The organism is Pseudomonas sp. UTLPPB19802 (assembly GCF_059730225.1).
In genome coordinates this window covers 2,358,012-2,415,682 of sequence record NZ_AP048545.1, presented here as the reverse complement: position 1 = coordinate 2,415,682, position 57,671 = coordinate 2,358,012, and the positions used below count along the sequence as shown (strand labels likewise).

Here is a 57,671-nt window from a genome sequence, read left to right as displayed (position 1 = left end):
GAAAAACGCTCGGACGTGGGCAAGGCCACGGTCATCGGCTTCATCAGCGTGCTGCTGTTGCTGGTGTTGGCCAACGTATTGTCCCTGGGCATCCTGACCCAGCCGGAACTGGCCAAACTGCAGAATCCGTCCATGGCCGCCGTGCTGGAGCATGTGGTCGGTCACTGGGGTGCGCTGCTGATCAGTATCGGCCTGATCATCTCGTTGCTCGGCGCCCTGCTGTCGTGGGTGCTGCTGTGCGCGGAGATCATGTTCGCCGCAGCCAAGGACCACACCATGCCGCAGTTCCTGCGCCGCGAGAATGCCAACCACGTACCGGCCAATGCCCTGTGGCTGACCAATGCCATGGTGCAGATTTTCCTGGTCATCACGCTGTTCTCCGCCAGTACCTACCTGTCGCTGATCTACCTCGCCACCTCGATGATCCTGGTGCCCTACCTGTGGTCGGCGGCCTATGCGGTGCTGCTGGCGGTACGTGGCGAATCCTACGAAAACGCCCGCGCCGAACGGCGCAAGGACCTGTGCATCGCCGCCATCGCCCTGCTCTACGCGATCTGGCTGCTGTACGCCGGCGGCGTGAAGTACCTGCTGCTGTCGGCCCTGCTCTACGCCCCCGGCGCGATCCTGTTCGCCAAGGCCAAGCGCGAGTTGGGCAAACCCATCTTCACCCCTGTCGAGAAGCTGATTTTCGCCGCAGTGGTCGCAGGTGCCGTGCTGGCTGCCTATGGCCTCTACGACGGCTTCCTGAGCCTGTAACAGCCTGTCCCGTTTCATCTGGAGGATCTGCAAATGACCACGGAAAAAGTGAAGTACGGCGTTCATTCCGAAGCCGGCAAACTGCGCAAGGTGATGGTGTGTTCCCCCGGCCTGGCCCACCAGCGGCTGACCCCGAACAACTGCGACGAACTGCTGTTCGACGATGTGCTGTGGGTCGCCCAGGCCAAGCGCGACCACTTCGACTTCGTCACCAAGCTGCGCGAGCGCGATATCGACGTGCTGGAAATGCACAACCTGCTGACCGATATCGTCGGCCAGCCGGAAGCGCTGGACTGGATTCTCGAACGCAAGCTCACCGCCAACCAGGTCGGCCTCGGCCTGGTCAACGAGGTCGGCTCGTGGCTGCGTAGCCTGGAGCCGCGCAAGGTTGCCGAATTCCTGATCGGCGGGGTGTCCGCCGACGACCTGCCCGACAGCTTCGGCGGCAAGACGATTGAGATGTTCCGCGACTTCCTCGGCCACTCCAGCTTCATCCTGCCGCCGCTGCCCAATACCCAGTTCACCCGCGATACCACCTGCTGGATCTACGGCGGGGTGACCCTCAACCCGATGTACTGGCCGGCACGCCGCCAGGAGACCCTGCTGGCCACCGCCATCTATAAATTCCACCCGGAATTCGTCAACGCCGACTTCAAGGTCTGGTATGGCGACCCCGACCAGGAACACGGCAACGCCACCCTGGAGGGCGGCGACGTGATGCCGATCGGCAACGGCGTGGTGCTGATCGGCATGGGCGAGCGCTCCTCGCGCCAGGCCATCGGCCAGTTGGCGCTGAACCTGTTCAAGCACAACGCGGTGGAGCGGGTGATCGTCGCCGGGCTGCCGAAGTCCCGCGCAGCCATGCACCTGGACACCGTGTTCAGTTTCTGCGACCGCGACCTGGTGACCATCTTCCCGGAGGTGGTGAACCAGATCGTCGCCTTCAGCCTGCGCCCGGACGAGAGCAAGCCCGGTGGCATCGACGTGCGCCGCGAGGAGACCAGCTTCCTCGACACCGTCGCCCAGGCCCTGACCCTCAAGGCCCTGCGCGTGGTGGAAACCGGCGGCAACAGCTTTGCCGCCGAACGTGAACAGTGGGACGACGGCAACAACGTGGTGGCCGTGGAACCGGGCGTGGTGATCGGCTACGACCGCAACACCTACACCAACACCCAACTGCGCAAGGCTGGCGTAGAGGTCATCACCATCAGCGCCGGCGAACTGGGCCGCGGCCGCGGCGGTGGTCACTGCATGACCTGCCCGATCGTCCGCGACCCCATCGACTACTGACCAGGATTCAAAGCCTGTCCCGGCTCCCGTCAGGAGCCTGGCTTGCCTTGTAGGAGCCGGGCTTGCCCGCGAATCTTTTGGCGTTCTCAAGGGCGCCTTCGCGGGCAAGCCCGGCTCCTACAGGGGCAAGCCCGGCGTCCAAGGGACCGGACAGGCAGACAACCGACACCCCAGGAGATCCACACCATGGCTTTCAACATGCGCAACCGCAGCCTGCTGAGCTTGATGCACCACACCAATCGTGAACTGCACTACCTGCTTGACCTGTCCCGCGACCTCAAGCGCGCCAAGTACACCGGCACCGAACGGCCGCACCTCAAAGGCAAGAACATCGCGCTGATCTTCGAGAAGACCTCGACCCGCACCCGCTGCGCCTTCGAAGTCGCCGCCCATGACCAGGGCGCCCACGTCACTTACATCGACCCGGTGTCGTCGCAGATCGGCCACAAGGAAAGCATGAAGGACACCGCCCGCGTACTCGGGCGGATGTTCGATGCCATCGAGTACCGTGGTTTCGAACAGGAGATCGTCGAGGAGCTGGCGCAGTTCGCCGGCGTGCCAGTGTTCAACGGCCTTACCGCCGAATTCCACCCGACCCAGATGATCGCCGACGTGCTGACCATGCGTGAACACAGCGACAAGCCGCTGCACGACATCAGCTACGCCTACCTGGGCGATGCGCGCTACAACATGGGCAATTCGCTGCTGATGATCGGCGCCAAGCTGGGCATGGACGTGCGCATCGCCGCGCCGAAGGCGCTGTGGCCCCATGAAGACTTCATTGCCCAGTGCCAGGCGTTCGCCGAGGACAGCGGCGCACGCATCACCCTCACCGAGGACCCCGTGGCCGCAGTCAAGGGCGTGGACTTCATCCACACCGATGTCTGGGTCTCCATGGGTGAACCGGTGGAGGCCTGGGACGAACGCATCGAGCAGTTGCTGCCATACCAGGTCAACAGCCGGTTGATGAAGGCCGCGGGCAATCCCCGGGTGAAGTTCATGCACTGCCTGCCCGCGTTCCACAACAGCGAGACCAAGGTCGGCAAGGATATCGCCGCGCGCTATCCGCACCTGGCCAACGGCGTGGAAGTGACCGAGGAGGTGTTCGAGTCACCAGCCAACATCGCCTTCGAGCAGGCTGAGAACCGCATGCACACCATCAAGGCGATCCTGGTGGCGGCCCTGGCGGATATCTGACTCCCCAAAACCGGCCACAATGCTCTCGAAGAAGGACTGCACAATGCGTATCGTCGTAGCACTGGGCGGCAACGCCCTCCTGCGTCGTGGTGACCCCATGACCGCGGACAACCAACGCGCCAACATCCGCATCGCCGCCGAGCAGATCGCGAAAATCCACCCCGGCAACCAACTGGTGATCGCCCACGGCAACGGCCCGCAGGTAGGCCTGCTGTCGTTGCAGGCGGCCGCCTACACCCAGGTTTCGCCCTACCCGCTGGATGTACTCGGTGCGGAAACCGAAGGCATGATCGGCTACATCATCGAACAGGAGCTGGGCAACCTGCTGGACTTCGAAGTGCCCTTCGCCACGCTGCTGACCCAGGTCGAGGTCGATCCCCGTGACCCGGCCTTCCAGCAACCGAGCAAGCCCATCGGCCCGATCTACGCCAAGGCCGAGGCCGAGCGGCTGGCGGCGGAAAAAGGCTGGAGCATCGCCCCCGACGGCGACCACTTCCGTCGGGTGGTCGCCAGCCCGAAGCCGAAACGCATCTTCGAGATCCGTCCGATCAAGTGGCTGCTGGAAAACGGCAGCATCGTCATCTGCGCCGGTGGCGGCGGGATCCCGACGATGTATGACGAAAACGGCAAACTGCAGGGCGTCGAGGCGGTCATCGACAAGGACCTGTGCTCGGCGCTGCTGGCCCGGCAGTTGGAGTGCGACCTGTTGGTGATCGCCACCGACGTCAGCGCAGCCTTTGTAAACTGGGGCAAGCCAGACCAGAAGGCCATCGCCCAGGCCCATCCCGACGACCTCGAGCAACTCGGCTTCGCGGCAGGCTCCATGGGCCCGAAAGTCCAGGCCGCCTGCGAGTTCGCCCGGCAGACCGGCAAGGTCGCGGTGATCGGCTCACTGGCGGATATCGAAGCGATCGTCCAAGGTAAGGCGGGCACGCGGGTCAGTACCGCCCGGCCCGGCATCCGCTATTCCTGAGAACCTTCGGGGCAGGCCATGGTCTGCCCTACTCCAACGCCTTGTAAGGAGACACCGCCATGGCCCAGTTCGAGCCCGGTCACCTGCATACCGAACGACACGCCCTGAACAAGGACGATTTCAGCTACAACCTGTGTATCGACTATGAGCTCGCCCAGGACCCGCGCGAAGGCCAGGGCATGCAGTTCAGGTTGCACGGCACCATCGAGGACAAGCCGCTCGATGAGTCGTTCTTCCTGGCCAAGGACCAGGCCTTCGATTTCGCCCGGCATGCCAGCCGCATCGCCCAGCAGCACGGCCTGCCCAAGAGCGCCAATATCGCCTCGATGCACAAGTACTACGACGAGATGTTCGAGGACGTGCGGGCGCAGCTTCACGTCAAATCCGGCGACCCGATGAAACCGGAACATTTGGAGTAATCCCAGGCCACACACCGGGATCATTGCGCGTGGGAAGCCTGCGACGGAAATGGCATAATTGCGCCCTTCTCGCCCGGAACCGTATCCCGTCCCATGCGCATCCACGTCAGCTTCATCGACCGCGTCGGCATTACCCAGGAAGTCCTGGCCCTGCTCGGCGGGCGCAATCTGAATCTGGATGCGGTGGAAATGGTTCCGCCCAACGTCTATATCGATGCGCCGACCCTCAGCCCGCAAGTGCTGGAGGAACTGCGCGACGCGCTGTTCAGCGTTCGGGGCGTGCAGGCGGTGACGGTGGTCGACATTCTCCCCGGCCAACGCCGGCACCTGCAGCTCGATGCCCTGCTCGCGGCCATGACCGACCCGGTGCTGGCCCTGGACAGCCAAGGGCTGGTGCTGCTGGCCAACCCGGCGATGATCGCCCTCTATGGTCGCGAGCCGGCGGGCGAAAGCGTCGGTGGGCTGTTCGCCGACCCCGGCCTGCTCGATGCCCTGCTGGAAAACGGCTTTCGCCTGCCGCTGCGGGAGATCACCGTCAACGGCCAGACCCTGCTGCTCGATGCCACGCCGATCACCGATGCCGGCGCCCTGCTGACGCTGTACCAGCCCAACCGCATCGGTGAACGCCTGTCCGCACTGCATCATGACCATGCCGAAGGCTTCGACTCGCTGCTTGGCGAGTCGGCGCCGATTCGCACGCTCAAGGCCCGGGCCCAGCGGGTCGCGGCCCTGGATGCGCCACTGCTGATCCAGGGTGAAACCGGCACCGGCAAGGAACTGGTAGCCCGCGCCTGCCATGCCATCAGCGCCCGCCATGGTGCACCGTTCCTTGCACTCAACTGTGCGGCACTGCCGGAGAGCCTCGCCGAAAGCGAGCTGTTCGGCTATGCGCCCGGCGCCTTTACCGGTGCTCAGCGCGGCGGCAAGCCGGGGCTGATGGAACTGGCCAACCAGGGCACGGTGTTTCTCGACGAAATTGGCGAGATGTCACCGTACCTGCAGGCCAAGCTGCTGCGGTTTCTCAATGACGGCAGCTTTCGCCGGGTGGGCGGCGATCGCGAGGTCAAGGTCAACGTGCGGATCATCAGCGCCACCCACCGTGACCTGGAAAAAATGGTCAGCGAAGGCAATTTTCGCGAAGACCTGTTCTACCGCCTCAATGTGCTCAACGTTGAAGTACCGCCGTTGCGTGAACGCGGCCAGGACATCCTGCTGCTGGCGCGCTATTTCATGCAGCAGGCCTGCACGCAGATCCAGCGCCCGGTCTGCCGGCTGGCGCCCGGCACCTACCCGGCACTGCTGGGCAACCGCTGGCCGGGCAACGTTCGCCAACTGCAGAACGTGATCTTCCGCGCAGCGGCGATCTGCGAGGGCAGCCTGGTGGACATCGGCGACCTGGACATCGCCGGCACCTCGGTGGCGCGGCAAAGCGACGGCGATATTGAAAGCCTCGAACAGGCGGTCGAGGAGTTCGAACGCGGTCTGCTGGAAAAGCTCTACGTCCAGTATCCCTCGACACGCCAACTGGCCAGCCGCCTGCAGACCTCCCATACCGCGATCGCCCACCGGTTGCGCAAGTACGGGATTCCCGGAAAGCCCTGAACCACCTGTAGGAGCCAGGCTTGCCCGCGAAGAGGCCAGCGGGCAGCAAAAACCTTCGCGAACAAGCTCGCTCTCACAGCAAACCCGTCCAGAAGCGACATCCATCTGTACTGAAAGCGATACAGCGGAACGATTTCGCTACAATCGCCATCCTTCCCAGCCGGGCAAGACTTTGATCCTGTTGTGCTTTTTCCGGCCATCAACCGTGTAGCGATTTCGCTACAGCGCGTGCACTACACCTCCCTCCATATCGCCGCAGAACCCTTGCTCCACGGGCCTTTCGCAACATTGGCCGCGAACTTGCTATGGGACTCTCATTCAAGCGGGGCGAAGTCCTCGCATTCATAGCGTCCACCAGACGAATCTGGCCCTTTGAGGAGTGTTTTCATGTCCGAGTTGCGTTTTACCGAAGACCACGAGTGGCTGCGCACCGAAGCCGATGGCAGCGTCACCGTCGGGATCACCGCGTTCGCCCAGAACGCCTTGGGTGACGTGGTGTTCGTCCAGCTGCCGGAACTGCAGGCCTACGACAAGGGCGCCGAAGCCGCCACCGTGGAATCGGTCAAGGCCGCCAGCGGCGTGTACATGCCGCTGCACGGCGAAGTGCTGGAGGTCAACCCGGCGCTGGAAGACAGCCCGGAACTGGTCAACGAAGATCCGCTGGGCGAAGGCTGGTTCTTCCGCTTCAAACCCGCCGATGCCGCCGCTGTCGGCCAACTGCTGGACCAGGACGCCTACGACCGCCTGATCCAAGCCAACGCCCAGGCCTGAGGAACCACCATGACCATCAACCTCGGCACCGCCAACGAATTCATCGCCCGTCATATCGGCCCACGCCAGGATGACGAACGCGCCATGCTCGCCACCCTCGGTTTCGACTCCCTGGAAGCCCTGGCTGCCTGCGTGATTCCCGAAAGCATCAAGGGCACCAGCGTCCTCGACCTGCCAGCCGGCCAGAGCGAAGCCGATGCCCTGGCCTCGATCAAGGCCATCGCGGCAAAGAACCAACTGTTCAAGACCTACATCGGCCAGGGCTACTACAACTGCCACACGCCGTCGCCGATCCTGCGCAACCTGTTGGAAAACCCGGCCTGGTACACCGCCTACACCCCTTACCAGCCGGAGATTTCCCAGGGCCGCCTGGAAGCGCTGCTGAACTTCCAGACCCTGGTCAGCGACCTCAGCGGCCTGCCGATCGCCAACGCCTCGCTGCTCGACGAAGCCACCGCCGCCGCCGAAGCCATGACCTTCTGCAAGCGCCTGAGCAAGAACAAGGGCAGCCACGCCTTCTTCGCTTCCGTGCACTGCCATCCGCAGACCCTCGACGTGCTGCGTACCCGTGCCGAGCCGCTGGGTATCGACGTGGTGGTCGGCGACGAGCGTGAACTGGGCGATGCCAGTGCCTTCTTCGGTGCCCTGCTGCAGTACCCGGCGAGCAACGGCGACCTGTTCGACTACCGCGAACTGACCGAGCGCTTCCATGCCGCCAACGCCCTGGTGGCCGTCGCCGCCGACCTGCTGGCCCTGACCGTGCTGACCCCGCCCGGCGAGTTCGGTGCCGACGTTGCCATCGGCAGCGCCCAGCGCTTTGGTGTGCCGCTGGGCTTCGGTGGCCCGCACGCGGCGTACTTCTCCACCCGCGATGCGTTCAAGCGCGATATGCCCGGCCGCCTGGTCGGCGTCTCGGTGGACCGTTTCGGCAAGCCGGCCCTGCGCCTGGCCATGCAGACCCGCGAACAGCACATCCGCCGCGAGAAGGCCACCAGCAACATCTGCACTGCCCAGGTGCTGCTGGCCAACATCGCCAGCATGTACGCCGTGTACCACGGTCCGAAAGGCCTGGTACAGATCGCCAACCGCATCCATCACCTCACCGCCATCCTGGCCAAGGGCCTGGACGCGCTAGGCCTCGGCGTCGAGCAAAGCGGCTTCTTCGACACCCTGACCCTCAAGACCGGTGCCCGCACCGCAGCCCTGCATGACAAGGCCCGTGCCCGGCAGATCAACCTGCGGGTGGTCGATGGCGAACGCCTGGGCCTGTCCCTGGACGAAACCACCAGCCAGGCCGACGTGGAAACCCTCTGGGGCCTGCTGGCCGAAGGCAAGGACCTGCCGGACTTCGCCGCCCTTGTCGCGTCGGTTTCCAGCGCCATCCCGGCAGCACTGGTGCGCCAGTCGCCGATCCTCAGCCACCCGGTGTTCAACCGCTATCACTCGGAAACCGAGCTGATGCGCTACCTGCGCAAGCTGGCGGACAAGGACCTGGCCCTGGATCGCACCATGATCCCGCTGGGCTCGTGCACCATGAAGCTCAACGCCGCCAGCGAAATGATTCCGGTGACCTGGGCCGAATTCGGCGCCCTGCACCCGTTCGCCCCGGCCGAACAGAGCGCCGGCTACCAGCAACTGACCGACGAACTGGAAGCGATGCTCTGCGCCGCCACCGGCTATGACGCGGTCTCCCTGCAGCCGAACGCCGGCTCCCAGGGCGAGTACGCCGGCCTGCTGGCGATCCGTGCCTATCACCAGAGCCGTGGCGAAGGCCGCCGTGACATCTGCCTGATTCCATCGTCGGCCCACGGCACCAACCCGGCCACCGCCCACATGGCCGGCATGCGCGTGGTGGTCACCGCCTGCGATGCCCGTGGCAACGTCGATATCGAAGACCTGCGGGCCAAGGCCATCGAGCACCGCGAACACCTCGCGGCGCTGATGATCACCTACCCGTCGACCCATGGCGTGTTCGAGGAAGGCATCCGCGAAATCTGCGGCATCATCCACGACAACGGCGGCCAGGTGTACATCGATGGCGCCAACATGAACGCCATGGTCGGCCTCTGCGCACCCGGCAAGTTCGGCGGCGACGTCTCGCACCTGAACCTGCACAAGACCTTCTGCATCCCCCACGGCGGTGGTGGCCCTGGCGTCGGCCCGATCGGCGTGAAGTCGCACCTGGCACCGTTCCTGCCCGGCCATGGCGTGATGGAGCGCAAGGAAGGCGCGGTTTGCGCGGCGCCGTTCGGCAGCGCGAGCATCCTGCCGATCACCTGGATGTATATCCGCATGATGGGTGGCGAAGGTCTCAAGCACGCCTCGCAACTGGCGATCCTCAATGCCAACTACATCTCCCGGCGCCTGGAGGAGCACTACCCGGTGCTCTACACCGGTAGCAACGGCCTGGTGGCCCACGAGTGCATCCTCGACCTGCGCCCACTGAAGGACAGCAGCGGCATCAGCGTCGACGACGTCGCCAAGCGCCTGATCGACTTCGGTTTCCATGCCCCGACCATGTCGTTCCCGGTCGCCGGCACGCTGATGATCGAGCCGACCGAAAGTGAATCCCGGGAGGAGCTGGACCGTTTCTGCGACGCCATGATCCGCATCCGCGAGGAAATCCGCGCGGTGGAGAACGGCAGCCTGGACAAGGACGACAACCCGCTGAAGAACGCTCCGCACACTGCGGCGGAACTGGTCGGTGAGTGGACCCATCCGTACAGCCGCGAGCAGGCAGTGTATCCGGTGGCGTCGTTGGTCGAAGGCAAGTACTGGCCGCCGGTCGGGCGGGTCGACAACGTGTTCGGCGATCGCAACCTGGTCTGCGCCTGCCCGTCGATCGAGAACTACGCTTAAGCCTCTACCGTGACCAGAGGCTTATCTGTGGCGGGGGGGCTTGCGGAACATCGCAGCGCCCCCAAAACCGGTTATCGCGTTGCACCGGAAAGAACGCGTTGGCTGATTTGCTGCTGCTTCGCAGCCGAGCGCGGGCAAGCCCGCTCGCCACAAGCGTGCAAGCCGTCCCCCTATAACTATTAGAAAAAACGGAGAACCATCATGTCCCTGAGCGTGTTTGACCTGTTCAAGATCGGCATCGGTCCCTCCAGCTCCCATACCGTCGGACCGATGCGCGCCGCCGCGCGTTTCGTCGAAGGCCTGCGTCGCGAGAAGCTGCTGGAGCAGACCACCTGCGTCAAGGTCGAGCTGTACGGCTCGCTCGGCGCCACCGGCAAGGGCCACGGCAGTGACAAGGCCGTGTTGCTCGGGCTCGAGGGCGAGCATCCCGATACCGTCGATACCGAAACCGTCGCCGATCGCCTGCAAGCCATTCGTGGCAGCGGTCGCCTGAATCTGCTCGGCGAGCATTCCATCGAATTCAGTGAAAAACTTCACCTGGCGATGATCCGCAAGCCGTTGGCCTATCACCCCAACGGCATGATCTTCCGCGCCTTCGACAGCGCCGGACTCCAGATCCGCAGCCGCGAGTACTACTCGGTCGGCGGCGGTTTCGTCGTCGATGAAGACGCCGCGGGCGCCGACCGCATCGTCGAGGACAGCACGCCGCTGACCTTCCCGTTCAAGAGCGCCAAGGAACTGCTGGGCCATTGCAGTACCTACGGCCTGTCCATCAGCCAGGTGATGCTGACCAACGAAAGCGCCTGGCGCCCGGAAGCGGAAACCCGCGCCGGTTTGCTGAAGATCTGGCAGGTGATGCAGGACTGCGTCACCGCCGGCTGTCGCAACGAGGGCATCCTGCAGGGCGGCCTCAAGGTCAAGCGCCGGGCTGCCGCGCTGCACCGGCAACTGTGCAAGAACCCGGAAGCAGCCCTGCGCGACGCCCTCTCGGTACTGGACTGGGTCAACCTCTATGCCCTGGCCGTCAACGAGGAAAACGCCAACGGCGGCCGGGTGGTCACCGCACCAACCAACGGCGCAGCCGGCATTATCCCGGCCGTCCTGCATTACTACATGCGCTTCATCCCCGGTGCCAACGAGGATGGTGTGGTGCGTTTCCTGCTTACCGCCGCCGCGATCGGCATTCTCTACAAGGAAAACGCCTCGATCTCCGGTGCCGAGGTCGGCTGCCAGGGTGAAGTCGGCGTGGCCTGCTCGATGGCCGCCGGGGCGCTGTGTGAAGTACTGGGTGGCAGCGTGCAGCAGGTGGAGAACGCCGCCGAAATCGGCATGGAACACAACCTCGGGCTGACCTGCGACCCGATCGGCGGGCTGGTGCAGGTGCCGTGCATCGAGCGCAACGCCATGGGCTCGGTCAAGGCGATCAACGCCGTGCGCATGGCCTTGCGGGGCGACGGCCAGCATTTCGTCTCCCTCGACAAGGTGATCCGCACCATGCGCCAGACCGGTGCCGACATGAAGAGCAAATACAAGGAGACCGCCCGTGGCGGTCTGGCCGTAAACATTATCGAATGCTGATCGACGAGGCCGGCGCGAGCGGCCTCCCGGCAATTTCCAGGAGTTGAAGATGTCCACCGAAAACCTTTTGAAGACCCCGCTGCACGCACTGCACCTGCAACTCGGGGCGCGCATGGTGCCGTTCGCCGGCTATGAGATGCCGGTGCAGTACCCGCTGGGCGTATTGAAGGAACACCAGCACACCCGTGACCAGGCCGGGTTGTTCGATGTCTCGCACATGGGCCAGATCCGCCTGGTCGGCGCCGGTGCCGCCAAGGCCCTGGAGAGCCTGGTGCCGGTGGATATCGTCGACCTGCCGGTGGGTATGCAGCGCTATGCGATGTTCACCAACGAACAGGGCGGCATCCTCGACGACCTGATGGTCGCCAACCTGGGTAACGACGAGCTGTTCCTGGTGGTCAACGCCGCCTGCAAGGAGCAGGACCTGGCGCACCTGCAAAAACACCTGGGACACCTGTGCGAGGTGCAATCGCTGTTCGAAGAACGTGCACTGCTCGCCCTGCAAGGCCCCGCCGCCGTTACCGTCCTGGCGCGCCTGGCACCGGAAGTAACCCGGATGACCTTCATGCAGTTCGCTCCACTGCGCCTGCTGGGCGTCGACTGCTACGTCAGCCGTTCCGGCTACACCGGGGAAGACGGCTTCGAGATTTCCGTACCGGCCGCCAGCGCCGAGTGCCTGGCCCGCAGCCTGCTGGCCGAGACCGAAGTCGAGGCGATCGGCCTGGGCGCGCGTGATTCGCTGCGCCTGGAAGCCGGCCTGTGCCTCTACGGGCACGACATGAACGAACAGACCACGCCCGTCGAAGCCAGCCTGCTCTGGGCCGTCTCCAAGGCCCGGCGTGCCGATGGCGCGCGGGCCGGCGGCTTCCCCGGTGCCGAGCGGGTCTTCGCCCAGCAGCAGGACGGTGTGCAGCGCAAGCGTGTCGGCCTGCTGCCCCAGGAACGTACCCCGGTGCGCGAAGGTGCGGAAATCGTCGATGAGGCCGGCACGCCGATCGGCAGCGTCTGCAGCGGCGGTTTCGGCCCGACCCTCGGCGCGCCTCTGGCGATGGGTTATCTGGACGCCGCTCACGCCGCGCTGGACAGCGAGGTCTGGGCCATCGTGCGCGGCAAGCGCATTCCACTGAAAGTCAGCAAAATGCCGTTTGTTGCACAACGCTACTATCGTGGTTGATACCAACAGTAACAACTAACGGTAATGAAACTGTGCACTGGTTTGTAACATCTGCGCCACAAACCAGTGCATATATTCACAAGTGAACTTGGCTTATAACAGTCGGGCACAACTGAATACTTGTATGGCCGTGGTGTCTGCGCCGAAGCCCTTGGAAACTGCGGCAAACCGCCTCAAACCGTGGCTTGCGCGGGGGCTTGTTTTTTCTCCCACAGTTGGCGTAGAGTTTCCCTACTGTGTTTGCATGGGTCGCTTGGAATCGTGACCTGGGCAGTAGCTCTAAGTTTGCTACAACCCGTTCGACGTCTCTTACTTTCCTGCAACCCAGCCCAGTACTCTTTCAGGTGAAAGGGGCTGTCATTAATTTTTAGCGTCAAAGGAAATAAGAAATGTCCACACGTCAGAGCGGCACCGTCAAGTGGTTTAACGACGAAAAAGGTTTTGGTTTTATCACTCCCGAGAGCGGTCCGGATCTGTTCGTCCATTTCCGCGCCATCCAGGGCAACGGTTTCAAGAGCCTGAAAGAAGGCCAGAAAGTGACCTTCGTTGCCGTGCAAGGCCAGAAAGGCATGCAGGCTGATGAAGTGATCGCAGAAGCCTGATTTCGGTTTCAGCCAATGAAAAGCCCCTGATGGTGACATCAGGGGCTTTTTTGTGTGTGCGGTTTTGTGCATCAGCCCAGGTAGCGCTGGTTTTATGGGGGCAGCTTCGTAAAATGGCCTTTTCCTCGAGAGAAAGCCCATATGACGAAGCACATACTCAGCCCGCAGGGTGACTTTCCCGCCGCTGGCCTGGGCCGCCGCCTGGCCGCGATGTTCTATGACTTCCTGCTGTGCACCGCCCTGCTGATCGTGACCGGCCTCCTCTACAAGGCGGCGCAGATGGTGATCGTGGGTGAGCCGAAACTCAAGGTCCTGTCAGACGCCGGCGCCCTCGACGGTGATCCGCTGTTCTCGACCGTGGTGTTCTGCGTGCTGTTCGGCTTCTTCGCCAAGTTCTGGACCTACAAGGGCCAGACCCTGGGCATGCAGGTGTGGGGCATTCGCGTGCAGAATGCCGATGGCTCGGCCATCAGCCTCTGGCAGGCCCTGCTGCGCTTTCTCATCGCCATCCTGTCCATGGTCATGGCTGGCCTGGGCTTCATCTGGGTGCTCTTCGACAGCAAGAAGCGCAGCTGGCACGACATCTACTCCGACAGCCAGCTGGTACGTATTCCCAAGCAGCGCTGAAGCTTTTCCCGCGCCCATGAAAAAGCCCGCCGAAGCGGGCTTTTCTGTAGCACAGGGGCCGCAAGACTCTGCGGCACCGGCTTCGCCGATTACTCCGCCAGCTTGAAGGTGATGAAGCTGGCACGACCTTGACGCAGGACCCGCATGGACACCGAACGATTCTTCGGCAGGGCCTTGGCGATCTCGGTGAACTGCTTGGCATCGGTGATCGCCTGGTTGTTCAGGTGGGTGATCACGTCGCCCGGCTGCAGGCCGATCAGCGCCGCAGGACCATCCTGGACTTCCTTGATGACCACACCGCCCTTGAGCAGGTCGTTGCCTTTCTTCTGATCGTCGCTCAGGTCGGCAACGGAAACGCCCAGGCGGTTGCTGCTGCGCTCGGCACCCGCCGATTTGCCATTGTCCATTTCCTTGCCTTCGTCCGGAATAGCCCCGACCGTCAGCTCGATGGTCTTGCGCTGGCCTTCGCGAACCACTTCCAGCTTGGCTTTCTCACCGGCCTTGAGGGCACCAACCAGATGCGGCAGGTCAGCAGACAGCTCGATAGGCTGGCCATTCATGCTGAGGATCACGTCGCCAACCTGCAGGCCACCCTTGGCAGCCGGACCATCGTCCTGTACCTGGGCCACCAGGGCACCGGCCGGCTTATCCAGGCCGAACGACTCGGCCAGGTCCTTGTTGACCTCCTGGATCACCACGCCCAGCCAGCCACGGCTGACCTTGCCACCCGCTTTCAGCTGGTTGGAAACGTCCATGGCCACGTCGATCGGGATGGCGAACGACACGCCCATGAAGCCGCCGGAACGGGTATAGATCTGCGAGTTGATCCCGACCACTTCACCATTGAGGTTGAACAGCGGACCACCGGAGTTGCCCGGGTTGATCGGCACGTCGGTCTGGATGAACGGCACATAGTTCTCGTTCGGCAGGCTGCGGCCCACCGCACTCACGATGCCCTGGGTCACGGTATGGTCGAAGCCGAACGGCGAGCCGATGGCAACGACCCACTGGCCCGGCTTGAGGTCCTTGGACTTGCCGAGCTTGAGGGTCGGCAGGTTCTTGCCGTCGATTTTCAACAGGGCCACGTCGGAGCGTGGATCGGTACCGACCAGCTTGGCCTTGAGTTCACTGCGATCAGCCAGGCGCACGAGAATCTCGTCGGCGTCGGCGACCACGTGGTTGTTGGTCAGGATGTAGCCATCATTGGAGATGATGAAGCCCGAGCCCAGCGACTGCGCCTCGCGCTGGCGACCGCCGCCGCCACCTTTCGGCCCGCGCGGTTGCGGGAAACCACGGAAGAACTGCTGGATTTCCGGTGGCAAGCCTTCCAGCCCCTGGATATCCGCAACCTTGCGCTCCGGCAGCTTCTGGGTGGTACTGATGTTCACCACCGCCGGCGAGGCCTGCTCCACCAACTGGGTGAAATCAGGCAGCTCCGCAGCCTGGGCCGCCACGGCCTGCCCGAGGAGCAGGACCGTGGCGAACATGGATAGATAGGATTTCAAGCTAGGTATCGACATACGGCTCCCGTGAATAACGAGCATGGTTAAGCGACAGGTACCATAAAACCCAAAGACGATTAAGCCTGGATTACGGACCGGAAATAACAAACAAGGCCAGGGCCGAAGAGGCCCTGACCTATAGGAAAATTCAGGTTCATTGGCAAGAAAAAATCATCACCAGACATTTCGGCATCTCGATCCCAGCGCCAGGCAGCGTTCATATTGGGGTAGGACCGAGTCAGCCAGCGTCATGGATCAGCCTCTCACTGCTTGACGGCCTGCGCATCGCCGGCACGCATCGACAGCGCGATACGTTCGGCGGTACCGATGGGAATCTCGCCCACCACCGTCACCATGATCTCACCGGAGGGGGTGTTCAGGCGCCGGGAAACCGCCACGGTCGGACCCAGTTGGGTACGTGTGTCAGCGATGTTGGCGCCGTTGAGAGGTTCCAGGAACACCGAGAAACGTGCCAGCCCGTCGTCATACATGAGGCTGCTGAGCTGGGTCTTGGTCTGTGGATCGAAACGCGTGGCGCTGCGTACCAACTCGAAGCCCGGCGGCAGCCAATCGGAATGCCATTGCGGGACAGCCTTGCCGCCCGGCGCCGGCTCCGAATTGCTCGCCAGGGTGACTGGCTTGCACTCCGAGCCGCCCTGCAGCTGGCTGTCCTGGGGGATATTGCTGGTGTCGAGTTCAGTGAACTGGAAACGCTCGAGCAACTGCCCCTTGTCGTTGATCAGCAACGACTTCAACGGCAGGCCGGTCTGGCGGTCCAGATGCAATTCGAAACCATAGCGATGCTGGTCGCGGGGCGTCAGCGAAACGATCACTGCCGCCCGACCGGCGACGCGGGACTTGCCCGCGACGGCGATCTCGTACCAGGCCTTGAGTTTTTGTGGATCGAGCGACCGTGCATGGGCATCGGGCGGTGCACCCACACCCGCGACCAGGGCGCCACTGACACACTCGGTGCGCCCATCGACGCGTACCACCTCTTGTGCCGAACCATCGAGTTGCAGCAGGCGTTCACGCACCTGACCGTTCTGGACCAGATGCCAGATACTGTGGGTCGAGAAACTGCCATTGCGTTCGTAGACGAACGTGCCCTGGAAGCTTTGCTGCTGCTCGGCTTGCCCAAGACGGGTCAACCAGTCCTGGGCTTCATCCGCCTGGGCGGTGAGGACGACCCCACCGGCCAGTGCAAGCGTGAGAAGAGGTAGTGCGCGCATGATCCTCCTTACTTGGCAGTTTCCAGGCTGGCTGCACGTGCGTAAGGCAGCGCACTCTCAGTACCTTTCAAGGCAGCCTGCTGTGCATGCTGGCGCAGATAGCCCGGCAGGCGCTGGTCCCAGCCGGCCTGGCCCTGTTGCAACACACCACTGGCCATCGGCCCGGTCGATTCGGAGCCTTCAGTATAGCCGGCCAGCACCGCCGGTCCCTTGGCCGTTGGAGCGGCCAGACCAGGCTGGTTGGATTGCTGCGCCAGTTGCGCGCCAGCAATATCGTCCTGGTTGTAGAACCGCACGCCAGCGAGCACCGCCACGGTCACCGAAGCCGCCACGGCCAGGCGGCCGAGCGTACGCCATGGGCCACGAGTATTCTTGGCCGGGACTTCCTCGCCAGCCAGCGCTGCCGATACAGCCGAAGCGATATCCAGGCGCGGGTCCAACAGATCCTTGTGCATCACAGCACGGGCAATCTGGTACCGGGACCAGGTCGCACGTGTGTCGGCATCGTCCAGGGCATTAAGCACCCGACGCAATTCCAATTCGTCCGCTTCGTTATCCATCACCGCGGACAGCGATTCCTGCAGGGCTTCACGACTCATGACGGTTCCTCTCTTGGCTGTCGCCGCTGTCTCAGGTTTCCTGCAACAACGGCTGCAGGGCTTTATCGATGGCCTCCCGAGCGCGGAAAATCCGGGAGCGCACGGTGCCCACCGGACATTGCATGACGGCCGCAATGTCCTCATAACTCAGACCATCGAATTCACGTAAAGTTAACGCCGTACGCAAATCTTCTGGCAGTTGCTGGATGGTTCGATGGACAGTGCCCTCGATCTCATCCCTCAGCAACGCTCGTTCCGGAGACTCAAGGTCCTTGAGGCCATGATCGCCGTCATAGAACTCGGCGTCCTCGGAACTCACATCACTGTCTGGTGGCCTGCGACCGCGGGATACCAGATAGTTTTTCGCCGTGTTGATGGCGATGCGGTACAGCCAGGTATAAAACGCACTGTCTCCGCGAAAATTGCCCAGCGCACGGTAGGCCTTGATAAACGCTTCCTGTGCAACATCCTGGGCTTCATGGGTGTCGTGCACGAATCGCACGATCAACCCGAGAATCTTGTGCTGGTATTTCAGCACTAGCAGATCAAATGCGCGCCGGTCACCGCGCTGTACGCGCTCGACCAGCTGCTGATCCTCTTCCTGGGTTAGCATGAACGCTCCTCATATGACTTGAAGGAGGCTGCCATTGCTAATCGATCAGGCTTGTAAACATAGACTCGGGCTGTTGGCAAAAGTTCTCCCCCTTCAAGCAAGTTTCCTGCGGCCCGTCAGGCGGACCCACACGAAAAACGCAGCACGGCACTGGCCGACTGCGTGAATGATCTTGTCGTCGAACCTGCTGGCGCATTTCCTGAATCAGGCTGCGCAGAGAACCGACGCTGTCCCCTTCTTTCTGACACTGCCTATGGAGCCCGGGGGCTTTTAAAAGTTCCCGGACCACAGAGTAAGTAATAGCATTGTGCCGTTCCATCGGCCAGAAGCTGCCTGGGGCCCTTTATAGCCGAAAAATCATCGTCTTACCGTGCAAAACCGCATGCACGACGACCCAGAGTGGCGCACACTTCCCGCCCGCAGTAGTTTCACAATGCCACGAAGGCCCGGCTATTGTGCCGATCCCCCCCAGCAGTTACCAGTGGGCCGTGTGGCGAGTTCCGAGCCCTGGCTTGACCGGGCCCAACGCGCCGTTCTCCCGGTGCTTTATTTCGGATTGATTGAGATGAGCCAACATTTTCAACACGATGTGCTGGTGATTGGCAGCGGGGCTGCCGGACTGAGCCTGGCGCTGACTCTGCCGGGCCACCTGCGCATTGCGGTCCTGAGCAAGGGCGACCTGGCCAATGGCTCGACCTTCTGGGCCCAGGGCGGGGTCGCGGCAGTACTGGACGACACCGACACCGTGCAATCCCATGTCGAGGATACCCTCAACGCCGGCGGCGGCTTGTGCCACGAGGATGCGGTGCGCTTCACCGTCGAGCACAGCCGCGAGGCAATCCAATGGCTGATCGACCAGGGCGTCCCCTTCACCCGCGATGAAAACGCCAAGGTCGACGACGGCGGTTTCGAGTTCCACCTGACCCGCGAGGGCGGCCACAGCCATCGGCGCATCATCCACGCCGCCGATGCCACCGGCGCGGCGATCTTCAGGACCCTGCTGGAGCAGGCCCGCCAGCGCCCGAACATCGAGCTGCTGGAGCAACGCGTGGCCGTCGACCTGATCACCGAGAAACGCCTGGGCCTGGACGGCGAGCGCTGCCTAGGGGCCTACGTGCTGGATCGCGGCACCGGCGAGGTCGATACCCATGGCGCACGCTTCACCATCCTTGCCTCGGGCGGTGCGGCCAAGGTCTACCTCTATACCAGCAACCCTGACGGTGCCTGCGGCGACGGCATCGCCATGGCCTGGCGCTCGGGCTGCCGGGTGGCGAACCTGGAGTTCAACCAGTTCCACCCCACCTGCCTGTACCACCCGCAAGCCAAGAGTTTCCTGATCACCGAGGCCCTGCGCGGCGAAGGCGCACACCTCAAGCTGCCCAATGGCGAGCGCTTCATGCCGCGCTTCGACCCGCGGGCGGAACTGGCGCCACGGGACATCGTCGCCCGCGCCATCGACCACGAGATGAAGCGCCTGGGCATCGACTGCGTCTACCTGGACATCAGCCACAAGCCCGAAGCGTTCATCAAGGCGCACTTCCCGACGGTGTACGAACGCTGCCTGGAATTCTCCATCGACATCACCCGCCAGCCGATCCCGGTGGTGCCGGCGGCGCACTACACCTGCGGTGGCATCCTCGTCGACCAGCAGGGCCGCACCGACGTCCCCGGCCTGTACGCGATCGGCGAGACCAGCTTCACTGGCCTGCACGGCGCCAACCGGATGGCCAGCAACTCGCTGCTCGAGTGCTTCGTCTATGCCCGCTCCGCCGCTGCCGACATTCTCCGGCAACTGCCGGAGATCGCCCTGCCAATAGCCCTGCCCAGCTGGGACGCCAGCCAGGTGACCGATTCCGACGAAGACGTGATCATCGCCCACAACTGGGACGAGCTAAGGCGCTTCATGTGGGACTACGTGGGCATCGTGCGGACCAACAAGCGCCTGCAACGGGCGCAGCACAGGGTGCGGTTGCTGCTGGACGAGATCGACGAGTTCTATAGCAACTACAAGGTCAGTCGTGACCTGATCGAGCTGCGCAACCTGGCCCAGGTGGCCGAGTTGATGATCCGCTCGGCCATGGAGCGCAAGGAAAGCCGGGGCCTGCACTACACCCTCGACTATCCGGACATGCTCCCCGAGGCGCTGGACACTATCCTGGTGCCGCCCACCTACGCCGGCTGAACTTGAGCCGCACGCGCAGGCGCCGATGCACATCGTGCGCCAGCGCGTCAGCGGGCACGCAGAGCGAACGCGGCAGCCAGTCTGCGCGCCGACGAAAACGCAGCAGCACCAACCCGGGCAAGGCCAGGCTGTCACGGTGCAACTGCACGGCTTGCCAGCCACCTGCACGACTCCACAGGTGCCAGCCGCGCTCGTCACGACGCAAGCCGGTGATCGCCGACGCATGATTCAACAGGATCTGTCGCGGCAGCACCCAGGCGCCATGCAACAGGCAGGCAACGGCGGCGCAGAGGCTTGCCCAGCGCGGGATGTCCAGCAGGAACAGTGACAACGAGGCGAGGCACTGGGCCCCGAGATAGGCCGCCAGCAACAGCCGTGAGGCTTGCCAGCGGCATTCGAAGCAATTACTTGGGCTGGACACGATCCAGGATCATGCGCACCATGCGCTGCAGTTCCGGATCCGGCGACTCGGAACGCTCCATGAACCAGCCGAACATGTCCTGGTCCTCGCATTCGAGCAGGTTGCGATAACACTCGCGGTCGACTTCATTCAGGTGCGGGTATACCTCCTTGACGAAGGGGACCAGCAGCACGTCCAGCTCCAGCATGCCACGACGGCTGTGCCAATAGAGGCGATTGAGTTCTACATCTTCGACCATGGAACACTCCTCGAATTTGCGCGCAAGTATACAGGCCTGATCGTCACCGCACAGTCGGCTTTGGTCGGCATGGCCCTGTGCTTTGCGAACTATCCATTTCCAGGGCGCCCCTCTATGATGTGTACCAGACCTTTTCATGCTGCGAAGACCCATGGCCGATTCCGCTTTTTTCTGTAGCCTTTCCCACGAAGGCGTTCTCGCTGTCCGCGGCGCCGACGCCAGCAAGTTCCTGCAGGGCCAACTGACCTGCAACCTCAACTACCTCAGCGACACCCACGCCAGTCTCGGCGCCCGCTGCACGCAAAAGGGCCGCATGCAGTCGAGCTTCCGTATCCTGCTCGAAGGCGATGGCGTGTTGCTGGCAATGGCCAGTGAACTGCTCGAGCCGCAACTGGCGGACCTGAAGAAGTACGCGGTGTTCTCCAAGTCCAAGCTCACCGACGAAAGTGCCGAGTGGGTCCGTTTCGGTCTCGGCGACGCTGACGCCGCCCTGGCCGGCCTCGGCCTGGAACTGCCGGCCGACAGCGATAGCGTGGTCAGCACCAATGGCCTGGTTGCCGTGCGTGTGTCGCCCGGACGCAGCGAGCTGTGGGTACCGGCGGCGCAGGCCGATGAAGTGCGCTCCCGCCTGGCCAGCCAACTGCCCGAAGCCGACCTCAATACCTGGCTGCTCGGCCAGGTCCGTGCCGGTATCGGCCAGGTCATGCCGCAGACCCGCGAGCTGTTCATCCCGCAGATGCTCAACCTGCAGGCCGTCGGCGGCGTCAGCTTCAAGAAAGGCTGCTACACCGGCCAGGAAATCGTCGCGCGCATGCAGTACCTGGGCAAACTCAAGCGTCGCCTGTATCGCTTGGTGCTGAGCGGCGAGCAACTGCCGGAGCCGGGTAGCGAGCTGTTCTCGCCGAGCCACAACAGTTCGATCGGCGAAGTGGTGATCGCGGCCAGGGCCGAAGGCAACATCGAGTTGCTGGCGGTGCTGCAGGCTGAAGCGGCGGAGCAAGGCACTGTCCACCTGGGCGACCTGCAAGGTCCGCAACTGACACTGCTGGACCTGCCTTATCAACTGGACCGCGATCGCGAAATCCAGCGTTAACCGCACCGCCGTAGAGAACACGCATGAATAAGCTGGCGGAAAAGGTCCAACGGGATTTGGTAGAGGCCATCGACAACGATGACCTGGTACTGCCCACGCTGCCGGAGGTCGCCCTGAGGATTCGCGAGGCGGCCGAAGATCCGGAGATCAGCGTCAGTACCCTGAGCAAGGTGATCAGTGTCGACACCGCGTTGTCGGCGCGCCTGATCAAGGTGGTCAACAGCCCGTTATTGCGTGCCAGCCACGAAGTCACCGACCTGTATACCGCCATCACCCGACTGGGAGTGAACTACAGCAGCAACCTGGCGATCGGCCTGGTGATGGAACAGATCTTCCACGCCCGCTCCGAGGTGGTGGAACAGAAGATGCGCGATGTCTGGCGCAAGAGCCTGGAAATCGCCGGGATCTGCTACGTCCTCTGCCGCGACTTCACCCAACTCAAGCCGGACCAGGCCGCCCTCGGCGGGCTGGTGCACCAGATCGGCGTGCTGCCGATCCTGACGTATGCCGAAGATCATTACGAACTGCTGGCCGACCCGCTGAGCCTGGACCATGTCATCGACAGCATTCATCCGGTGCTGGGCGACAAGCTGCTACGGGTGTGGGACTTCCCCGAGCGGCTGGTCAGGCTGCCGGGCCAGTATCTGGATCTGCAGCGGGACAGCGCTACCATCGATTACGTCGACCTGGTGCAGATCGCCACGGTGTTCTGCCACCAGGGCACGACGCAAGCCTTCGCCCATGTCGACCCGACCAGCCTGCCGGCCTTTCGCAAACTGGGGCTGGACCCGAACAGCGAAGCCTGGGTCGAGACGCTCAATGATGCGCGGATGATGCTTCACTGACGTTGCCTTCAGGTCATTTGGCGAGCGGGCTTGCCCGCTGCTACCAGCCTGATATAACGAACCCTGGGGTTTCAGGGCCGCTTTGCGGCCCAGCGCGGGCAAGCCCGCTCGCCACAGGTTCAGGACAGCGTCTTGAACGCGCCGTCAGCCGGCGATGAAACTCACCCGCACCTTCAGCCCGCTCGACTCGCCATCATGCAGGCTGATCTGCGCCAGGTGCGCCCGGCAGATTTCCCCGACGATCGCCAGCCCCAACCCCGAACCCAGGCCTTGCTGGTTGCGGCGGTAGAACCGCTCGAATACCCGGTCGCGCTCCTCCAGCGGAATGCCGGGGCCATCGTCTTCCACTTCCAGCACCGCCGGCGCGCTGACCCGCAGGATCACGTTGCCGCCGGCCGGCGTGTGGGCCAGGGCGTTGTCCACCAGATTGCTGAGCAGTTCGTTGAGCAAGGTCGGCTCGCCACGCAACCACACCGGCTCATCCGCTTCCAGCGCCAGGGCCACGCCGCGGGCATGGGCCAGCGGTGCCATGGCCATGCCCAACTCCCGCGCCAGTTGGCTCAGGTCAAGCAGTTGCGCGCCGCCCTCGGCAATCGCTCGCGCCCCGTTCTCCACCCGCGCCATGGACAGCAGTTGGTTGGCCAGGTGGGTCAGGCGGTCGGTGCCCTGGGCTGCGGTTTCCAGGGTGCCGCGCCAGGTTTCGGCGTCCGATGCCCGCAAGCCCAGCTCCAGCCGCGCCTTCAGCGCTGCCAACGGCGTGCGCAGCTCGTGGGCGGCATCGGCGATGAACTGCCCCTGGCGCTCGAACTGGCGGCGCAGGCGTTCGGTAAAGTGGTTGAGGGCGCGCACCAGCGGCCACAGTTCATGCTGCACTTCCACCAGCGGCAGGGACCGCAGGTCATCCGGCTGGCGCTCCTCCACCGCCGTGCGCAAGCGCTCCAGCGGGCGCAGCGCAGCGCTCACCGCAAACCACACCAGCAGCAGCGCACCCACCGCCAGCATGCCCAGGCGCAGCAGCGTGTCGGCCATCAGGCTGCGGGCCATGTTGACCCGCGCCTCGTCGGTCTCGGCCACGCGGATTTCCGCCATGCCGTTCATGTTCGGCTCGCTGACCGCCTTGAGCAGGCTGACCACGCGCACGTTCTGCCCACGGTACTGGGCGTCGTAGAACCGCGCCAACGCCGGATAGTCATCGGTACGCGGCGTGCCGGGCGGCGGTGGCGGCAGGTTTTCGTAGCCGGAAATCAGTTGCTGGTGAATGTCGTTGACCTGGTAGTAGATCCGCCCGGCACTGTCGTAGGCGAAAGTGTCGAGCGCCACGTAGGGCACGTCGGCACTGAGGGTGCCGTCGCGTTGCGACAGGCCGGCGGCAATGGTGCGCGCCGAGGCCAGCAGGGTCCGGTCGTAGGCCGTGTCGGCGGCCTCGCGGCCGTTCCAGTAGGCACTCCAGCCACTGGCGAGCATCAGCACCACCAACAGTAGCGCGAGGTTCCACAGCAGCCGCCAGCGCAGGCTGCTGGGCTTATGCATCGCGAGCTTCCAATAGATAACCGAGGCCGCGGAAGGTGACGATGGCCACCGCATGGCCGTCGAGCTTCTTGCGCAGGCGATGCACGTAGATCTCGATCGCATCGGCGCTGGCTTCCTCATCCAGGCCGAAGACCTGGGAAGCCAGTTGCTCCTTGCTCATCACCCGGCCGGGACGGGCGATCAGGGCCTCGAGTACCGCCTGCTCGCGAGAGGTCAGGGTCAGCAGTTGGTCACCGAGGGTGAAACGCCGGGTATCCAGGTCATAGACCAGTGCGCCGCAGCGCTGCTGGCGTTCACCGCCAAGCACGCTACGGCGCAGCAGCGCCTTGACCCGGGCTTCCAGTTCCGTGAGTTCAAAGGGCTTGGCCAGGTAGTCGTCGGCGCCCAGGTTCAGCCCGTGGACCCGATCCTTGACATCACTGCGGGCGGTCAGCATCAGCACCGGGAGGTTTTTGCCGCGGGCCCGCAAGCGCGCCAGCACTTCGAAGCCATCCATGCGCGGCAGGCCGACGTCGAGAATCGCCACCGCGTAGTCCTCGCTGCCGAGGGCGAGGTCCGCAGCCACCCCGTCGTGCAGCACATCGACAGTCAACCCCGTACTCTTGAGCGCCTGGGCGACACTTTCGGCCAACTGCAGATGATCTTCGACCAGGAGCACACGCATGTTTTTTCCACCTCGGACTGGGGCAACCAAACACCCTTTCAAGGGCCGAGTTTACCCAATAAAAAAACCGCCGCCAGCCGTCCGACCCCATGTTTATCGGGCCTTGGCAACTGAAAGGTTGGTGAAAGGTTCGCTCATTACAGTCTCTTTACGGACAGTTGCGACTACCGCGCCCAAGGCGCCGCAACTGTCAGCACAATAGCCACACCCCCGAAAAACGCCACGATGCGTTTTCGAAAAACAAGAACAATAACGGAGTCCGACACCATGCTGCCTCTACAGCCTCAGGCCCTGCCGCCTGCCCAATTTTTTTATTCCCCCGACCCTACCGACCTCTCGTAATACGCTGACGAGCGCGCACGCCTGCCCGCCACGCCACCGTTCCATGGATACCACGCACCTCATAACAACAACTCCCCAGGAGAGAACAATGGATCTGTCGCTACGTAAACTCGCCCTCGCCGCCAGCCTCACCCTGTTGGCCGGCAACACCCTCGCCGCCGAACCCAAGCGCCCGGAATGCATCGCCCCGGCCTCCCCCGGTGGTGGCTTCGACCTGACCTGCAAGCTGGTGCAAAGCGCCCTGGTCAACGAGAAAGTCCTGAGCAAGCCGATGCGCGTGACCTACATGCCGGGCGGCGTCGGCGCCGTGGCCTACAACGCGGTGGTCGCCCAGCGCCCGGCCGATGCCGGGACCCTGGTGGCCTGGTCCAGCGGCTCGCTGCTGAACCTGGCCCAGGGCAAGTTCGGTCGTTTCGATGAAGGCGCGGTGCGCTGGCTGGCCGCAGTCGGCACCAGCTACGGGGCGATCGCGGTGAAAAACGACTCGCCGTACAAAACCCTCGACGACCTGGTCAAGGCCCTGAAGAAAGACCCCGGCAGCGTCGTCATCGGTTCCGGCGGCACCGTCGGCAGCCAGGACTGGATGCAGACCGCCCTGATCGCCAAGGCCGCCGGCATCAACCCGCGCGACCTGCGCTACGTGGCCCTCGAAGGCGGCGGCGAAATCGCCACGGCCCTGCTCGGCGGGCACATCCAGGTCGGCAGTACCGATATCTCCGACTCCATGCCGCACATCCTCAGTGGCGACATGCGCCTGCTCGCGGTGTTCTCCGACAAGCGCCTGGACGAGCCGGAAATGAAGAACATCCCCACCGCCCGCGAACAAGGCTACGACATCGTCTGGCCGGTGGTGCGCGGTTTCTACCTGGGGCCGAAGGTCAGCGACGAAGACTACGCCTGGTGGAAAGACTCGTTCGACAAGCTGCTGGCCTCCGACGAGTTCGCCAAGCTGCGTGACCAGCGCGAACTCTTCCCCTTCGCCATGACCGGCCCGGAGCTGGACGCCTACGTGAAGAAGCAGGTGGCCGACTACAAAGTGCTGGCCAAGGAATTCGGCCTGATCCAGTGACCACCGCCCTCTAGTCAGTCACGGCCACGTACCCCGCCGGCCGGGGGCGTGGCCCAGGAGTCGCTCATGCTCTTGCAACGTCTCTTCGCCTTCGCGCTGCTGCTGGCCTGTGCCGGCCTGGCGCTGATGGCCTGGCCCTACCAGGCTGCCTTTTCCTACGAGCCGGTCGGGCCACGCGCCTACCCGCTGCTGATGCTCGGGCTGATGAGCCTGGCCCTGTTGTACATGCTGTTCCGTCCGACACCGATCAAGCACAACGATGACGAACCGCCGCTGGACCGCGAAACCCTGACCAAGATCGCGATCTGCACCGGCCTGCTGCTGGTGCTCGCCGGGACCTTCGAACCCCTGGGCTTCATTCTCAGCAGCATCCTGATCGGTGTGCCGATGGCACGCCTGTATGGCGGTCGCTGGCTGCCCAGCGCGGTGATCATCAGCCTGATGAGCGTCGGCCTTTATCTGTTGTTCGACAAGGCCATGGATGTACCGCTGCCCCTCGGACTGCTCGACGTTCTGGAGAACTGACATGGATACTTTCAGCTACCTGGGCCAGGGCTTCGGCGTCGCGCTCAGCCCGTACAACCTGGTCACCGCCCTGTGCGGCACCCTGATCGGCACCGTCGTCGGCCTGCTGCCGGGCCTGGGCCCGATCAACGGCGTCGCCCTGCTGATCCCGATCGCCTTCGCCCTCGGCCTGCCGCCGGAGTCGGCACTGATCCTGCTGGCGGCGGTATACCTGGGCTGCGAGTACGGCGGGCGAATCAGCTCGATCCTGCTCAACATTCCCGGTGAAGCCTCCACCGTGATGACCACCCTCGACGGCTACCCGATGGCCCGCCAGGGCCTGGCCGGCGTGGCCCTGTCGCTATCGGCCTGGAGTTCGTTCATCGGCGCCTTCATCGCCACCTGCGGCATGGTGCTGTTCGCCCCGCTGCTGGCGAAATGGGCAATCGCCTTCGGCCCGGCTGAGTACTTCGTGCTGATGGTCTTTGCCATCGTCTGCCTCGGCGGCATGGCCGGCGACCGCCCGCTCAAGACCTTCATCGCGGCGCTGATCGGGCTGTTCCTGTCGAGTGTCGGCATCGACGCCAACAGTGGTGTGTACCGCTTCACCGGCGACAACATCCACCTGACCGACGGCATCCAGTTCGTCGTGCTGGTGCTGGGCCTGTTTTCCATCAGCGAGATTCTCCTGCTGCTGGAAAAGACCCACCACGGCCAGGAAGCGGTGAAGGCCACCGGACGCATGATGTTCAACCTCAAGGAGGCGGCCTCGGTGTTCGCGGTGAACATCCGTTGCGGCCTGCTCGGTTTCATCATGGGCGTGCTGCCCGGTGCCGGCGCCACCCTGGCCAGCGCGGTGGCCTACATGGCCGAGAAGCGCATGGCGGGAAAGAGTGGCCAATTCGGCCAGGGCGACAAGCGTGGCCTGGCCGCGCCAGAGACCGCCATCGGTGCCTCGGCCTGCGGCGCGCTGGTGCCGATGCTGACCCTCGGCGTACCCGGCTCGGGCACCACGGCGGTGATGATCGGCGCACTGACGCTGTACAACATCACCCCCGGCCCACTGCTGTTCGAACAGCAACCGGACATTGTCTGGGGCCTGATCGCCTCGCTGTTCATCGCCAACATCATGCTGGTGATCCTGAACATCCCGATGATCCGCATCTTCACCCGCATCCTCTCGGTGCCGAACTGGGCGCTGGTGCCGGTGATCGCCATCATCACCGCGATCGGCGTCTACGCGGTGCACGCCACCACCTTCGACCTGTTCCTGATGATCGGCATCGGCATCTTCGGCTACATCCTGCGCAAGCTCGATTTCCCGCTGTCGCCGGTACTGCTGGGCTTCATCCTCGGCGGGCTGATGGAGTCGAACCTGCGCCGCGCGCTGTCGATTTCCAACGGTGCACTGGAGATCCTCTGGGCCAGCCCGATCAGCATCGGCGTCTGGGTGCTGACGGTATTCATGCTGGCCATGCCGTTGCTGCGCATCTGGCGCAAGCGTGCCGCCCAACGGCGTGCGCTGGCCAATGCCTGACACCGGTTGGCGTGCTTGGTGGGGGACGCCGCTGGTCGGCCTGGCTGGCGGCTACCTCGCCAGCCAGATCGGCTGGCCGCTGCCGTGGATGGTCGGCTCGCTGCTGGCGATCATCCTGGTGCGTTGCCTGACGCGCTGGCAACTCGCCGAGATTCCCGGTGGGCGCAAGACCGGCCAGTGGGTGGTCGGTATCGGTATCGGCCTGCATTTCACCCCGCAAGTGATGGAACAGGTGCTGGCGCATTTCGGCCTCATCCTCGTCGGTGCCTTGGTCACCAGCCTCTCCAGCGTGCTTGGGGTGTGGCTGCTGCGGCGTACCGGCGAAGATCGCGCCACGGCGTTTTTCTCCAGCATGCCGGGCGGCTCCGGGGAGATGGTCAACCTCGGCGCGCGCAACGGCGCGGTGCTCAGCCGGGTCGCCGCCGGGCAGAGCCTGCGGGTGCTGGTGGTGGTGCTCTGCGTACCGGCCGCGTTCAAGTACCTGCTCGGCGACGGCGTGCCGCTCGGCGGCGCGAGTGTCGTCGACTGGCGCTGGCTGGCCGTGCTGTTCCCCCTCGGTGCGCTGCTCGCCTGGTTCTGGCAGCGCCTGCGCCAACCCAATCCCTGGTTGTTCGGCCCCTTGCTGGTGAGTGCGACGGCGAGCATCGCCTGGGACCTGCACATCGGCCTGCCCAACGGTGGCAGCCAGATCGGCCAGTGGCTGATCGGCAGTGGCCTGGGCTGTCATTTCAATCGTGAATTCTTCCGTCGCGCGCCCTCGTTCATGGGCCGCACACTGATCGGCACGGCCTTGACCATGCTGATCGCCAGCCTCTCGGCCTGGGCCCTGAGCGCTCTGACCCGCCTCGACCTGCGTTCGCTGACCCTGGGCATGATGCCCGGCGGCATCGCGGAAATGAGCCTGACCGCCGAAACCCTGCAACTGTCGGTGCCGCTGGTGACGGCGATGCAGGTGATGCGGTTGTTGTTCGTGTTGTTTCTGGCCGAGCCGTTGTTTCGGTGGTGGGCCGGCAAACCTGAAAAACCGCCTGATGTGTGAGTCGAGTAACGCTTTACCTTCGATCAACGCCGAAAACGTTTCAGGATGCCTGCGCATGCAGCTCAAGTACCTGGTACTTGGGTTTGTCAGTAGCTCAAGGCAAAATCAAGAACCCCCGAGCGAGGGCTCTGGTTGACGGAATAGAAAACATTGGCGTAATCAACCGCGTCACGCGCCAGATACTCATTATCAATAGGTATTGTCGCCTTGCCGCTTGACGCATCCGACGCGGACACGACATGCGTTAGTTCATAGATGACCACAAGCCTGTCCATGGACAGAACAATGGTATCACCAGCCTTGATAGCGTCATACGCCACCTCTGCCGTGGCTGGCCCGCCATTGAGGCCGGGAAAATGGAGCACTCCGTTTTTAACCTCAAGCACGTGAGGTTTTGGCAGAGTGACTTTGTGTACCTTTTTCAATGTAGACATTTTACCGACTCCTTTGAAAGGACAGAGATAAGAAAGTCCGATATGTGCGCCTTAAAATTTGCGATATCTTCCTTTCCCCTGACCATCCAAACAAAAATCCAAGATTCGAAATACTGTCAAATATGACAGTCCCGACGAAAGGCCCCGGGCTCCCCGGGGTCGGGTGATTCAACCTGAAAGGCCCAGCTCCCTGACTCGCACGTTGTCCACCGCGTAGTCATTGCCTAACCCGGTCGCAACATGGTTATACAGTTGCAAGCGCATGGTGGTGGCTGTCGCGGCAAACACACCTTTCAAGGTCTGCCAATTCTGATGGGAGATGGTCACAGGTCCGACCAAGGATCGTCCCTCGACCATCAGAGACACCACTGGAGCGCTCGGCACATCGTTCACCCGCCGAATCGCCATGCTGAACTCATACTTCATACCCGGCTCAAGACCACGGTAGTCGCGATACAGAAACACGCCGTTGGACCGGTCCGTATATGTCCAGTTGTACAGGAACCAGTTACCGCTTTCGTGCTTGATCACCAGGTCACGGGGGTCGGAGGCCGCCGGCCCCTTCACCCAATGGTTCCAGTCGCCGTTGTCAAACGGCGTCAGATCATCGAAGGGCAGCCGTACCGTCAGCTCCAGCGTCGGGAACTTCACTGCCCCACTGTCATTGGCACTGCCATCGGCAGTGACCCTGCAGGTGAAGGTCAGGGAGCTGACGTTTTCCAACTGCTCAAGCTGGGCACGCGACACCGGCGAGCGCAGCCCGCTGCCGACCTGGGCCGCCGTCACCGGCTCGCCCTGCAGGATCCTGAAGATCACCGGGTTGCCCTTCTTCCCGACGCCGAGCCCCGTCAGCCAGACCTTCTGTCCAGGCAGGATGAACCACCACGGCTCCACCGTGACTGTGGCATCGCCGGTAAAGGTCCGCAGGTCGAGAATGCCCTTGATCGCCTGTGGCACGACCGGTGTCGGCAAGCGGACCGGCACGCTGATCTGCAGCTCGAGATCGTCGGAGGTCGCGACCTTGCAACGGCCGGTGACCGTATAGTGGATCGTCACCGTCTTGCCGATACCGTGGATCACCGCCTCGCGCGGGATCTGAAAATCGACATGGCCCCGCTCGCCGTCACCGGGCTTCGGTTCCAGCGGCAGGCAGCCACCGGTCTCGCGTTGCCAGCACGGCTGAATGCTCTGCCGAGCGCTCATGCCCTCGTACTCCACCCGCAGCGTCACGCCGTCCCGGCCGTTGTACACGGTCAGCAGCGAGCCAACGGCCTCACGGACAACGGGTGTCCTCAGCACCCAATCCTCCTGGGTGATTTCCAGCGTCAGGGTCGGGAACGGCGTGGCCGTGGATCTATCGGCCACGCCGTTGAAATTCACCGCAAAGTGCACCTCGAAGCGGCTGCAGTCCGCCAGCTGTTGCAGGTGGGCACGCGGCAGCAAGCTGCTCACTCCCTTCTCCAGCCACCCGACATCCAGCGGCTCGCCTTCGAGCACCTGGAAGCTGTAGTCGCCACCATCCTCATGCTCGCCGGTCACCCAGAGCCAGCACGGCTGTCCGAGCGCCCGGTAGTCCCACGGCTCGACCACACAATCGGCATCCCCGGCAAAGGTATTGAGGTCCAGTTTGCCGGCAGTGGCTTGCTCCACCCACGGCGTCGGCAGTTGGCTGATATCGAGCACCGTCACCAGGCGCGGTGGTGAGGGCCAAAACACGCCCGAACTCTGCGTCACGCTGTAGGACACCGTGACCGTCTGGAGCAGGTTCGCGCTGATGGCCGAAGGCGGTACCCGGAACGCCAGGGATGTGTCCCCTTCCCGAACCTCGCGGCACTCGAGCGCCGGTGAACCGGCCCCCGGTGTACCGGCCCAGGCGGGACAGACCCAGTCCCCAGCGCTCATGCCATCGTATGCCACCACGAGGGTTGCGCCCTCGGTGGTGTTGACCGGATTCAGCAGCCAACCGTCGGTCTCGTCATGGGTCGACTCACGGACAGCGGGTGGAGGCAGCACCAGCCTGACCGGTACATGCACCATCAGCTCCAGCGGTTTCAGGGCGATGGCAGGGCCCTGTCCGTGGTCGATCTTGCAGTTGATCGTCAGTTGGCTCAGGTCGGCCAGTTGCTCCAGGTCCTCACGCGGCAGCGGTCGGCTCAGCCCCTCGCTCACCTCACGGTCCGTGACCGTTTCTGCCTGCATCAGCACGATGTCGAGCAGGCTGCCGTCGCGGCGGGTGCCCGTGGCCTGCAACCAGACCCTCTGCCCTGCCTGGATGAACGGCCAGGGCGCTACCGTGCACTCGGCATCGCCCTCGAAGGTGCGGATATCGAGCATGCCTTCATGGGCCTGGGCGACCTTTGGAACGGGCAAGGGGTCCTTGTTCAGCATCACGAAGGCTATTCCCGGCCAGAACTGGATCGAATGGGATTGCCCACCAAAAGACATGAAAAAATCGAAGAACAGTTTGCTGCCGCCAGGACTCGTGGCATACACGTCACTGGAAAACCTGCGTTGCCAGCCAAAACGGACATCCACCTCGGTCACCGGCTCCTGGTGCAGCAGCCGAAAGCCAGGTGGCCTTGAACCGTCGGGCCCTTCGACATGCGCCCACACCGTGACCCGGCAGTCCGACGTGATAAACGGCCAGGCGTCGATTTGAAGGGTGAAATGATCGTCGCTCAGCGCCGACAGGAACAGGGTATCGTCAATCAACGGCAGCAGGTTTTGCGGTGGAAACGTACTCGGCCGCGTGATCCTGACATCATCCGCCGGCGACTTGAACGTCTCTTCATCGCGGGTCACCGTGTAGAAAAAACGCGCATACATGTCCAGCACATACCCGACATAGTCATAGGGCACCGTGAAGTGGACCACGCCCTCGGTGTTTCCATACACCGGTTCTATCGGGGCGAACTCTTCATCCGGCAGCAGGCCCGGCCAGCAGAAGCGAATCAGGTCGGTCGGCAGCATGCCAGGATATCGAACCTCGACCGGCGTGCCCTCCGGCGGCACCAGCAGACTGTCGAGATGCCCGCCATCGGCGTCCAGCATCCTGGCTTCGGGCAGGTCGAGCTCGGCAAGCGGTTGCTCTTTCATCAGGCACACTCCGGTTCGGAACATGGGCCATCGGCTGCCCGCCGCCACTGCGCGTTGAGCTCATTTGAAGTGTCGGGAGGGGGACATGTCTACTGTCAGAAATGACAGTTCTACACTGGAACACCGGGAAAACCGACCGACGGATTTCTGTTGTCACAGCGTGTCATCGAGGCCTGTCCTTGAGGGCATGCCTCTCCTGAACGGGGAGCAGGCTCCCCGTTTTTATCAGACAGGCCCAGTGCACTCAGCCCCAGAGAGTGAAGAAGTCCAGGATGATGTAATCCGTCGTGGCGACTTCCACAGAGGCAATTCGCTCGCCCAGCGGCGCAGAGAAATCCACCCAGTAGTTGTTGACCCCCGTACCGCCTCCAGCAAAGGTACGTTCGTGCAGTAGCTCGCCCTTCTTGTTGTAGAAAAAAATCGTCGCGGAAAAATTGAGGTACATGAAGGAGAACCTGGCCCTCAGGTATTCCAGTTTGAACATCAGCCGCGTGCGTTGTGCTCCTGAGTTGGCAATGCTCAGGGCGAGGGAGTGTCCGGAGACCATGTCCGGATTGTTGTTGTCCGTGAATTGGATAACCCCGGCCCGGCCCTGAGAGCCAGGCAACAAGGTCACCGTCATCGTCGGCGCCTCGATGCTCTGCCCCGGCGTGATCTCCTGCAAGGGCACCGTCTCGAACCGTTCATAGTCGATCACCGCCCGCAGCACTTTCAGCGTCAGTGGCAAAAAGGAGATCGCTTCGCTTTCAAGAGCGCTGCCATCGGCGGTGACCTTGCAGGTAAAGGTCAGTTCGCTCTGATTTTTCAATGAATCAAGAACCGTTCTCTGCAAGAGCCGATGCAAGCCCTTGCTGACTTCATCCTGCGTCACGGCCGCGCCGTTGATGACAGTGAAGGGGTAGTTATTGCCGTTTTGCAAAGTCCCGACCCCACGCAACCAGCATTTTTGCCCAGCCAGGATGAACCACCATTTTTCAACCGTTATATCGGCGTTGCCGGCGAATGTCCGCAGGTCCAGAACGTCTCCGGTCGCCTGTCGTACCACCGGCGCAGGCAAACGGGTGGGCAGCAGGATACTCAAGCGGAACAAGGGCGAAACGGCCTGCTTGCAGGAACTGCTCACCGAATAGGTGATGGGCACGATCTTGCCCATACTGGCAATCACCGCTTCACGGGGAACGTGGAAATCGACATGACCGGGATCAGTGTTGCCGTCCTGGGCGGGAATCGGCACCACACTGCCATCAGGACGCAGCCAGCGGACCTGGATACTCTGCCGGGCATTCATCCGCTCGTACTTAACCCTGACGGTGGCACCGTCCTGCGCATTGAACGGCGCTAGCGTCGAACCCACCGCCTCCAGCACCGATGGCTCAGGTAAGGTCAGGTGCTCTTGCACCAGATGCAACTTCAGCAACGGAAAAACGAGCGCCGACGACTTGTCCAGGCGACCGTCGAAATTGACCGCGAAATACACCGTCAGCGTGCTGCAATCCGCCAGTTTTTCAAGCTCGTGGCGCAACGCTTCCGCCACCACTCCATGTGTCAAGCCGTCGGCGGGCAAGGGTTCACCGTCAAGAATCTCGAGAACATGAGGCGAACCATCTTCCAGCTCACCCTCGATCCACAACCAGCAGGGCTGGCCCGGGGCGATGAAGTCCCAAGGCTCCACCGTGCACTCGATATCGCCCTGGAACGTATTGAGGTCCAGCACATCGAGCGTGGCCTGGCTCACCGCCGGCGTCGGCAATCCGGCCAGCCCCATGATCTGCAGGGGCAACTCGGGTGACGGGAGTGACTGCCCCCTGTACTCCACGAAGTAACCGACCTGCACGCTGGCACCGAGATTGGCCGCCACCGCCGAGGGCGGCACGGGGAAGTCGACATGACCGACGGTGCTGCCAGACTCGGAGCCCAATACCGGTGTGCCCAATCCGGGTTGCCCCCTCCAGAAGGCATGAATGACGTGATGAATACTCATCTGCTCATAGGCCACCCGTACCGTTGCGCCGTCGACGGCATTGATCGGGTTCAACAGCGAGCCCGAGGCCTGCAGTACGCTGGGCGCAATCAGTTCAAGACTTTCCTGGAGTACCTTGAGCCTCAGTTCTGGAAACCAGATCGTCGTATTCTCGTCGGCGGGCCCATGACTGTTGACCCCAAAGTGCACGAACAGGTAGCTGCCATCGCGCAGTTTTTCCAGCTCGCCGCGTGGCAGAAGCGTGAGCAGGTCTTCGGATACTTCATCGGGAACGAACGGCTCACCCTGCAACACATCGATACGCACTGAGCTGCCATCATCGCGCTCGCCGATGAGATACAGCCAGGTCGGCTGCCCCGCCTGGGCGAAAGGCCAGCGGGCGACGCGGCATTGGGGATCACTCCTGACGACGTCGAGGTCCAACAGCGCATCAGGTGCTTGTGGCACCTCCGGGGTTGGCAGCGGATCCTTGTTCAGCACCACGAAGGCTATTCCCGGCCAGAACTGGATCGAATGGGATTGCCCACCAAAAGACATGAAAAAATCGAAGAACAGTTTGCTGCCGCCAGGACTCGTGGCGTACACGTCACTGGAAAACCTGCGTTGCCAGCCAAAACGGATATCGGCCTCGGTCACCGGTTCTTGGTGCAGCAGCCGAAAGCCAGGTGGTCTTGAACCGTCGGGCCCTTCGACATGCGCCCACACCGTAACCCGGCAGTCCGACGTGATAAACGGCCAGGCGTCGATTTGAAGGGTGAAATGCCCGTCGTGCAGCGCCGACAGGAACAGGGTGTCATCAATCAACGGCAGCAGCCTTTGCGGCGGAAACGTGCTCGGCCGCGTGACCCTGACATCATCCGCCGGCGACTTGAACGTCTCTTCATCGCGGGTCACCGTGTAGAAAAAACGCGCATACATGTCCAGCACATACCCGACATAGTCATAGGGCACCGTGAAGTGGACCACGCCCTCGGTGTTTCCATACACCGGTTCTATCGGAGCGAACTCTTCATCCGGCAGCAGGCCCGGCCAGCAGAAGCGTATCAGGTCGGTCGGCAGCATGCCGGGGTATCGAACCTCGACCGGCGTGCCCTCCGGCGGCACCAGCAGACTGTCGAGGTGCCCGCCATCGGCGTCCAGCATCCTGGCTTCGGGCAGGTCGAGCTCGGCAAGCGGTTGCTCTTTCATCAGGCACACTCCGGTTCGGAACATGGGCCATCGGCTGCCCGCCGCCACTGCGCGTTGAGCTCATTTGAAGGCGCGCGAGGGGATCATGTCTACTGTCAGAAATGACAGTTTCAGCCATGCAAGGCTGCAAAGTGGACCAACGGTTTCGCACCCTTCTTCCATTAACCATTCGTCGACACTGTCATTTCTGACAGGTAGTCCTTTCTGCCATTTCGGTGTCGAATGAGGCGTAAAGCCCTCGAACGTGCAGCTTTATTCGCGTTGAATGATCTTCACGACTCGCCATCCGGACTTTCGGGTCGCCCTCTTCCGTGACCTGTCAGGAACCCCGACCATGAACGACAGCCTCGATCCCGCGCGCCTCGCCGATGATCCCCAGCCCCTGCGAACCTTCGACCTGAGCCGGCCCGAACCGATCACCCCCGTGCCCTTCAACGAACTCGATCTCTACATCCCCAACAAGACCAGTCCCGTGGTCGGCTTCGACGGCGGCATCAACCGGGCGGCTCTCGATGCCCACCGCGACAAGGGCCTGCAGTGCATCCTGTTGCCCTACCGGCCCATGGCCGAAAACGACTTCATCGAACTGTTCTGCCGCGACACCGTCACCCCCGTCGCCTTTCATACCGTCAGCGATATCGAGGCCGCCAACAATGCCCAGATCCCGCTGTTCATTCCCCGCGCACGCCTGCCCGACGGAACCGCCGACCCGGTGTTCTTTCGCCTGACCCGGGTGAGTGGCAACACCGAAGAAACCGAGCACTTTCGCCTCAAGGTCGACACCGTCTCGCCCGGTGGCCGCAACCCCGTTGCCAGCACCTACTACAACGAAAACCTGGCACTGCCTGTGTTTCCCCAGGACCTGATCGATTTTGGTGTCGGCGAAGGTGACATCGGCATCCCGGTTCCGGTCCGCATCGACTTCTACCCTGCTGTCAGCAACCCGGCAACGGACATCAATCGCGCCGTGCGCGATCGCATCCGCCTGAGCATTGGCGGCCATATCATCGAACACAAGGTCACCGAGGGCGAGGCTGAAAACCAGGAACCGATCACCCTCTGGGTCAATACTGGCGACTGGGCCAGGATCGGCAGCGGCGAACATGTCTGCGAATACGAAGTGGTCGATGAGGTCGGCAACTATTCCGATGGCTGGTCGCCTGCACAGTTGCTTGAAGTGCGTCTCGACGATCAGGCCGAGCCGCTGCTCTACGAGCCCTATGTGGAGGAGTCCGACGAGCACAATGAGCTCGATGCCGATGGCCTCGAAGGCGCCGACGCCACCATTGTCGTGGCGGTTCACCGGGCGGATTTTGCCGTCGGCGATATCATTCGGGTGAGGCTCAACGGCAGGACTTCGGCGGGTCTGCCCGTCGTCCGCCATATCGAGCATCCCGTCGCGGCCAACGAACTGGGACGCACCGCACGCATCCCCTGGGACAACGCCGAGATCCGCGCCCTGATCAAGGGCCGGGTGCAGATTTCCTACGTTCGCATCCGATCGTCCGTTCCGGACCGTGGCTCGCGCAGCGTGATCGTCTATGTGACCGGCACCCAGATCGGCACCGGTCTGCCAGCGCCCACGGTCGAAGGCGCCCCCGGCGACGTACTGCCACCGGACATCGCCTTCCTGATCGTCAACATCAAGGAGTATGTCGGCCAGGATCCGTTCGACCGCATCACCCTGGTACTCGACGGTACCGCTGCCAATGGCCAGTCGTATTACCGGGAAATCGACAATATCGCCGGCACTGGCGACATTGTCTTCCGTTTGCAGAACGGCCCCAACGGCGACATCGCCCGGCTCGAAGGCGGGACCCTGCGCCTCTACTACTGGGTAGAAAATGAGATGGGGAAATTCCCGTCCGAGGACCTGCTGCTCGATGTGGGTGAACCGCAGGCTTCGCTGCCGCCCGTGGAGGTGGATGAAGCCCCACCGCCCGACCAGGTCTTCGACCCCGAGGTTTCCCCGTTCGATGCCAGGGTGCTGATCAAGGCCAACGTGGAGATCATCGAGGGCGATATCATCAACCTCCATGCCGAGGGCAGCGTCGCCGGGGGCAGCGCACCGGTCTTAGTCTTCCCCGTCACCTTGACCTGGGTCGGCAGGGATCTGCCCTTCACCCTCAAGCGCCAGTACATCCTGCCCAACCTGGATCGCTCGATGCGCCTGTATTACACGCTCGCACGGGCCGGGGCACGCCCCCGTTTCTCTCACCTCTTCACCATGAAAGTCGGCGGCACGCTGGACCTGCCGATGCCGCATGTGCTGGAAACCACCGAACCGGGTGGTCATCTGCTCAACCCGACTCATGCACAACACGGGGCAACCATCCGGGTTCGCTATGACGGCATGAAAAACTCGGACGATATCCAGGCGTTCTGGAAAGGGGTAGCGGGATCCGTGGGCAGCCCGGACATTCTCCCCAAACCGGGGAACGAGGGGCAGCAGTACGTCGACTTTGACGTCCCGGAGGCGACTGTCGCCATCAATATCGGCAAGCCGGTGGAGGTCAGTTACACCCTGACACGCGCCGGTACCGCCACACCTTCGATCCCGCTGAACCTGACCATACAGAGCTTGCCCGTTTCGGCCTTGCCGCCGTTGCAGATTCTCCAGGCCAATGCCGGCCAGGTGGATGTCAACGGTACCGTGACTTTCCGGGTCGATGCCTGGCCGTTCTACCGCCAGGGTGACCGGGTCTGGCTCGCGCTGGAAAGCGATAATCCGGGTGGGGGCGTCAATAGATTGCCGATCTGGACGGCATCGCCGATCACCGCCTCGGAATTCGACCAACGCTACCTGAGCGAGATCATTACCAGTCATCCCGAGCATGCCGCCTGGCTCCGAGCCCTGGAACAGGGCAGCGAACTGCGCGTGATCTTCAAGGTAGCCTTCGGTGGCAGTAGCAACGAAGCAGAGGCTCTGGTATTCCCGACGCTCGAATTAAGGGTGGAAAACAACCCGCGCATCCTGACGGCACCGGTCATGCGCGAAGCAGACTTGCTTCATGACGTCCTCAACCTGGTCAAACCCCTCACCAGCGTCACCATCGAAGTTGATTACCACGGCATGCAACTGCAAGACCAGATCACCATGGTCTGGGAGGGTACCGCTGGAACAGGCTCCACATCACAAACCCGAACAGTCACGGCATTGGGGCGCCAGACATTCTCGGTCAGCAATACAGTCATTACGCCCAACCATAATCGAACGGTAAGGATCTACTACCGCGTACTACCGAAGGGGACAATCGAGGAAATGCCGCCATCATCGACGCGAAGCATTTCCATTATCAATACCGTACTGACCGGCCGCGCCATTTATGTTGAGGGTACAGCAGACCATAGGTATATAGTGAGGCCACCCTTTACGCTCATCACTATCCCCCCCAATACTCCAGACTACACCGTGGTGCTGACCACCACTCAGGATACTGCGAATAGGATCACCAGAATTCGTGAAGCCGACTCAAAAGCGATGCACTTCTACTATATCAATCAGATCGGAAGCGAATCTTCCCCACTCTCAAATATACATGCCACCAATGTACCTGGAATCTGGTATCGATTTTTCCTAGATAACATTCCAGCGGCGAACACTGGTCCAAGAATCCAATCTGGAGAATCTACTATCGGCAACGACATTAACAGCAGATTGGCGGTTGAATTTCTAAAAATAGGCACTGTTACCACAGGCACGATTCCGGCTGGCGCTCTATTGGAAGGTGCTCTTGGCACAAACAGGTTGCTGTTTCACAGCCTCGTACTATCCCAAGACATTACATTCAGCTCATAGTTATCTCTTTTATTCAGGGTGGGACACTGGACAAGAGAGGGAGCTTTGCTCCCTCTCTTTTTGCCCATGGTCTGACGAAAAAAGCCTTCAACCACTCGTCGCCACTATCATTTCTGACAGCTAGCAAAGCCCTCCCTCCCGACGTTGAATAATCGTTACGACTCGCCATCCGGGTTTTCGGGTCGCCCTCTTCCACGACGCTCCGGAATCCAGCCATGAACGACCCCGTTGATCCCCTGCTCCCCAGCCAAGAGTCATCGCCAAGCACCGACCCATTGCCAATATGCACCTTCGACCTGAGCCGGCCCGAACTGATCACCCCCGTGCCCTTCAACGAACTCGATCTCTACATCCCCAACAAGACCAGTCCCGTGGTCGGCTTCGACGGCGGCATCAACCGGGCGGCTCTCGATGCCCACCGCGACAAGGGCCTGCAGTGCATCCTCCTGCCCTACCGGCCCATGGCCGAAAACGACTTCATCGAACTGTTCTGCCGCGACACCGTCACCCCCGTCGCCTTTCATACCGTCAGCGATATCGAGGCCGCCAACAATGCCCAGATCCCGCTGTTCATTCCCCGCGCACGCCTGCCAGACGGAGCCGCCGACCCGGTGTTCTTTCGCCTGACTCGGGTGAGTGGCAACACCGAGGAAACCGAGCACTTTCGCCTCAAGGTCGACACCGTCTCGCCCGGTGGCCGCAACCCCGTTGCCAGCACCTACTACAACGAAAACCTGGCACTGCCGGTCTTTCCCCAGGACCTGATCGACTTTGGTGTCGGCGAGGGTGATATCGGCGTCCCGGTCCCCGTTCGCATCGACTTCTACCCTGCTGTCAGCACCCCGGCGACAGACATCAATCGCGCCGTGCGTGATCGCATCCGCCTGAGCATCGGCGGCCATATCATCGAACACAAGGTCACCGAGGGCGAGGCTGAAAACCAGGAACCGATCACCCTCTGGGTCAACACCGGCGACTGGCAAAAGATTGGCAGGGGCGAACATGTCTGCGAATACGAAGTAGTCGATGAGGTCGGCAACTATTCCGATGGCTGGTCGCCAGCACAGCTGCTTGAAGTGCGTCTCGACGATCAGGCCGAGCCGCTGCTCTACGAGCCCTATGTGGAGGAGTCCGACGAAAACAATGAGCTCGATGCCGATGGCCTCAATGGGGCCAATGCCACCATCGTCGTGTCAGTTCATCGAGACGCTTTCGAGGCTGGCGATACCCTTCGGGTGAGGCTCAACGGCAGGACCTCGGCGGGCTTGCCCGTCGTCCGCTACCTCGAACACACCGTCGTTGCCAGCGAACTGGGACGCACCGCACGTATTCCCTGGGCCAACGCCGAGGTCCGCGCGCTCATCAAGGGCCGGGTACAGATTTCCTACGTCCGCATTCGCGAGTCCGTCCCGGACCGTGGCTCGCACAGCGTGATCGTCTATGTGACCGGCACCCAGATCGGCACCGGTCTACCAGCGCCCACGGTCGAAGGCGCACCCGGTGATGTACTGCCACCGGACATCGCCTTCCTGATCGTCAATATCAAGGAGTATGTCGGCCAGGATCCGTTCGACCGGATCATCCTGGTGCTCGACGGCACCTTTGCCAATGGCCAGTCCTACTACAAGGAAATCGACGGTATTGCCGGTGAGGGCGACATCGTCTTCCGTTTGCAGAACGGCCCCAATGGCGACATCGCCAGGCTCGAAGGCGGGACCCTGCGCCTCTACTACTGGGTAGAAAATGAGATGGGGAAATTCCCGTCCGAGGACCTGCTGCTCGATGTGGGTGAACCGCAGGCCTCCTTGCCGCCCGTGGAGGTGGATGAAGCCCCACCGCCCGACCAGGTCTTCGACCCCGAGGTTTCCCCGTTCGATGCCAGGGTGCTGATCAAGGCCAACGTGGAGATCATCGAGGGCGATATCATCAACCTCCATGCCGAGGGCAGCGTCGCCGGGGGCAGCGCACCGGTCTTCGTCTTCCCTGTCACCTCGACCTGGGTCGGACGAGATCTGCCTTTCACCCTCAAGCGCCAGTACATCCTGCCCAACCTGGATCGCTCGATGCGCCTGTACTACACGCTCGCACGGGTCGGGGCACGCCCCCGTTTCTCTCACCTCTTCACCATGAAAGTCGGCGGCGCGCTGGACCTGCCGATGCCGCATGTGCTGGAAACCACCGAGCCGGGTGGTCATCTGCTCAACCCGATTCATGCACAACACGGGGCAACCATCCGGGTTCGCTATGACGGCATGCACAACTCGGACGATATCCAGGCGTTCTGGAAAGGGGTAGCGGGATCAGTGGGCAGTCCGAACATTGTTCCCAAACCGGGGAACGAGGGGCAGCAGTACGTCGACTTTGACGTCCCGGACACGGCTGTGGCCATCAATATCGGCAAGCCGGTCACGGCCAGCTACACGATGACGCGCGCCGCTACGGCCACCCCTTCCGCGCCCCTGAACCTGACTATCCAGGGCCTACCGGATTCAGCCCTGCCGCCCTTGCAGATCCTGGAGGCCAACTCGGATCGGGTAGATGTCAACGGCACCGTGACGTTCCGGGTCGATGCCTGGCCGTTCTACCGCCAGGGTGATCGGGTCTGGCTAGCCCTGGAAAGCAACAACCCGGACGGAACACTCAGTCGGCTACCGATCTGGACCGCATCACCGATCAACGAGGTGGAATTCAATCAGAAATTCCTGAGCCGAGTCATTACCAGCAATCCCGACTACGCCACCTGGCTGCGAGCGCTGGAGCACGGCACTCAACTGCGCGTGACGTTCAAGGTGGTCTTTGGCGGCGGCTCGAATGAAGCCGATGCGCTGACGTTCCCGTTGCGCAGCTATATCGTCCATAACGCGGTACAGGTAGAGGCCCCGACCATTACCTCTGTCAAAGGTGCCAACGGCAACGAGATTGACAATGACACCAAGGTGGTGACGGCAACTGTGACAATCACGGGGACGGCCCCCAATGGACAAGAGGTGGAGATTCGGGACGGCAGTAACGTCCTGCGCACAGTCGCCGCCAACGCCAGCGGTATCTGGACCACAACACCGGCACTGACCGTGACAGCCAAGGGCTACAGCATCACCGCGCGCGGTCTCTATGGCAGCAACCCGATATCCGCGCCACCGCGCACTTTTACTGTAGTCGCGTCGGCCATTCCAACCATCACCACCATCAAGAACGCCGTTGGCGGTGACATCGCCAATGGCTCCACCGTGGTCACCACAACAGTGACGGTCACAGGTACCGCCCCCGATGGACAGCAAGTGGAAATTCGCGACGTCAACAACGTGATCGGCACCGCCACCGCCAACAGCAACGGTGTCTGGAGCTCCTCCGCATTGCCGGTAACGAACAAGGCCTACAGCATCACCGCGCGCGGCGTCTATGGCAGTAATCCCGTCTCCACACCGCCGCGCACCTTTACCGTCACCGCGCTGGTGCCTCCTACCTTGACTTCCGTGAAAGATCCCAAGGGGGCTGAAGTCGAGCAAGGGACCACTACCCGGGAAAGGGTTTTCACGCTGACTGGGGGCGCCAGCAATCTTCAACACGTCCAGATCGAAGACGGCAACGGCCCCTCGGTTGACGTCCTGGGCACCACAGCTGCCAACGCCTCTGGTATTTGGACCTTCACAACATCCACCCGGCCAACCGGCGGAAGAAGGCTTTATGCCCGGTCGCTCTATCACCCCTCTACGGTTTTTTCGAACGTACGCACCTTTAACGTCGTCGACGAGGTGAAACCGATTATTACTGGCGTACATACCTCCTCAGGACTTTCAGTCCCCCACAATGGCACCACGAACCAGACGAGCCTGACACTCTCTGGCACCGCAACGCCCAACTCCACGATAGAGGTACGCAATGGTGGGGATATCCTCTTGAGCACCGGTGTCAACGGTTCCAACGCCTGGAGCGGCCACATCAATAACTTATCGGAAAAGAAATACGATCTTGTCGCTAAAATAGTGGGTGGGACACTTTCATCGGATATCAGGACTTTTACGGTGCAATTACACCCGCCTCTGGCCATGGATACCTCACCGATGGTCCTGAATGGAAAAGCCATCCGTACCAGCCTCGGTTGGCCGCAGACCGGAAACGATTTTCTCAACAACACGGCTACCCGCACACCGACGGCAGGTTCCGGCTCATACACCTACAGCTCGAACAACATCAGCATCGCCCCCGTATCGGAAACAGGCAAAGTCGTAGGCTTGAGAAATGGCAGTGCACGGATCACCGTTCGGGACGAGCGGACCGGGCAAACCCTGGGATATGACGTGACGGTCAGCAATGTGTGGGAATTGAATATCAATAATTCACGACTGGCATCTCATGAAGCGAATACCTGGAGAATCAACAGGAGAGGAAGCAATTTACCTCAGAGTGATATGGACTTGTTGAAAAGGTATTACACCAGCCCATTTCCAAGGAGTAACTTACTGCAAAATGCATATTGGTGTGATACCTCGGGCGCCGGTTGTAGCCTAGGCCAGAACCTGGTCTATTCATCAACCAATGGAAATGTTTCCTGCAGCCCGACATCTGCCAGCCATTGGGGAGCATTTTGCATAACCGCACACAATTGAAAATCCATCCATGTTTTTTTGAACCGGATTTAAACGCTGTGAAAGGGGAGCCCGGCTCCCCTTCCCTTTTCATCAGACCCGCGCCAAGCCACCTCCACCACTCGTCGCCACTGTCATTTCTGACAGCTAGCCAGCCCCTCCCTCCCGGCGTTGAATAATCTTCACGACTCGCCATCCGGGCTTTCGGGTCGCCCTCTTCCGTGACCTGTCAGGAACCCCGACCATGAACGACAGCCTCGATCCCGCGCGCCTCGCCGATGATCCCCAGCCCCTGCGAACCTTCGACCTGATCCGGCCCGAACCGATCACCCCCGTGCCCTTCAACGAACTCGATCTCTACATCCCCAACAAGACCGCCCCCGTAGTCGGCTTCGACGGCGGTATCAACCGCGCGGCCCTCGATGCCCATCGCGACAAGGGCCTGCAGTGCATCCTCCTGCCCTACCGGCCCATGGCCGAAAACGACTTCATCGAGCTGTTCTGCCGCGACACCGTCACCCCCGTCGCCTTTCATACCGTCAGCGATATCGAGGCCGCCAACAATGCCCAGATCCCGCTGTTCATTCCCCGTGCACGCCTGCCAGACGGAGCCGCCGACCCGGTGTTCTTTCGCCTGACTCGGGTGAGTGGCAACACCGAGGAAACCGAGCGCTTTCGCCTCAAGGTCGATACCGTCTCGCCCGGTGGCCGCAACCCCGTTGCCAGCACCTACTACAACGAAAACCTGGCACTGCCGGTGTTTCCCCAGGACCTGATCGACTTTGGTGTCGGCGAAGGTGACATCGGTGTCCCGGTCCCGGTCCGCATCGACTTCTATCCGGCGATCAGCAACCCGGCGACGGACATCAATCGCGCCGTGCGCGATCGCATCCGCCTGAGCATTGGCGGCCATATCATCGAACACAAGGTCACCGAGGGCGAGGCTGAAAACCAGGAACCGATCACCCTCTGGGTCAATACCGGCGACTGGGCCAGGATCGGCAGCGGCGAACATGTCTGCGAATACGAAGTGGTCGATGAGGTCGGCAACTATTCCGATGGCTGGTCGCCTGCACAGTTGCTTGAAGTGCGTCTCGACGATCAGGCCGAGCCGCTGCTCTACGAGCCCTATGTGGAGGAGTCCGACGAAAACAATGAGCTCGATGCCGATGGCCTCGAAGGCGCCGACGCCACCATTGTCGTGGCGGTTCACCGGGCGGATTTTGCCGTCGGCGATATCATTCGGGTGAGGCTCAACGGCAGGACTTCGGCGGGTCTGCCCGTCGTCCGCCATATCGAGCATCCCGTCGCGGCCAACGAACTGGGACGCACCGCACGCATCCCCTGGGACAACGCCGAGATCCGCGCCCTGATCAAGGGCCGGGTGCAGATTTCCTACGTTCGCATCCGATCGTCCGTTCCGGACCGCGGCTCGCGCAGTGTGGTCGTCTATGTCACCGGCGCCCAGGCCGGCACCGGCCTGCCAGCGCCCACGGTCGAAGGCGCGCTCGGCGATGTACTGCCGCCGGACATCGCCTTCCTGACTGTGAACATCAAGGAGTACCTGGGCCAGGAACCTTTCGACCGCATCACCCTGGTACTCGACGGCACCGCTGCCAATGGCCAGTCGTATTACCGGGAAGTCGACGATATCGCCGGCACTGGCGACATTGTCTTCCGCCTGCAGAACGGCCCCGATGGCGATATCGCCCGGCTCGAAGGCGGCACCTTGCGCCTTTACTATTGGGTGGAAAACGCGATGGGGAAATTCCCGTCCGAAGACTTGGTGCTCGATGTGGGCGAACCGCAAGCTTCGCTGCCGCCCGTGGAGGTGAACGAAGCCCCACCACCCGATCAGGTCTTCGACCCCGAGGTTTCCCCGTTCGATGCCAGGGTGCTGGTCAAGGCGAACGTGGAGATCATCGAAAACGACATCATCAACCTCCACGCCGAAGGCAGTGCCCCCGGCGGAAGTGCGCCGCCTTTCAGCTTTCCCGTCACCGCGGCCTGGGTCGGCCGGGACCTGCCGTTCACGCTCAAGCGCCAGTACATCCTGCCCAACCTGGATCGCTCGATGCGCCTGTACTACACCCTCGCCCGGGCCGGCGAGCGGATCCGCTTTTCCCATCCCTTTGTCATGAAGGTGGGGAGTGCGCTGGAACTGCCCGTGCCTCATGTGCTGGAAAGCACCATTACCGGACCTGACACCGCGACAATCAACCCGCTGCACGTCGACTCGCCACCAATGGTCACCCTTCGCGTCGAATACAGCCCGATGTATCCCAGCGACAACATCACCGTGCACTGGGCCGGCAAGCCGGGTATCGGCACACCCGACATCGAGCCCAAGTCAGGTCTGGCCTCGGGCCGAGTCGACTTTTCGGTACCCAGCAGCGCGGTCGCGGCGGCCATCGGGGGCGATTGCCAGGTGAGCTACAGCGTGGAACGCGGTGGAGCCACCACCCCGTCCCCAACCCTGCATGTCAGTGTGTCCGAGTTCAATCAGGCCGACCTGCCAAGGCCCAAATTCTATGCGGATAATGTCGAAGTGACTGGCAGTACGCTCGATGTCACCAAGGCCATCAAGGTGCGCCTGCTTTCCTGGCCGCTGATCGCCGTGGGGCAGAAAGTCTGGTTGCGGCTAACGAGCTTTGCACACAATCACACCCTATGGGAGGCCGCCACGGTTTCGGCGGCATGGATCAGCACCGGTTATGCGGAAATATCGGTACCGGCCAGCTACTTGAATGGGCTGGGCCATGGCAATTCACTGTCGGCAACGTTCAAGGTGACATTCGACCACAGCAGCGTCGAGGCCAACGCCACGACTTTTCCGTACCGTATGGTAACCGTGCAAAATCAGCCCGCGCTCATTATCGATACATCGCCAATGATACTGAATGGCCGAGCCGTCATAGTCGACTTTGACTGGCCAAGAACCGGTACAGATTATCCAGGCAATACCAGCACGCGCACGCCTTCCTCCGGAACGCCACCGTACGCCTATAGTTCAAGCAATTCGAATATAGCCTCAGTAGCAGGCGGAAAGGTGACAGGACAACGAAATGGAAGCGCCACCATTACCGTAAGGGATCAATCTGGCCAAACCAAGACATATAGCGTACAAGTCAGCAATGTAAAAAGACTTGTTGCCACACATACGCTCATGACGTACACAAACTACCAAGCCTGGGTTTCCAGCATGGGAGGAATAGATCTGGCCGACTATTCTTATCAAATGCTCCTTTACTACAAAACGCCTCTCCCCCCAATCCACGCTACAGTAAAATATTACTGGGTACTCGGGCGTTCAGGATGCCCTCACCCGGATGAGAGAACTACATACTACTTCAACAACCAGACTCCAGTCACAAGATGCATTAGTCCCACAACACTATGTGGGGGTCTTTGCCTTGTCAACAGATAAAAATCCGCTATAAAAACAACATCTGAAAACGAGGTACCAGACCAGCAAAAACCAAAAGAGGAAGCCAAGGCTTCCTCTTTCGGTTTACACGAACCGCTTACCAGCTATAACGCAGCCCGACATTGACGCCCCACGGCTGGTCGATCTTCTCGCCCTTGCTGTAGTCCAGGTCGGCATGCATCGCCCACTTGTCGTTCAGCGAAACCGCGACACCGGTGCCCACTTCGAAACGCGAACCCGACAGGTCGTTGTGGAAGCGGTTGTCGTTGACCTGCACGGTGTTGTTCTTGGCGAACTCCTGCACGAAGGCACCACGAACATAAGGCTGGGCCACGCGACCATCGCCGATGTCGAAGTTGCGGCCGCCGGTCACGCCGACCTTGCCGAGCAAGGACAGGGTACGACCGTTTTCCGCCTTCAGGCCGTTATCCAGCGTGTAGTCCTTGGCCCCGATCGCCATCGCCGTCACCTGCACCGCTGGCTCGACGAAGTAGTCGTTGTCCAGCTTGATGTGCTTGCCGAACTCACCGGACACACTGGCGCCCAGGTCCTTGTAGTTGCCCTTGGCTTTCTGGCCGTCGCTGAGCAGCACCGACGACTTGTTGTGGAAGCTGTTGAGCTTGGCCACGCCATCGAAGTAGTAGCCGCTCTGCGCGTCCAGCCAGGTGGCGTAACCGCCGACATAGGTGCTGTGCACGGTGCCGTGGGTACCACGGCCCAGGTTCAGGTCGGACTTGCTGTAGCCCGCCATCACGCCGGCCAGCCACTGCCCGTCACCGAGCGGCAGGCGGCCGTCGGCACCGAGGGAAATCCCCTGCTGGACCTGGTCATAGGCACCGCCCTTGCCGGCGTCGACCTGGTGCTTGTTGCCGTAGGTACGTACCCAGCCGCCACTCTGGCCGCCATTGAAGCGCAGCTCGCCCATGCGCGAACGCAGGGAGGTCAGCTCGCCGTACATCACGGTCGGTGCGACGTTGGCCAGGGCCAGCACCGAACGGGTGCCAGGGCTGATGACCTTGGTCGACGGGTCCAGGTGCCAGTCCTTGCCATCGTTGTCGGCGATCAGGCTGTAGGAGTAGGTGCCGACGTCGACACGGTCGCCCAGCAGGCTGAAGGTCGCACCGCCGTCGGCGGTACGCACCACGTGCAAGCGATCCTCGGACAGCGGGTCGGCACCGCTGCTGCTGATCAGCAGCTTGTGCTCGCCCTCGGAAGTACCGGTGACGTTGAGGAAATCCCCCTGCAGATGGGCGAAATCGGCGGTCATGATGAAGGTGCCGCTGCCCGCGAGGTTTTCCACGTCCAACTGGTAGAAGGCGCCCGGGTCGCCGAACTTGACGTTGCCACCGGCCATGTTCAGGTCGCCGATGCTCTGGTGGTCGGTCATGACCCAGGTCGCGTCGCTGTTGAGCGCCAGGCTGTCGACGTTGTCCAGGCGACCGGTGAGCACCGAACCGTTGTTCAGGGCTACGTGGGCGATGCCATCGACGTCCTTGACCAGATCACCGGTCATGGATGCGCCGTCCAGACTCAGGTCCAAGGTGCTGTTGTTGCCGACCTGGATATTGCCGTTCAGATTGCTGTTGGCAACGCGCATGTTGGCGTTGGCTCCGCCGCTCAACTGCAGCATGTTGCCGTTGCCACCGGTCAAGGTGGTGCCGTTGCGGACATCGATTTCAGCGGTGATGTCCTGGCTGACGGCAATCGCCGCACCGGCCTGGCCGACCACCTGCACACCGTCCAGGGTCATCGCCGCGCCTTCATCGCTGGAACGGATCACCCGAATCCCGTGATTGCCGCCAGTGATACTGCCGCCGTTGGCGGTCAACTGGCCACCGAACATGGTTACGCCATTGCCGGTCGCGTTGGTGCCCACGACATCCGTTGCGTTCAGGATCAGATGGCTTTGTGTGCTGACGTTGGCGCCTGCGGAGGCCCCGATGATCACCGAGCGATTGACCTCGGCGACGGAACCGTTACCCTGGGAACCCACCAGCAGCCCGGTGCCGCCATCGCTGGTTATCCTGACGTCATTGAGCAAGGCGCTGGAGTCATACAGGACAATGCCATGGACATTGTTACCGCTGACGGTCACTGCCCCGCCATTGAAATTCACCGTGGAGCCTTCCCGTGCGTCAATTTCACGGGTCGTTGCACCGTTGACGGTCAAGGTCGCCGCACGGGTCAGTTCATAGCGGTCAGGGCGGGTGCCTTCCTCGATGATCAAGCTGCCGCCGATAACAGGTTTGGCGAGCGCTTCAAGACTCACCAGCGACAAAGGCATGAATGCAAAAAGACCGGTGGCCTTGATCAAATGCGAATAGTTGAAACGTTTAATATTGAAACAGGACATTTAAAACGAACCTCCAAGTGCTTTACTGGCTATAAAAGCCAATACAGTCCACCGATAACGGGCTTGGCTTTCAGAGGTGCATAAAGTACAGAGAGGATTGGAATTAAAATGTAGGATTTTTCCTGCTTAAGCGAAGGAATAATTTTACTTTTATGTTTACTTCATAATAAAACAGAGGCCTCCTACGGCCTCTGTTTAATGGACAAGTGTCGAATCCGATGATGTTTCCTCAGGCCGAGCAGACCGAACCATCACCGTTCTGGCGACTCAGCACGGCTCTTCTTTCACCTGAACGGCCACCATTGATTCCGTCAGCCGATTCCATTCGATAGAAAATCACCGCCCTGCCGACCAGCACTGTCGAGATGTAGGGATCGTAAGGCACCAGGTAGGCTTCCCCCGGATGTCCCGGCAAGTCATGGTCGGTGGTGACCGGTGGCAGCGGGATATCTTCCCCGCGGGAAGCCTCCACCGGGGTACCGTTGGAGACCGGCTCCCAGACCACCCAGTTCAAGAACAGCTTGTCACCCGCCTTGATGTTTTTCGGGTCGAGGATATTGACCCGAACGCCAAGCTCAGGTCGGTGATTACAGTTGATGGCGGTGACGACCGCATTCTGCGGATCGCGGAAGGTCGGCAAGGCCAGGTCGACGATTTCGAAAATCGCGACCCTGACTTCCTGGGGCTCGGATTGCGCGCGATTGGCGTTGCTGGCGCTGCTGAACTCGTAATAGACCGGAATCAGCCCGTTCTTCTCCAACTCGATCACCGCCCAGGGCACATCCAGGGTGAAATTCCCATCGGCAACCTCCTCGGGGGTCACCTCATGCGGCGTTGGGAAAACTGGCTGGTTGCCCCAGTACACCTGGACAAAGTGCCCGGCCAGCACATCGGCGGGAACCGGGAAATGTATGAGGGCATCCGCGTCCCTGTCACTCGGCCCCAACTTGTTGAGTTCGCCAGTGACCGTGGATTCGATGACCGGAATGGGAAGGTCCGGGTTAATGGGACCTGGCGTCTCCTCATCGCCACCGGGCACGAACAGATCGACATCCACATCAACGCTCGGACTCCACTCCGTCACGTAGTTTCCACGGTGCACCCTGTAGCGTAATACGGCGGTATAGGGCGCCAACAGACCACCGGACCTAAGCGCCTCCCACGTCAAGTCCACGTAGTAGATCGGACTGAGCCGGGGAATGTCATGGAAAAAGACATACCCGTCAAAGTCGATCTCGAGCCTGTCCCCGGGAACCGCCTTGTCATAGGCGATTTCGATTTGCGGCGGCACATTGGCGTCGTCCCGATCAATCGGGGCCAAGGGCACAACCGGCGCCCGCAGGTTATCCGGGCGCGGATGCAGCAGCACCAGCAATTCCGCCACATGGGTGGTTTTCTGGCTGATGTTGCCGGCCCTGTCTTCCAGGGTATAGGTGATCAGCTTGTCGCCTTCGCCGGCCGCCAGGATGTCCGCAGCCGGGATGATAATCTGCACTTCGCCCGTGGCGGCGGCCAGTTCCCGGGTAGCAATGGGCACCGTATCGAAGAAGTTCCAATAGACCTTGACGATATCGTAAGGCTTGCGATCCGCCCATGGGGGAATGGTAAGCACGAGTTCATCGTTATTGTCGGCCAGTTGTTCGGGAGTGATCGTCCCCTCGACGATCCAACCAGGAAGCTCCACCGGATCAGCCGGGCTTCCCCCGGTGGGATTGACGCGGTCAATGGTGAAGGTCAAGTTTCCGGAAATGTCCTTGTTCCCATCCCATCTTTCAACCTCGTAACGGAATACATTGGTGCCGTTATTACCAAACCGATCTTCGGTATAGGTGCGCTCTACCGGAAGCTGTGGCTCTACGGGCCCAAGCAGAGCAAATTGATCGAAGATGACGTTATTGAGAAATACGGTCACATGATCGGTAAAGTCGGCAGGATCATCACCCATTTCCGGTTCCGGCGCCGGGTTTTCCCAACCCGGAAGACTGATCCTTACACCATTGGCCAACAGTTCATCCTTGTGTATCAGGTTTGGCTGACCGTCAACCCTGTCCGGTAGGGTATTGTGAATATCCGGCGCAGCGATGATCGCCAGAGGACCACTTCTGGGGGCTCGCGCATTCGCCGCGCTTCGAACTTCTGCACGCTGCAGTTCGGCCTCCAGGTTCTTTTTGGGTGTCCGCATGTCAATGGCTCCAGGCAGTGGGGAGATGATCGGGCGTTGTCCGCGCCGAACACCTGACGGTAAGAGATCGAACCCGCTACCACTCGCTGGTACTGACAAATCCGCCGGTGATACGACAGTGGGGGAAAGTCATTAAAGAACGCTTCGGGAGAAATTACATCCTGTCAACTTTGACAGGTGCGCAAAGCCGGAAAATATGCATCGGCAAAAACAGTGCTGAAGTTGCCCACCGACGCCAAGTTCCAGAATAACAAGCCTCGCCGTCATTTCGAAAAAACCTGGCCCGCGACTATCACTTTCTGCAATGAAAACCGACTCTTTTCTGCTTGATGGCTACTTATGTGAGCCCTCTTGCATTCGCCTCGAAAAAACGGGAGGTGTTCACCCTCCCGCTTCGAGCGAGCGCCCCTGTTGCACCATTATTCAATCCGCAACCTCATCACCCAGGCAGGGCGCAGAGCCGGGACGGGTCAGGTCGATCGATACCCATGCATCTTCCGAGTTCCCAAAACCGCCATCAGCCTTGTTCAGGTCGTAGTAGGCGTCCGCCGAACCATAGGACGGAGTCAGTCCGGGCAACGTGATATAGGGGCTGAACGGAATGAGGAAGGTATAACCGTCCACCGCTTCACTGTCCCCGAGGGTATGCCTGAAGGATCTCACCGTCTCGGGAAAAGGCGCTCCCGTGGCGTTCGGGGTCGGGTAGCTTTGCCAGTGCAGGACAACTTCGTCCCCCGTCGTCAGGCGGCTTGAATCTCCGGGAATATGCACATGCACACCCAACCAGGGAGACGGCAGGGTATTGCAGTTGATGAAGCGCCGGACGGCGTGGAGGAACTCCGGAGACTTCAACCCCGCGATCCGGTCGATGGCCACCCGAACCGGCGTGGGCCGGGAGCGCTGGCGATTCACGCCATTGTCGGTCCAGTAGTAGACCGGCAACGCGGGGTGGCTGCCATTGGCTTCGACAAACGCCCACGGCACGAAAAAGACGGCCTCCGTGTCACCCGCACGCACTGTATAGACCGCTGCCTGCTTGCTGTCATCGCCCCACATCAACTCCAGGCGCACACCCGGTCGCGGATTCGCATAGAGCGGCGCCACCACCCGTATGCTGGTATCACGGTCGGCCAGGGTGATGACGTTGTCGGCGGTGATGCCCTTGACCGTGACCGGGTAGAGCCCTGGGTTGATCGGATCCGGTCCCTCGGGGTCGGGACCGGCGACGGTCAGGTCGACTTCGAAGAAATTATCCGGGGAGGAGACGTAGGGCGCCCCCCGATAGAGGCGGTAAAACACCACGGCGGGCACCCGTGCATCGAAGCCGCCGGAGGAGACGATATCCCAGGAAACGGCCCGAGAGACGGGCCACACCGGGATCGGTCCTTCCACGGTAAAGGAAGCCAGCTCGTGGATGTTCCAGTAGATGCGCACGACATCACCGATCTCGGCATCGACGATTTCCTGGATGACCACCACCGTGGGCGCGCGGGCATCGGTCAGGTCGATCACCCCGTCGCTGTCGGCCAGCGGCACATCGGGGCGTGGCAAGCGGATGGGCAGCGTGCTCAGCGACACGCTGATGGCCGAGGGAGGGTCGCAAAACGGACCGATGTTGCCGGCCCGGTCCGCAAGACGGTAGGAGGCATACCGCAGGCCTGAACCGTGGGCACGAATGTCCGCCTCAGGGAAGGTGATCTCGATGGGAGCACCCGAAGCGTGCGCCCGCGTGATCGATAGCGCCCCCACACGCCCCAGATGCGCGGTGGGCGACCAATAGAAGATGACCTCGTCTTCGGTCTTGATATCCGACCATCGGGGCACCAGGGCGGTCGCACCCCGGTGGGTGTTCAGGTAGGCCTCGGTGATGCCGTTCTGCATCACTTCATCATCGAAAATCAGCTCACCACCCGGATTGCCTTGGTGAGGTGGGGTCTGATCGTAGTTGACGGCCGCAATGAAGGAGTGGCTGGTGCCGATGATGTTGCCATCGACCCGGTAGGACAGCCGGTGCACGCCGGGCCCCAACAGCTCGGGCGGCACATCCACCTCGATGGGGAAGACATCCTCCAGCTCGTAGGCGCCGATGATGGAGAGGGTCAGTTCCGGGATATCCTGATTGTCGAGGATGAACGTCACCTCGGTTTCCTGTTCATCTTCCTCATGCGCGGTGAATGGCCAGGGATTTTCGATGACGATCCGCAAGGGCAGCGGCTGAAAATAGAGGGGCAATGTGTAGCTGGTCTCATCCCACAGACGCTCCAGCACATCACGAAAGACCAGGGCCTCCAATGATCGAGGCGCATCAATCTCCCCGGCAGGTCGAGACCGCTCATGGGCGGCCCCTCCTACGGAGGCAGCCCTCACGGTTTTGGATTCGGACATTTGCATTCTCCTTGGGAAATGATCAACGAAGCGGCCGTTGACCACCGGGCAGGTGCAGGACCCACCGAAAAGGCCGTGGAGAACATTTAATGCGCAAAGGTGCGGGGCGGATACTGTCAGAAATGACAGGTCGCGGAGCCTTACGTCCGATAAGTGCAGGCTCCGTTCGCGACTGGGCCGCAATGGCCGGGCGACTTTCAGGCGCCCGCCACGCCCTTCTGCGGAAAGGGCTTGAAGGCGATTACAACGCGGGCAGTGCCCACTCGATCGGCGCCAGGCCGTTCTGTTCGAGGAACTTGTTGGTCCGGCTGAAATGCCCGCAGCCGAGGAAACCACGATAGGCCGACAGCGGCGACGGATGCACCGACTTGAGCACCAGGTGCTTGGTGGCGTCGATCAGTTTCTGCTTGCCCTGGGCATGGGCGCCCCACAGCAGGAACACCAGCTTGTCCTGACGCTCGCTGACCACTTCGATGATCCGATCGGTGAAGAACTGCCAGCCCTTGTTGGCATGGGAGGCGGCATTGCCACGCTCGACTGTCATGGTGGTGTTGAGCAGCAGCACGCCCTGCTCGGCCCAGCTTTGCAGGTAGCCGTGGTTGGGGATATCGATGTTCAGGTCGCGCTGCAGTTCCTTGTAGATATTGACCAGCGAAGGCGGCGTCGGTACGCCCGGCTGTACCGAGAAGCACAGGCCATGGGCCTGTCCAGGGCCGTGGTACGGATCCTGGCCGAGGATCACCACCTTGACCTGGTCCAGCGGCGTGCTGTTCAGCGCGTTGAAAATCAGCGGGCCGGGCGGATAGATCTGTTTGCCGGCGGCATGCTCCTGGCGCAGAAATTCACGCAACTCGGCCATATAGGGTTTGTCGAACTCTTCACGCAGCGCGTGTTTCCAGCTCGGTTCGAGTTTGATGCGGTCGTCGTCGGTCATTGGAAACAGGTGTCCGGAAATAACAATGGGCGGACACTAGGGAAAGCCCACCGCGCTTGTCAATTGATCCTACGCATTACCGGCAGTTTCCCACACAAGGATCATACTGAGGATTCAACCCGCAGTCAGAGGTCGCGATGAACCTGCTTTTCGAAGAACTCATCGGCAACGATGGCGCACGAATCGGCGTCGCCAGCCTGGATGCCGAACATACTCTCAACGCCCTGTCCCTGCCGATGATCACGGCACTGCACGAACGGCTCGATGCCTGGGCCAGAGACCCTCACATCGTTTGCGTACTGTTGCGCGGCAATGGCGCCAAGGCGTTCTGCGCCGGCGGCGAAGTACGCAGCCTGGCCGAAGCCTGCCGCGCCCGGCCAGGCGAAGTCCCCGCACTGGCCGCGGCATTTTTCGCTTCCGAATACCGTCTCGACTATGCCTTGCACACCTACCCCAAACCGCTGGTCTGCTGGGGGCACGGCTATGTGCTGGGCGGTGGCATGGGCCTGCTGCAAGGGGCCAGCATCCGCATCGTCACGCCGGGCAGCCAACTGGCGATGCCGGAAATCGGCATCGGCCTGTATCCGGATGTCGCCGGCAGTTGGTTCCTCTCCCGCCTGCCTGGCAAGCTGGGGCTATTCCTCGGCTTGACTGGCGCCCGGATGAATGCCCGCGACGCTATCGACCTAGGCTTGGCCGATCGCATGCTGCATGACGAGCAACAGGACGAACTGATCGACGGTCTGTTGCAACTCAACTGGCAGGAGCATGTGCCGCTGCAACTCAACAGCCTGCTCAAGGCCCTGGAACACCAGGCACGCGAGCAGCGTCCGCCAGCACAATGGCTGCCACGCAGGGAACGCATCGATGCATTGCTGGACGTGGCGGACGTCGGTTGTGCGTGGAAGGTGCTGGTGCAACACGCCGAAGACGCCGACAGCCTGCTGGCCAGGGCGGCGAAGAGCATGCGGGACGGCTGTCCGTTGACCGCCCACCTGGTCTGGGAACAGATCGCCCGGGCGCGCCACCTGTCACTGGCCGAGGTGTTCCAGATGGAGTACACGCTCAGTCTCAATTGCTGCCGCCACCCGGAGTTCAGTGAAGGCGTGCGCGCCCGGCTGATCGACAAGGACCAGCAGCCGCGCTGGCACTGGCCGGATGTGACGAGCGTGCCACGGGCAGTGGTCGAGGCGCACTTCCACAAGGTCTGGGAAGGGCGCCATCCACTGGCGGACCTCTCGAGTTACTGAAGGGGAACAGCCGCTCTTGCGGTGAGCAGACCCTGTGGCGAGCGGGCTCGCCCTAACGCCGTTCAGTTAAGGTTCTTTGTAGGAGCCGGGCTTGCCCGCGAACCGACGCAAGGCGGCCATTCAACCGGATCGGCGGTGTCGATGCGGGCCTGTTCGCGGGCAAGCCACGCTCCTACAGAAGGCGGCTTGCGCTTAACTGAACAGCATTAGGGCTAGCCACAAGGTGTCATCTAGTGGCCACGGCCCCCACCGTGTCCGCCGCGCCCACCGCGTCCGCCGTGATCCCCGTGGTCACCGCGACCACCACCATGATCCCCCCAACCCTGGTAAGGGTGCCCCCAGCCCCGATTCGGATAGGGTCGTGGCGGCGACGCGTAGTAGCGCGGCGCTGGCGCCGAATAGTAGCGCGGTTGCGGCGCGTAATAACGCGGGCGCGGTGCGTAGTAATAGTCTCGCTGGTAGTAGGAGCCACCGCCGTAGTACACCGGGGCAGGCGAGGTGTAGACATCGGAACGGTAATAGCTGCCGCCGCCATCGTAGTAAGGCGCGCACGCAGAGAGAGTCAAAGCCAGGCTTGCCGTGAGAAGAAGTCGAGAGTACATGGCGGCCTCCCGGACCGCGAAGAAGCCAGGCCAGCGACGCTGGTTGGCATGCGCCGACGGGGATGTCGACGCATACCTCTAAGACCCTGAAACCCTCATGAAGTGCCGTTTACGCAATATTTGGAAACATGCCTTCCACGGCATCCGGGAGATTCGCGCGACCGGCTCAGGGACGCGCGTTGAGCTGTTGCTGCAG

Annotated in this window: 40 protein-coding genes (2 of these 40 cut by a window edge); 23 read left to right on the top strand and 17 right to left on the bottom strand. The window is 62.0% G+C overall.

Going from position 1 to position 57,671, the window contains the following annotated elements; translation table 11 throughout:
- The 12 genes from arcD to AC6I6U_RS10825 all read left to right on the top strand — a co-directional run.
- Nucleotides 1-756, top strand: the 3' portion of a protein-coding gene (gene arcD, locus AC6I6U_RS10880; RefSeq protein ID WP_497881950.1) for an arginine-ornithine antiporter. The gene continues 672 nt to the left of window position 1, outside the view; 756 of the gene's 1,428 nt are visible here — the last part of the coding sequence; the start codon falls outside the window, past its left edge; its stop codon occupies nucleotides 754-756.
- A gap of 33 nt (nucleotides 757-789) precedes the next feature.
- Nucleotides 790-2,046, top strand: a complete 1,257-nt coding sequence (gene arcA, locus AC6I6U_RS10875) for an arginine deiminase (RefSeq protein ID WP_497881949.1) — start codon at nucleotides 790-792, stop codon at nucleotides 2,044-2,046.
- Between the two features lie 186 nt (nucleotides 2,047-2,232).
- A complete protein-coding gene (locus AC6I6U_RS10870; RefSeq protein WP_497881948.1) occupies nucleotides 2,233-3,243 on the top strand; it encodes an ornithine carbamoyltransferase in 1,011 nt (336 codons plus the stop codon).
- 43 nt (nucleotides 3,244-3,286) lie between these two features.
- On the top strand, nucleotides 3,287-4,216 hold the full coding sequence (gene arcC / locus AC6I6U_RS10865; RefSeq protein ID WP_497881947.1) for a carbamate kinase: 930 nt from the start codon (nucleotides 3,287-3,289) through the stop codon (nucleotides 4,214-4,216).
- A gap of 59 nt (nucleotides 4,217-4,275) precedes the next feature.
- On the top strand, nucleotides 4,276-4,635 hold the full coding sequence (locus tag AC6I6U_RS10860; protein ID WP_497881946.1) for a DUF5064 family protein: 360 nt from the start codon (nucleotides 4,276-4,278) through the stop codon (nucleotides 4,633-4,635).
- A 93-nt stretch (nucleotides 4,636-4,728) separates the two neighbouring features.
- Nucleotides 4,729-6,237: a transcriptional regulator GcsR gene (gene gcsR / locus AC6I6U_RS10855; protein WP_497881945.1), complete on the top strand. Its 1,509-nt coding sequence runs from the start codon at nucleotides 4,729-4,731 to the stop codon at nucleotides 6,235-6,237.
- A gap of 387 nt (nucleotides 6,238-6,624) precedes the next feature.
- Nucleotides 6,625-7,008 carry a glycine cleavage system protein GcvH gene (gene gcvH / locus AC6I6U_RS10850; RefSeq protein WP_497881944.1) on the top strand — a complete coding sequence of 128 codons (384 nt, stop codon included), beginning with the start codon at nucleotides 6,625-6,627 and terminating at the stop codon, nucleotides 7,006-7,008.
- A gap of 9 nt (nucleotides 7,009-7,017) precedes the next feature.
- Entirely contained in the window at nucleotides 7,018-9,867 is a 2,850-nt protein-coding gene (gcvP, locus tag AC6I6U_RS10845) for an aminomethyl-transferring glycine dehydrogenase (protein WP_497881943.1), read from the top strand.
- Between the two features lie 201 nt (nucleotides 9,868-10,068).
- A complete protein-coding gene (locus AC6I6U_RS10840; protein WP_497881942.1) occupies nucleotides 10,069-11,445 on the top strand; it encodes an L-serine ammonia-lyase in 1,377 nt (458 codons plus the stop codon).
- A 49-nt stretch (nucleotides 11,446-11,494) separates the two neighbouring features.
- A complete protein-coding gene (gcvT, locus tag AC6I6U_RS10835; protein ID WP_497881941.1) occupies nucleotides 11,495-12,619 on the top strand; it encodes a glycine cleavage system aminomethyltransferase GcvT in 1,125 nt (374 codons plus the stop codon).
- A 389-nt stretch (nucleotides 12,620-13,008) separates the two neighbouring features.
- The gene (locus AC6I6U_RS10830; protein ID WP_007951194.1) at nucleotides 13,009-13,221 is read left to right on the top strand and encodes a cold-shock protein; all 213 of its coding nucleotides are present in this window, start codon (nucleotides 13,009-13,011) and stop codon (nucleotides 13,219-13,221) included.
- A 141-nt stretch (nucleotides 13,222-13,362) separates the two neighbouring features.
- Complete coding sequence (locus tag AC6I6U_RS10825; protein ID WP_497881940.1) at nucleotides 13,363-13,848, top strand: RDD family protein; 486 nt, start codon at nucleotides 13,363-13,365, stop codon at nucleotides 13,846-13,848.
- Nucleotides 13,849-13,937: 89 nt separating this feature from the next.
- Here the strand turns inward: AC6I6U_RS10825 and AC6I6U_RS10820 are convergent, their stop codons facing one another.
- From AC6I6U_RS10820 to rpoE, 4 genes are all read right to left on the bottom strand, one after another.
- Nucleotides 13,938-15,368, bottom strand: coding sequence for a DegQ family serine endoprotease (locus tag AC6I6U_RS10820; RefSeq protein WP_497881939.1), 1,431 nt, complete (start codon nucleotides 15,366-15,368; stop codon nucleotides 13,938-13,940).
- 245 nt (nucleotides 15,369-15,613) lie between these two features.
- Nucleotides 15,614-16,582 (bottom strand): MucB/RseB C-terminal domain-containing protein, encoded by a 969-nt coding sequence (locus AC6I6U_RS10815; protein ID WP_497881938.1) that lies wholly within the window; start codon nucleotides 16,580-16,582, stop codon nucleotides 15,614-15,616.
- A gap of 8 nt (nucleotides 16,583-16,590) precedes the next feature.
- On the bottom strand, nucleotides 16,591-17,181 hold the full coding sequence (locus AC6I6U_RS10810; protein ID WP_497881937.1) for a sigma-E factor negative regulatory protein: 591 nt from the start codon (nucleotides 17,179-17,181) through the stop codon (nucleotides 16,591-16,593).
- A gap of 31 nt (nucleotides 17,182-17,212) precedes the next feature.
- Complete coding sequence (rpoE, locus tag AC6I6U_RS10805) at nucleotides 17,213-17,794, bottom strand: RNA polymerase sigma factor RpoE/AlgU (RefSeq protein ID WP_010452874.1); 582 nt, start codon at nucleotides 17,792-17,794, stop codon at nucleotides 17,213-17,215.
- A gap of 565 nt (nucleotides 17,795-18,359) precedes the next feature.
- On the opposite strand from rpoE, the gene nadB reads away from it, so the two are divergent.
- Nucleotides 18,360-19,976 (top strand): L-aspartate oxidase, encoded by a 1,617-nt coding sequence (nadB, locus tag AC6I6U_RS10800; protein ID WP_497881936.1) that lies wholly within the window; start codon nucleotides 18,360-18,362, stop codon nucleotides 19,974-19,976.
- On the opposite strand, the gene AC6I6U_RS10795 is transcribed toward nadB, so the two are convergent.
- Both AC6I6U_RS10795 and AC6I6U_RS10790 read right to left on the bottom strand, forming a co-directional pair.
- Nucleotides 19,945-20,397 (bottom strand): protein YgfX, encoded by a 453-nt coding sequence (locus AC6I6U_RS10795; protein ID WP_497881935.1) that lies wholly within the window; start codon nucleotides 20,395-20,397, stop codon nucleotides 19,945-19,947. The two genes, nadB and AC6I6U_RS10795, sit on opposite strands and share 32 nt — an antisense overlap.
- Nucleotides 20,381-20,635 carry an FAD assembly factor SdhE gene (locus tag AC6I6U_RS10790; RefSeq protein ID WP_497881934.1) on the bottom strand — a complete coding sequence of 85 codons (255 nt, stop codon included), beginning with the start codon at nucleotides 20,633-20,635 and terminating at the stop codon, nucleotides 20,381-20,383. The genes AC6I6U_RS10795 and AC6I6U_RS10790 overlap by 17 nt, the downstream gene beginning before the upstream one ends.
- Nucleotides 20,636-20,786: 151 nt before the next feature.
- Between AC6I6U_RS10790 and ygfZ the strand changes: the two genes are divergently transcribed.
- Both ygfZ and AC6I6U_RS10780 read left to right on the top strand, forming a co-directional pair.
- Nucleotides 20,787-21,728 carry a CAF17-like 4Fe-4S cluster assembly/insertion protein YgfZ gene (gene ygfZ, locus AC6I6U_RS10785; RefSeq protein ID WP_497881933.1) on the top strand — a complete coding sequence of 314 codons (942 nt, stop codon included), beginning with the start codon at nucleotides 20,787-20,789 and terminating at the stop codon, nucleotides 21,726-21,728.
- Nucleotides 21,729-21,751: 23 nt separating this feature from the next.
- The gene (locus tag AC6I6U_RS10780) at nucleotides 21,752-22,573 is read left to right on the top strand and encodes an HDOD domain-containing protein (protein ID WP_497881932.1); all 822 of its coding nucleotides are present in this window, start codon (nucleotides 21,752-21,754) and stop codon (nucleotides 22,571-22,573) included.
- A gap of 144 nt (nucleotides 22,574-22,717) precedes the next feature.
- On the opposite strand, the gene AC6I6U_RS10775 is transcribed toward AC6I6U_RS10780, so the two are convergent.
- Together AC6I6U_RS10775 and AC6I6U_RS10770 are read right to left on the bottom strand one after the other, a co-directional pair.
- Nucleotides 22,718-24,103 carry a sensor histidine kinase gene (locus tag AC6I6U_RS10775; protein WP_497881931.1) on the bottom strand — a complete coding sequence of 462 codons (1,386 nt, stop codon included), beginning with the start codon at nucleotides 24,101-24,103 and terminating at the stop codon, nucleotides 22,718-22,720.
- The gene (locus tag AC6I6U_RS10770; RefSeq protein WP_497881930.1) at nucleotides 24,096-24,767 is read right to left on the bottom strand and encodes a response regulator; all 672 of its coding nucleotides are present in this window, start codon (nucleotides 24,765-24,767) and stop codon (nucleotides 24,096-24,098) included. Before AC6I6U_RS10770 ends, AC6I6U_RS10775 begins: the two co-directional genes overlap by 8 nt.
- A gap of 430 nt (nucleotides 24,768-25,197) precedes the next feature.
- Between AC6I6U_RS10770 and AC6I6U_RS10765 the strand changes: the two genes are divergently transcribed.
- The 4 genes from AC6I6U_RS10765 to AC6I6U_RS10750 all read left to right on the top strand — a co-directional run bounded on the left by AC6I6U_RS10765 (nucleotide 25,198) and on the right by AC6I6U_RS10750 (nucleotide 29,258).
- A complete protein-coding gene (locus tag AC6I6U_RS10765) occupies nucleotides 25,198-26,178 on the top strand; it encodes a Bug family tripartite tricarboxylate transporter substrate binding protein (RefSeq protein WP_497881929.1) in 981 nt (326 codons plus the stop codon).
- Between the two features lie 66 nt (nucleotides 26,179-26,244).
- Nucleotides 26,245-26,703 carry a tripartite tricarboxylate transporter TctB family protein gene (locus tag AC6I6U_RS10760; protein WP_497881928.1) on the top strand — a complete coding sequence of 153 codons (459 nt, stop codon included), beginning with the start codon at nucleotides 26,245-26,247 and terminating at the stop codon, nucleotides 26,701-26,703.
- Between the two features lies 1 nt (nucleotide 26,704).
- On the top strand, nucleotides 26,705-28,219 hold the full coding sequence (locus tag AC6I6U_RS10755; protein ID WP_497881927.1) for a tripartite tricarboxylate transporter permease: 1,515 nt from the start codon (nucleotides 26,705-26,707) through the stop codon (nucleotides 28,217-28,219).
- Entirely contained in the window at nucleotides 28,212-29,258 is a 1,047-nt protein-coding gene (locus AC6I6U_RS10750; protein ID WP_497881926.1) for an AbrB family transcriptional regulator, read from the top strand. The genes AC6I6U_RS10755 and AC6I6U_RS10750 overlap by 8 nt, the downstream gene beginning before the upstream one ends.
- A gap of 86 nt (nucleotides 29,259-29,344) precedes the next feature.
- On the opposite strand, the gene AC6I6U_RS10745 is transcribed toward AC6I6U_RS10750, so the two are convergent.
- The 3 genes from AC6I6U_RS10745 to AC6I6U_RS10735 form a co-directional block, all read right to left on the bottom strand.
- Nucleotides 29,345-29,692 (bottom strand): hypothetical protein, encoded by a 348-nt coding sequence (locus tag AC6I6U_RS10745; RefSeq protein ID WP_497881925.1) that lies wholly within the window; start codon nucleotides 29,690-29,692, stop codon nucleotides 29,345-29,347.
- A 168-nt stretch (nucleotides 29,693-29,860) separates the two neighbouring features.
- Nucleotides 29,861-32,788 carry a hypothetical protein gene (locus tag AC6I6U_RS10740; RefSeq protein WP_497881924.1) on the bottom strand — a complete coding sequence of 976 codons (2,928 nt, stop codon included), beginning with the start codon at nucleotides 32,786-32,788 and terminating at the stop codon, nucleotides 29,861-29,863.
- 244 nt (nucleotides 32,789-33,032) lie between these two features.
- Nucleotides 33,033-35,957, bottom strand: a complete 2,925-nt coding sequence (locus tag AC6I6U_RS10735) for a hypothetical protein (protein WP_497881923.1) — start codon at nucleotides 35,955-35,957, stop codon at nucleotides 33,033-33,035.
- Between the two features lie 334 nt (nucleotides 35,958-36,291).
- On the opposite strand from AC6I6U_RS10735, the gene AC6I6U_RS10730 reads away from it, so the two are divergent.
- The 3 genes from AC6I6U_RS10730 (at nucleotide 36,292) to AC6I6U_RS10720 (ending at nucleotide 47,769) form a co-directional block, all read left to right on the top strand.
- Complete coding sequence (locus AC6I6U_RS10730; RefSeq protein ID WP_497881922.1) at nucleotides 36,292-39,756, top strand: hypothetical protein; 3,465 nt, start codon at nucleotides 36,292-36,294, stop codon at nucleotides 39,754-39,756.
- A 215-nt stretch (nucleotides 39,757-39,971) separates the two neighbouring features.
- Nucleotides 39,972-44,363: an Ig-like domain-containing protein gene (locus tag AC6I6U_RS10725; RefSeq protein WP_497881921.1), complete on the top strand. Its 4,392-nt coding sequence runs from the start codon at nucleotides 39,972-39,974 to the stop codon at nucleotides 44,361-44,363.
- Between the two features lie 223 nt (nucleotides 44,364-44,586).
- Nucleotides 44,587-47,769 carry an Ig-like domain-containing protein gene (locus tag AC6I6U_RS10720; RefSeq protein WP_497881920.1) on the top strand — a complete coding sequence of 1,061 codons (3,183 nt, stop codon included), beginning with the start codon at nucleotides 44,587-44,589 and terminating at the stop codon, nucleotides 47,767-47,769.
- A gap of 97 nt (nucleotides 47,770-47,866) precedes the next feature.
- Here AC6I6U_RS10720 and AC6I6U_RS10715 read toward each other — a convergent pair whose 3' ends face one another.
- From AC6I6U_RS10715 to ung, 4 genes are all read right to left on the bottom strand, one after another.
- Nucleotides 47,867-50,122, bottom strand: coding sequence for an autotransporter outer membrane beta-barrel domain-containing protein (locus AC6I6U_RS10715; protein ID WP_497881919.1), 2,256 nt, complete (start codon nucleotides 50,120-50,122; stop codon nucleotides 47,867-47,869).
- A 229-nt stretch (nucleotides 50,123-50,351) separates the two neighbouring features.
- Complete coding sequence (locus tag AC6I6U_RS10710; RefSeq protein WP_497881918.1) at nucleotides 50,352-52,304, bottom strand: hypothetical protein; 1,953 nt, start codon at nucleotides 52,302-52,304, stop codon at nucleotides 50,352-50,354.
- A gap of 423 nt (nucleotides 52,305-52,727) precedes the next feature.
- On the bottom strand, nucleotides 52,728-54,689 hold the full coding sequence (locus AC6I6U_RS10705) for a hypothetical protein (protein WP_497881917.1): 1,962 nt from the start codon (nucleotides 54,687-54,689) through the stop codon (nucleotides 52,728-52,730).
- A gap of 241 nt (nucleotides 54,690-54,930) precedes the next feature.
- The gene (gene ung / locus AC6I6U_RS10700; protein ID WP_497881916.1) at nucleotides 54,931-55,623 is read right to left on the bottom strand and encodes a uracil-DNA glycosylase; all 693 of its coding nucleotides are present in this window, start codon (nucleotides 55,621-55,623) and stop codon (nucleotides 54,931-54,933) included.
- A 137-nt stretch (nucleotides 55,624-55,760) separates the two neighbouring features.
- On the opposite strand from ung, the gene dspII reads away from it, so the two are divergent.
- Nucleotides 55,761-56,873: an enoyl-CoA hydratase/isomerase DspII gene (gene dspII / locus AC6I6U_RS10695; protein ID WP_497881915.1), complete on the top strand. Its 1,113-nt coding sequence runs from the start codon at nucleotides 55,761-55,763 to the stop codon at nucleotides 56,871-56,873.
- A 230-nt stretch (nucleotides 56,874-57,103) separates the two neighbouring features.
- Here the strand turns inward: dspII and AC6I6U_RS10690 are convergent, their stop codons facing one another.
- The gene (locus AC6I6U_RS10690) at nucleotides 57,104-57,475 is read right to left on the bottom strand and encodes a hypothetical protein (protein ID WP_497881914.1); all 372 of its coding nucleotides are present in this window, start codon (nucleotides 57,473-57,475) and stop codon (nucleotides 57,104-57,106) included.
- Nucleotides 57,476-57,641: 166 nt separating this feature from the next.
- Nucleotides 57,642-57,671, bottom strand: the 3' portion of a protein-coding gene (locus AC6I6U_RS10685; protein WP_497881913.1) for an ATPase. The gene runs 816 nt beyond the window's last position; only the last 30 of its 846 coding nucleotides appear in the window; the start codon falls outside the window, past its right edge; it ends in the stop codon at nucleotides 57,642-57,644.

Bases quoted from the DNA above. Each gene is read 5' to 3' on its own strand.
- arcA (WP_497881949.1), top strand. From the start codon at position 790: ATGACCACGGAAAAAGTGAAGTACGGCGTTCATTCCGAAGCCGGCAAA.
- AC6I6U_RS10870 (WP_497881948.1), top strand. From the start codon at position 2,233: ATGGCTTTCAACATGCGCAACCGCAGCCTGCTGAGCTTGATGCACCAC.
- arcC (WP_497881947.1), top strand. From the start codon at position 3,287: ATGCGTATCGTCGTAGCACTGGGCGGCAACGCCCTCCTGCGTCGTGGT.
- AC6I6U_RS10860 (WP_497881946.1), top strand. From the start codon at position 4,276: ATGGCCCAGTTCGAGCCCGGTCACCTGCATACCGAACGACACGCCCTG.
- gcsR (WP_497881945.1), top strand. From the start codon at position 4,729: ATGCGCATCCACGTCAGCTTCATCGACCGCGTCGGCATTACCCAGGAA.
- gcvH (WP_497881944.1), top strand. From the start codon at position 6,625: ATGTCCGAGTTGCGTTTTACCGAAGACCACGAGTGGCTGCGCACCGAA.
- gcvP (WP_497881943.1), top strand. From the start codon at position 7,018: ATGACCATCAACCTCGGCACCGCCAACGAATTCATCGCCCGTCATATC.
- AC6I6U_RS10840 (WP_497881942.1), top strand. From the start codon at position 10,069: ATGTCCCTGAGCGTGTTTGACCTGTTCAAGATCGGCATCGGTCCCTCC.
- gcvT (WP_497881941.1), top strand. From the start codon at position 11,495: ATGTCCACCGAAAACCTTTTGAAGACCCCGCTGCACGCACTGCACCTG.
- AC6I6U_RS10830 (WP_007951194.1), top strand. From the start codon at position 13,009: ATGTCCACACGTCAGAGCGGCACCGTCAAGTGGTTTAACGACGAAAAA.
- AC6I6U_RS10825 (WP_497881940.1), top strand. From the start codon at position 13,363: ATGACGAAGCACATACTCAGCCCGCAGGGTGACTTTCCCGCCGCTGGC.
- AC6I6U_RS10820 (WP_497881939.1), bottom strand. From the start codon at position 15,368: ATGTCGATACCTAGCTTGAAATCCTATCTATCCATGTTCGCCACGGTC.
- AC6I6U_RS10815 (WP_497881938.1), bottom strand. From the start codon at position 16,582: ATGCGCGCACTACCTCTTCTCACGCTTGCACTGGCCGGTGGGGTCGTC.
- AC6I6U_RS10810 (WP_497881937.1), bottom strand. From the start codon at position 17,181: ATGAGTCGTGAAGCCCTGCAGGAATCGCTGTCCGCGGTGATGGATAAC.
- rpoE (WP_010452874.1), bottom strand. From the start codon at position 17,794: ATGCTAACCCAGGAAGAGGATCAGCAGCTGGTCGAGCGCGTACAGCGC.
- nadB (WP_497881936.1), top strand. From the start codon at position 18,360: ATGAGCCAACATTTTCAACACGATGTGCTGGTGATTGGCAGCGGGGCT.
- AC6I6U_RS10790 (WP_497881934.1), bottom strand. From the start codon at position 20,635: ATGGTCGAAGATGTAGAACTCAATCGCCTCTATTGGCACAGCCGTCGT.
- ygfZ (WP_497881933.1), top strand. From the start codon at position 20,787: ATGGCCGATTCCGCTTTTTTCTGTAGCCTTTCCCACGAAGGCGTTCTC.
- AC6I6U_RS10780 (WP_497881932.1), top strand. From the start codon at position 21,752: ATGAATAAGCTGGCGGAAAAGGTCCAACGGGATTTGGTAGAGGCCATC.
- AC6I6U_RS10775 (WP_497881931.1), bottom strand. From the start codon at position 24,103: ATGCATAAGCCCAGCAGCCTGCGCTGGCGGCTGCTGTGGAACCTCGCG.
- AC6I6U_RS10770 (WP_497881930.1), bottom strand. From the start codon at position 24,767: ATGCGTGTGCTCCTGGTCGAAGATCATCTGCAGTTGGCCGAAAGTGTC.
- AC6I6U_RS10765 (WP_497881929.1), top strand. From the start codon at position 25,198: ATGGATCTGTCGCTACGTAAACTCGCCCTCGCCGCCAGCCTCACCCTG.
- AC6I6U_RS10760 (WP_497881928.1), top strand. From the start codon at position 26,245: ATGCTCTTGCAACGTCTCTTCGCCTTCGCGCTGCTGCTGGCCTGTGCC.
- AC6I6U_RS10755 (WP_497881927.1), top strand. From the start codon at position 26,705: ATGGATACTTTCAGCTACCTGGGCCAGGGCTTCGGCGTCGCGCTCAGC.
- AC6I6U_RS10750 (WP_497881926.1), top strand. From the start codon at position 28,212: ATGCCTGACACCGGTTGGCGTGCTTGGTGGGGGACGCCGCTGGTCGGC.
- AC6I6U_RS10745 (WP_497881925.1), bottom strand. From the start codon at position 29,692: ATGTCTACATTGAAAAAGGTACACAAAGTCACTCTGCCAAAACCTCAC.
- AC6I6U_RS10740 (WP_497881924.1), bottom strand. From the start codon at position 32,788: ATGAAAGAGCAACCGCTTGCCGAGCTCGACCTGCCCGAAGCCAGGATG.
- AC6I6U_RS10735 (WP_497881923.1), bottom strand. From the start codon at position 35,957: ATGAAAGAGCAACCGCTTGCCGAGCTCGACCTGCCCGAAGCCAGGATG.
- AC6I6U_RS10730 (WP_497881922.1), top strand. From the start codon at position 36,292: ATGAACGACAGCCTCGATCCCGCGCGCCTCGCCGATGATCCCCAGCCC.
- AC6I6U_RS10725 (WP_497881921.1), top strand. From the start codon at position 39,972: ATGAACGACCCCGTTGATCCCCTGCTCCCCAGCCAAGAGTCATCGCCA.
- AC6I6U_RS10720 (WP_497881920.1), top strand. From the start codon at position 44,587: ATGAACGACAGCCTCGATCCCGCGCGCCTCGCCGATGATCCCCAGCCC.
- AC6I6U_RS10715 (WP_497881919.1), bottom strand. From the start codon at position 50,122: ATGTCCTGTTTCAATATTAAACGTTTCAACTATTCGCATTTGATCAAG.
- AC6I6U_RS10710 (WP_497881918.1), bottom strand. From the start codon at position 52,304: ATGCGGACACCCAAAAAGAACCTGGAGGCCGAACTGCAGCGTGCAGAA.
- AC6I6U_RS10705 (WP_497881917.1), bottom strand. From the start codon at position 54,689: ATGTCCGAATCCAAAACCGTGAGGGCTGCCTCCGTAGGAGGGGCCGCC.
- ung (WP_497881916.1), bottom strand. From the start codon at position 55,623: ATGACCGACGACGACCGCATCAAACTCGAACCGAGCTGGAAACACGCG.
- dspII (WP_497881915.1), top strand. From the start codon at position 55,761: ATGAACCTGCTTTTCGAAGAACTCATCGGCAACGATGGCGCACGAATC.
- AC6I6U_RS10690 (WP_497881914.1), bottom strand. From the start codon at position 57,475: ATGTACTCTCGACTTCTTCTCACGGCAAGCCTGGCTTTGACTCTCTCT.